General features: G+C 72.7%; 48 protein-coding genes and 2 tRNA genes (1 of these 50 running past the window's edge). 24 read left to right on the top strand and 26 right to left on the bottom strand.

Annotated features, from left to right (window positions below; all coding sequences use genetic code 11):
* A protein-coding gene (locus tag LG632_RS07155; protein ID WP_226725980.1) for a rod shape-determining protein crosses the window boundary here: on the top strand, positions 1-533 show its 3' portion. 517 nt of this gene lie to the left of the window's left edge; only the last 533 of its 1,050 coding nucleotides appear in the window; its start codon lies off the left edge, out of view; its stop codon occupies positions 531-533.
* A gap of 36 nt (positions 534-569) precedes the next feature.
* Here LG632_RS07155 and LG632_RS07150 read toward each other — a convergent pair whose 3' ends face one another.
* Together LG632_RS07150 and LG632_RS07145 are read right to left on the bottom strand one after the other, a co-directional pair.
* The gene (locus LG632_RS07150) at positions 570-1,718 is read right to left on the bottom strand and encodes a sensor histidine kinase (protein WP_226725979.1); all 1,149 of its coding nucleotides are present in this window, start codon (positions 1,716-1,718) and stop codon (positions 570-572) included.
* 200 nt (positions 1,719-1,918) lie between these two features.
* Positions 1,919-4,540: a valine--tRNA ligase gene (locus LG632_RS07145; protein ID WP_226725978.1), complete on the bottom strand. Its 2,622-nt coding sequence runs from the start codon at positions 4,538-4,540 to the stop codon at positions 1,919-1,921.
* Between the two features lie 128 nt (positions 4,541-4,668).
* Here LG632_RS07145 and LG632_RS07140 point away from each other — a divergent pair, with 128 nt between their 5' ends.
* The gene (locus LG632_RS07140; RefSeq protein WP_226725977.1) at positions 4,669-5,622 is read left to right on the top strand and encodes a hypothetical protein; all 954 of its coding nucleotides are present in this window, start codon (positions 4,669-4,671) and stop codon (positions 5,620-5,622) included.
* 85 nt (positions 5,623-5,707) lie between these two features.
* Here the strand turns inward: LG632_RS07140 and clpX are convergent, their stop codons facing one another.
* The 5 genes from clpX to LG632_RS07115 all read right to left on the bottom strand — a co-directional run bounded on the left by clpX (position 5,708) and on the right by LG632_RS07115 (position 10,318).
* Entirely contained in the window at positions 5,708-6,997 is a 1,290-nt protein-coding gene (gene clpX / locus LG632_RS07135) for an ATP-dependent Clp protease ATP-binding subunit ClpX (protein ID WP_226725976.1), read from the bottom strand.
* A 103-nt stretch (positions 6,998-7,100) separates the two neighbouring features.
* Positions 7,101-7,787 carry an ATP-dependent Clp protease proteolytic subunit gene (locus LG632_RS07130; protein ID WP_308108073.1) on the bottom strand — a complete coding sequence of 229 codons (687 nt, stop codon included), beginning with the start codon at positions 7,785-7,787 and terminating at the stop codon, positions 7,101-7,103.
* A 48-nt stretch (positions 7,788-7,835) separates the two neighbouring features.
* Positions 7,836-8,450: an ATP-dependent Clp protease proteolytic subunit gene (locus LG632_RS07125; RefSeq protein ID WP_226725975.1), complete on the bottom strand. Its 615-nt coding sequence runs from the start codon at positions 8,448-8,450 to the stop codon at positions 7,836-7,838.
* A 243-nt stretch (positions 8,451-8,693) separates the two neighbouring features.
* Positions 8,694-10,082: a trigger factor gene (tig, locus tag LG632_RS07120; protein WP_226725974.1), complete on the bottom strand. Its 1,389-nt coding sequence runs from the start codon at positions 10,080-10,082 to the stop codon at positions 8,694-8,696.
* Positions 10,083-10,241: 159 nt separating this feature from the next.
* Positions 10,242-10,318 (bottom strand) — tRNA-Pro (locus LG632_RS07115).
* Between the two features lie 160 nt (positions 10,319-10,478).
* On the opposite strand from LG632_RS07115, the gene LG632_RS07110 reads away from it, so the two are divergent.
* Positions 10,479-10,549: transfer RNA gene (locus tag LG632_RS07110), tRNA-Gly, on the top strand.
* Between the two features lie 68 nt (positions 10,550-10,617).
* Here LG632_RS07110 and LG632_RS07105 read toward each other — a convergent pair.
* The 3 genes from LG632_RS07105 to LG632_RS07095 form a co-directional block, all read right to left on the bottom strand.
* A complete protein-coding gene (locus LG632_RS07105; RefSeq protein ID WP_114057574.1) occupies positions 10,618-10,812 on the bottom strand; it encodes a hypothetical protein in 195 nt (64 codons plus the stop codon).
* A 91-nt stretch (positions 10,813-10,903) separates the two neighbouring features.
* On the bottom strand, positions 10,904-11,404 hold the full coding sequence (locus LG632_RS07100) for an HD domain-containing protein (protein ID WP_226725973.1): 501 nt from the start codon (positions 11,402-11,404) through the stop codon (positions 10,904-10,906).
* Positions 11,401-12,849: a pyridoxal phosphate-dependent decarboxylase family protein gene (locus LG632_RS07095; protein ID WP_226725972.1), complete on the bottom strand. Its 1,449-nt coding sequence runs from the start codon at positions 12,847-12,849 to the stop codon at positions 11,401-11,403. The genes LG632_RS07100 and LG632_RS07095 overlap by 4 nt, the downstream gene beginning before the upstream one ends.
* Before the next feature lie 140 nt (positions 12,850-12,989).
* Here LG632_RS07095 and LG632_RS07090 point away from each other — a divergent pair, with 140 nt between their 5' ends.
* Positions 12,990-13,655 (top strand): DUF4232 domain-containing protein, encoded by a 666-nt coding sequence (locus tag LG632_RS07090; protein ID WP_226725971.1) that lies wholly within the window; start codon positions 12,990-12,992, stop codon positions 13,653-13,655.
* Between the two features lie 91 nt (positions 13,656-13,746).
* On the opposite strand, the gene LG632_RS07085 is transcribed toward LG632_RS07090, so the two are convergent.
* The 3 genes from LG632_RS07085 to LG632_RS07075 all read right to left on the bottom strand — a co-directional run bounded on the left by LG632_RS07085 (position 13,747) and on the right by LG632_RS07075 (position 16,928).
* Positions 13,747-14,646 (bottom strand): hypothetical protein, encoded by a 900-nt coding sequence (locus tag LG632_RS07085; protein ID WP_226725970.1) that lies wholly within the window; start codon positions 14,644-14,646, stop codon positions 13,747-13,749.
* 155 nt (positions 14,647-14,801) lie between these two features.
* The gene (locus LG632_RS07080; RefSeq protein WP_226725969.1) at positions 14,802-15,599 is read right to left on the bottom strand and encodes a hypothetical protein; all 798 of its coding nucleotides are present in this window, start codon (positions 15,597-15,599) and stop codon (positions 14,802-14,804) included.
* 183 nt (positions 15,600-15,782) lie between these two features.
* A complete protein-coding gene (locus LG632_RS07075; protein WP_226725968.1) occupies positions 15,783-16,928 on the bottom strand; it encodes a PP2C family protein-serine/threonine phosphatase in 1,146 nt (381 codons plus the stop codon).
* 107 nt (positions 16,929-17,035) lie between these two features.
* Here LG632_RS07075 and LG632_RS07070 point away from each other — a divergent pair, with 107 nt between their 5' ends.
* The gene (locus tag LG632_RS07070; protein ID WP_226725967.1) at positions 17,036-18,271 is read left to right on the top strand and encodes a GNAT family N-acetyltransferase; all 1,236 of its coding nucleotides are present in this window, start codon (positions 17,036-17,038) and stop codon (positions 18,269-18,271) included.
* Between the two features lie 68 nt (positions 18,272-18,339).
* Here the strand turns inward: LG632_RS07070 and LG632_RS07065 are convergent, their stop codons facing one another.
* Positions 18,340-19,146, bottom strand: coding sequence for an Fpg/Nei family DNA glycosylase (locus LG632_RS07065; protein ID WP_226725966.1), 807 nt, complete (start codon positions 19,144-19,146; stop codon positions 18,340-18,342).
* Between the two features lie 58 nt (positions 19,147-19,204).
* A complete protein-coding gene (locus LG632_RS07060) occupies positions 19,205-19,693 on the bottom strand; it encodes a ribose-5-phosphate isomerase (RefSeq protein ID WP_226725965.1) in 489 nt (162 codons plus the stop codon).
* Positions 19,694-19,932: 239 nt separating this feature from the next.
* Here LG632_RS07060 and LG632_RS07055 point away from each other — a divergent pair, with 239 nt between their 5' ends.
* Entirely contained in the window at positions 19,933-21,366 is a 1,434-nt protein-coding gene (locus tag LG632_RS07055) for an amino acid permease (RefSeq protein ID WP_226725964.1), read from the top strand.
* 109 nt (positions 21,367-21,475) lie between these two features.
* Here the strand turns inward: LG632_RS07055 and LG632_RS07050 are convergent, their stop codons facing one another.
* The gene (locus LG632_RS07050; RefSeq protein WP_226725963.1) at positions 21,476-22,069 is read right to left on the bottom strand and encodes a biotin transporter BioY; all 594 of its coding nucleotides are present in this window, start codon (positions 22,067-22,069) and stop codon (positions 21,476-21,478) included.
* A 230-nt stretch (positions 22,070-22,299) separates the two neighbouring features.
* On the opposite strand from LG632_RS07050, the gene LG632_RS07045 reads away from it, so the two are divergent.
* From LG632_RS07045 to LG632_RS07035, 3 genes are all read left to right on the top strand, one after another.
* On the top strand, positions 22,300-23,679 hold the full coding sequence (locus LG632_RS07045) for an amino acid permease (protein ID WP_226725962.1): 1,380 nt from the start codon (positions 22,300-22,302) through the stop codon (positions 23,677-23,679).
* 219 nt (positions 23,680-23,898) lie between these two features.
* Positions 23,899-25,299, top strand: a complete 1,401-nt coding sequence (locus LG632_RS07040) for an amino acid permease (protein WP_226725961.1) — start codon at positions 23,899-23,901, stop codon at positions 25,297-25,299.
* Between the two features lie 93 nt (positions 25,300-25,392).
* Positions 25,393-26,049, top strand: a complete 657-nt coding sequence (locus LG632_RS07035) for a superoxide dismutase (protein WP_226725960.1) — start codon at positions 25,393-25,395, stop codon at positions 26,047-26,049.
* Between the two features lie 120 nt (positions 26,050-26,169).
* Here LG632_RS07035 and LG632_RS07030 read toward each other — a convergent pair whose 3' ends face one another.
* Complete coding sequence (locus tag LG632_RS07030) at positions 26,170-26,817, bottom strand: mycothiol-dependent nitroreductase Rv2466c family protein (RefSeq protein ID WP_226725959.1); 648 nt, start codon at positions 26,815-26,817, stop codon at positions 26,170-26,172.
* Between the two features lie 122 nt (positions 26,818-26,939).
* Between LG632_RS07030 and pepN (LG632_RS07025) the strand changes: the two genes are divergently transcribed.
* The gene (gene pepN, locus LG632_RS07025) at positions 26,940-29,495 is read left to right on the top strand and encodes an aminopeptidase N (protein WP_226725958.1); all 2,556 of its coding nucleotides are present in this window, start codon (positions 26,940-26,942) and stop codon (positions 29,493-29,495) included.
* A gap of 134 nt (positions 29,496-29,629) precedes the next feature.
* Positions 29,630-30,592 carry a hypothetical protein gene (locus tag LG632_RS07020; protein WP_226725957.1) on the top strand — a complete coding sequence of 321 codons (963 nt, stop codon included), beginning with the start codon at positions 29,630-29,632 and terminating at the stop codon, positions 30,590-30,592.
* On the opposite strand, the gene LG632_RS07015 is transcribed toward LG632_RS07020, so the two are convergent.
* Both LG632_RS07015 and LG632_RS07010 read right to left on the bottom strand, forming a co-directional pair.
* Positions 30,568-31,467 (bottom strand): pyridoxamine 5'-phosphate oxidase family protein, encoded by a 900-nt coding sequence (locus tag LG632_RS07015; protein WP_226725956.1) that lies wholly within the window; start codon positions 31,465-31,467, stop codon positions 30,568-30,570. The two genes, LG632_RS07020 and LG632_RS07015, sit on opposite strands and share 25 nt — an antisense overlap.
* On the bottom strand, positions 31,467-31,925 hold the full coding sequence (locus LG632_RS07010) for a VOC family protein (protein WP_226725955.1): 459 nt from the start codon (positions 31,923-31,925) through the stop codon (positions 31,467-31,469). Before LG632_RS07010 ends, LG632_RS07015 begins: the two co-directional genes overlap by 1 nt.
* A gap of 126 nt (positions 31,926-32,051) precedes the next feature.
* Between LG632_RS07010 and LG632_RS07005 the strand changes: the two genes are divergently transcribed.
* The 4 genes from LG632_RS07005 (at position 32,052) to pepN (LG632_RS06990) (ending at position 40,115) form a co-directional block, all read left to right on the top strand.
* A complete protein-coding gene (locus tag LG632_RS07005) occupies positions 32,052-32,612 on the top strand; it encodes a CGNR zinc finger domain-containing protein (RefSeq protein WP_226725954.1) in 561 nt (186 codons plus the stop codon).
* Positions 32,613-32,884: 272 nt separating this feature from the next.
* Entirely contained in the window at positions 32,885-36,202 is a 3,318-nt protein-coding gene (locus tag LG632_RS07000) for a S8 family serine peptidase (protein WP_226725953.1), read from the top strand.
* Between the two features lie 161 nt (positions 36,203-36,363).
* A complete protein-coding gene (locus tag LG632_RS06995; RefSeq protein WP_226725952.1) occupies positions 36,364-37,395 on the top strand; it encodes an aspartate-semialdehyde dehydrogenase in 1,032 nt (343 codons plus the stop codon).
* Between the two features lie 128 nt (positions 37,396-37,523).
* A complete protein-coding gene (pepN, locus tag LG632_RS06990) occupies positions 37,524-40,115 on the top strand; it encodes an aminopeptidase N (protein WP_226725951.1) in 2,592 nt (863 codons plus the stop codon).
* 51 nt (positions 40,116-40,166) lie between these two features.
* Here pepN (LG632_RS06990) and LG632_RS06985 read toward each other — a convergent pair whose 3' ends face one another.
* From LG632_RS06985 to LG632_RS06975, 3 genes are read right to left on the bottom strand one after another with little or no spacing between them, the layout of a single operon-like run.
* Positions 40,167-41,066, bottom strand: a complete 900-nt coding sequence (locus LG632_RS06985; protein ID WP_226725950.1) for a LysR family transcriptional regulator — start codon at positions 41,064-41,066, stop codon at positions 40,167-40,169.
* 10 nt (positions 41,067-41,076) lie between these two features.
* The gene (locus LG632_RS06980; RefSeq protein ID WP_374203417.1) at positions 41,077-42,036 is read right to left on the bottom strand and encodes a DMT family transporter; all 960 of its coding nucleotides are present in this window, start codon (positions 42,034-42,036) and stop codon (positions 41,077-41,079) included.
* Positions 42,037-42,048: 12 nt separating this feature from the next.
* Positions 42,049-43,032, bottom strand: a complete 984-nt coding sequence (locus tag LG632_RS06975) for an EamA family transporter (protein ID WP_226725949.1) — start codon at positions 43,030-43,032, stop codon at positions 42,049-42,051.
* 109 nt (positions 43,033-43,141) lie between these two features.
* Between LG632_RS06975 and LG632_RS06970 the strand changes: the two genes are divergently transcribed.
* On the top strand, positions 43,142-43,651 hold the full coding sequence (locus tag LG632_RS06970; protein WP_226725948.1) for a MarR family winged helix-turn-helix transcriptional regulator: 510 nt from the start codon (positions 43,142-43,144) through the stop codon (positions 43,649-43,651).
* Between the two features lie 121 nt (positions 43,652-43,772).
* Here the strand turns inward: LG632_RS06970 and LG632_RS06965 are convergent, their stop codons facing one another.
* The 4 genes from LG632_RS06965 to LG632_RS06950 all read right to left on the bottom strand — a co-directional run bounded on the left by LG632_RS06965 (position 43,773) and on the right by LG632_RS06950 (position 47,040).
* On the bottom strand, positions 43,773-44,003 hold the full coding sequence (locus LG632_RS06965) for a hypothetical protein (RefSeq protein WP_226725947.1): 231 nt from the start codon (positions 44,001-44,003) through the stop codon (positions 43,773-43,775).
* Positions 44,004-44,058: 55 nt separating this feature from the next.
* The gene (gene malQ, locus LG632_RS06960; protein WP_226725946.1) at positions 44,059-46,098 is read right to left on the bottom strand and encodes a 4-alpha-glucanotransferase; all 2,040 of its coding nucleotides are present in this window, start codon (positions 46,096-46,098) and stop codon (positions 44,059-44,061) included.
* 13 nt (positions 46,099-46,111) lie between these two features.
* A complete protein-coding gene (locus LG632_RS06955) occupies positions 46,112-46,357 on the bottom strand; it encodes a hypothetical protein (protein WP_226725945.1) in 246 nt (81 codons plus the stop codon).
* Positions 46,358-46,500: 143 nt separating this feature from the next.
* Complete coding sequence (locus LG632_RS06950; protein WP_226725944.1) at positions 46,501-47,040, bottom strand: HNH endonuclease; 540 nt, start codon at positions 47,038-47,040, stop codon at positions 46,501-46,503.
* A gap of 289 nt (positions 47,041-47,329) precedes the next feature.
* Here LG632_RS06950 and LG632_RS06945 point away from each other — a divergent pair, with 289 nt between their 5' ends.
* The 8 genes from LG632_RS06945 (at position 47,330) to LG632_RS06910 (ending at position 56,924) form a co-directional block, all read left to right on the top strand.
* A complete protein-coding gene (locus LG632_RS06945) occupies positions 47,330-48,412 on the top strand; it encodes a mechanosensitive ion channel family protein (protein ID WP_226725943.1) in 1,083 nt (360 codons plus the stop codon).
* Positions 48,413-48,575: 163 nt separating this feature from the next.
* The gene (locus LG632_RS06940; protein WP_226725942.1) at positions 48,576-49,790 is read left to right on the top strand and encodes an ROK family transcriptional regulator; all 1,215 of its coding nucleotides are present in this window, start codon (positions 48,576-48,578) and stop codon (positions 49,788-49,790) included.
* 75 nt (positions 49,791-49,865) lie between these two features.
* Complete coding sequence (locus tag LG632_RS06935; protein ID WP_226725941.1) at positions 49,866-51,200, top strand: ABC transporter substrate-binding protein; 1,335 nt, start codon at positions 49,866-49,868, stop codon at positions 51,198-51,200.
* A 90-nt stretch (positions 51,201-51,290) separates the two neighbouring features.
* Positions 51,291-52,217: a carbohydrate ABC transporter permease gene (locus LG632_RS06930; RefSeq protein ID WP_226725993.1), complete on the top strand. Its 927-nt coding sequence runs from the start codon at positions 51,291-51,293 to the stop codon at positions 52,215-52,217.
* Entirely contained in the window at positions 52,214-53,053 is an 840-nt protein-coding gene (locus LG632_RS06925) for a carbohydrate ABC transporter permease (protein WP_226725940.1), read from the top strand. Before LG632_RS06930 ends, LG632_RS06925 begins: the two co-directional genes overlap by 4 nt.
* 14 nt (positions 53,054-53,067) lie before the next feature.
* Entirely contained in the window at positions 53,068-54,333 is a 1,266-nt protein-coding gene (locus LG632_RS06920; protein ID WP_226725992.1) for a 6-phospho-beta-glucosidase, read from the top strand.
* Entirely contained in the window at positions 54,324-55,334 is a 1,011-nt protein-coding gene (locus LG632_RS06915) for an N-acetylglucosamine kinase (protein WP_226725939.1), read from the top strand. The genes LG632_RS06920 and LG632_RS06915 overlap by 10 nt, the downstream gene beginning before the upstream one ends.
* Positions 55,335-55,535: 201 nt before the next feature.
* On the top strand, positions 55,536-56,924 hold the full coding sequence (locus LG632_RS06910; RefSeq protein ID WP_226725938.1) for a GlnX family signal transduction membrane protein: 1,389 nt from the start codon (positions 55,536-55,538) through the stop codon (positions 56,922-56,924).
* Positions 56,925-56,966: the final 42 nt, after the last annotated feature.

Raw genomic sequence — 56,966 nt, 5'->3', positions numbered from 1 at the left:
CGCTGGGCGGCATCGTCACCTCGCAGTCGCTGCGGGTCGGCGGGGACCGGCTGGACGCGGCGATCATCGACCACGTGCGCAAGGAGCACGGGCTGCTGGTCGGCGAGCGCACCGCCGAGGACGTGAAGGTCGCCATCGGCTCGGCGTGGCCGGTCCCGGACCGGCCGGAGCTGGAGGGACGCACCATGGCGGTGCGCGGCCGGGAGCGGGTCGGCGGGATGCCCAAGACCCTGGAGCTGGGCGCCCGGGACGTGCGCGCGGCCCTGGACGAGCCGGTCGAGGCGATCGTCGCGGCGGTGCGGGCCACGCTGGAGGAGTGCCCGCCGGAGCTGTCGGGCGACGTGATGGAGCACGGCATCGTGCTGACCGGCGGCGGGGCGCTGCTGCCGGGCCTGGACCTGCGGCTGGCCTCGGCCACCGGGATCCCGGTGTTCGTCGCGGACGACCCGCTGGACTGCGTGGCGCTCGGCTCGGGCCGGTGCGTGGAGGACCTGGACGCGATGAGCGCCCTGCTGGCGCCCGCGAAGGGCTGAGACCCGGCCTTCGCCGTCGTCGGCCCCCCCCGGCTCTCAGTGCCGGGGCAAGGTGGCCACGACCTCGTACGTGCCGTCCTTGCGGGTCGCGGTCAGGCTGCCGCCGAGGCTGCGGACGCGTTCGGACATGCTGGCGGTGCCGGAGCCGGCCGAGACAGGTGCGCGGCCGGGGGTGCCGGTCGGCAACCGGTTGCTGACGGAGATCCGCAACTGGGGGCCGTCCGCGGCGACGGAGACCTCGACGGTCTCGCCGCGGGCGTGCTTGGCGGCGTTGGTCAGGCACTCCTGGACCACCCGGTAGACGGCGGCCTGGCGCAGCGGCGAGAGGGTGTGCGCGTCGGGGTCCAGCCGGAGCCGGACGGGTGAGCCGGCCCGGCCGCTCTGCTCGGCGAGCACGGACAGCCCCTCCACACCGGGGGTGGTGGCCCGCTCCCCGCGCTGCACGATGATCTCGTTGAGCACCAGGTGCGCCCGCCGCGCGGTGTCGGCGAGCTCCTCGAAGTCCTTGGCGTACGGCGTCCGCCGGGCCCGGGTGGAGAGCACCTCGGAGCGGACGGTGAGCAGCGTGAGCTCGCGTCCGACGAAGTCGTGGACGTCACGGGCGACGGAGGTCCGCTCCTGCTGGACGGCGTGCAGCACGGCCGCCTCGGCACGGCGCGCGTCGAGCTCGCGCACCAGGTCCTGCCGGTTGGCGGCGATGCCGACGGCGGTGGCGAGGACCCCGATGGGCACGACCAGGCCGAGGAACGCACTGAGGGTGTCGGCCTTGTGGTGCGGCCAGCCGGGCAGGTGGAACAGGGCGAAGGCGAACGCGACGTAGCCGACGGCGGCCGCTACGCCGGCGCCGCGCCCCTTGTAGCGGGCCACGGAGTACAGGGCGAACTGGACGAGCGTGAGCTCGTGCAGCCAGCCGATGAAGACCAGGGCAGTGGCGTACGCGAGCCAGGGCGTGCGGCGGCGCAGCAGCAGGGTGGCGGAGCCGGCGGTGAGGACGGCGGCGGCCTGGAGGCCGTCGAGGGAGTTGTCGTCGGCGGCCAGGCCCGGCAGGTCCAGCGCCATCAGCGCGAGGCAGCTGAGCGCGGTGAGCACGTCGAGGGCACGCGGCGACCCGGCCCAGCGCTCGGCACGCCGCCGGCCCGCGGCCGTGGCTGCCCGGAGCGCGGAGGCGACGGGTTTGACCTGCATGCCCCCCATCATCCCGGTTCGGGCGGCGGGATCGGATCGGCGGGACGTCCGGATCACGTGACATAGGGCACGTGATCCGGACCTCGGGCTCGGCGGGGACGGCGAGCACGGCGAGCACGGCGGGCACGGCGGGCACGGCGAGCACACGGCGAAGGGCCCCGCGCCGGTGGTGCGGGGCCCTTCGGGGTGCCGTACGGCGATCAGGCGGCCGGCAGGTTCGCCAGCTGGGCCTGGATCCGGGCGATGTCCTCCTCGGCCTGGGCGAGACGGCCCTTGATCTTGTCGACCACGTTGTCGGGGGCCTTGGCGAGGAACGCCTCGTTCCCGAGCTTGGCCTCGGCCTGGGTCTTCTCCTTCTCGGCCGCCGCCAGCGCCTTGGCCAGGCGCTTGCGCTCGGCCTCGACGTCGATGGCACCGGACAGGTCGAGCGTGACGGTGGCCCCGGCGACCGGGAGCGACGCCGTGGCGTGGAAGCCCTCGCCCTCCGGCTGGAGCTTGAGCAGCTGCCGGATGGCGGCCTCGTGCGCGGCCAGCGGGGTGCCGGCCAGCTCCAGGCGGGCGGGCACCTTCTGGCCGGCCTTCAGGCCCTGGTCGGTGCAGAACCGCCGGACCTCGGTGACCAGCTGCTGGAGCAGCGCGATCTCGCCCTCGGCGGCCTCGTCGCGGAAGCCGCTGTCGGCCGGCCAGTCGGCGATCACGACGGACTCGCGGCCGGTGAGGGTGGTCCACAGCGTCTCGGTGACGAAGGGGACGACCGGGTGCAGCAGGCGCAGGGTGACGTCCAGGACCTCGCCGAGGACCCGGGCGGAGACCTTGGCCTGGTCGCCGCCGGCGAAGAACGTCGTCTTCGACAGCTCGACGTACCAGTCGAAGACCTCGTCCCACGCGAAGTGGTAGAGGGCGTCCGACAGCTTCGAGAACTGGTAGTCCTCGTAGAAGGCGTCGACCTCGGCCACCGTCTTGTTCAGGCGGGACAGGATCCAGCGGTCCGCGGCCGACAGCTGCTCGACCGGCGGCAGCTCGCCCTCGACCGTGGCGCCGTTCATCATCGCGAAGCGGGTGGCGTTCCAGATCTTGTTGGCGAAGTTGCGCGAGGCCTGGACCCAGTCCTCGCCGATCGGCACGTCGACACCGGGGTTGGCGCCGCGGGCCAGGGTGAAGCGGACCGCGTCGGAGCCGTAGGTGTCCATCCAGTCCAGCGGGTTGACCGCGTTGCCGAAGGACTTCGACATCTTCTTGCCGAACTGGTCGCGGACCATGCCGTGCAGGGCGATGGTGTGGAACGGCGGGGTGCCGTCCATCGCGTACAGGCCGAACATCATCATCCGGGCGACCCAGAAGAAGAGGATGTCGTAGCCGGTGACGAGGACCGAGTTCGGGTAGAACTTCGCCAGGCTCTCGGTCTGCTGCGGCCAGCCGAGGGTGGAGAACGGCCACAGGCCGGAGGAGAACCAGGTGTCCAGGACGTCGGTGTCCTGGTGCCAGCCCTCGCCCGCCGGGGGCTGCTCGTCCGGTCCGACGCAGACGACCTCGCCGTTCGGGCCGTACCAGACCGGGATGCGGTGGCCCCACCACAGCTGGCGCGAGATGCACCAGTCGTGGAGGTTGTCGACCCAGTCGAAGTACCGCTTCTCCATCTCCTGCGGGTGGATCTTGACCTTGCCGTCGCGGACCGCGTCACCGGCGGCCTTCGCGAGCGGGCCGACCTTGACCCACCACTGCATCGACAGGCGCGGCTCGATGGTGGTCTTGCAGCGCGAGCAGTGGCCGACGGAGTGGACGTACGGGCGCTTCTCGGCGACGATCCGGCCCTCGGCGCGCAGCGCGGCGACGATGGCGGAACGGGCCTCCAGCCGGTCCAGGCCCTGGAAGGGGCCGTGGGCGGTGATGACGGCGCGCTCGTCCATGATCGCGAGGTTCGGCAGGCCGTGGCGCTGGCCGATCTCGAAGTCGTTCGGGTCGTGCGCCGGGGTCACCTTGACCGCGCCGGTGCCGAACTCGGGGTCGACGTGCTCGTCGGCGACGACCGGGATGCGGCGGCCGGTCAGCGGCAGCTCGATCTCGGTGCCGACCAGGTGCCGGTAGCGCTCGTCCTCCGGGTGGACGGCCACGGCGGTGTCACCGAGCATCGTCTCGGCGCGCGTGGTCGCGACCACGATGGAGGCGTCCCCGTCGCCGTAGCGGATGGAGACCAGCTCACCGTCGTCGTCCTGGTACTCGACCTCGATGTCCGAGATGGCGGTGAGGCAGCGGGGGCACCAGTTGATGATGCGCTCGGCGCGGTAGATCAGCTCGTCGTCGTAGAGCTTCTTGAAGATCGTCTGGACGGCCTGGGACAGGCCCTCGTCCATGGTGAAGCGCTCACGGGACCAGTCGACGCCGTCGCCGAGGCGGCGCATCTGGCCGGAGATCTGACCGCCGGACTCCGCCTTCCACTGCCACACGCGCTCGACGAACGCCTCGCGGCCCAGGTCGTGGCGGGACTTGCCCTCCTTGGCGAGCTCGCGCTCGACGACGTTCTGGGTGGCGATGCCCGCGTGGTCCATGCCGGGCTGCCACAGCGTCTCGTAGCCCTGCATGCGCTTGCGGCGGGTCAGGGCGTCGATCAGCGTGTGCTCGAAGGCGTGGCCCAGGTGCAGGCTGCCGGTGACGTTCGGCGGCGGGATGACGATGGTGTACGCGGGCTTGTCGCTGGTGGCGTCGGCCTCGAAGTAGCCACGCTCTACCCAGCGCTCGTAGAGCTTCCCCTCTACCTCGGCCGGCGCGTACGTGGTCGGCAGTTCGGAGTCGGGGCTGCTGGGTGTCTGCGTGTTCTCGGTCACGGAGCACAGTTTAGAGGGGTAACAGTCCCGTACTGAAACCGCTGTACCGGGGCCCCGGGGCCCCGCGCGGCCCAGGCTTCCGCCAGGATGTGGGGAACGCATGAGCAACCTCAAAGGGGGACGCGGGAATGAGCTTCAACCAGCCAGGGCCGTACGGCGGCCAGCAGCCGGGCCCGTACGGGGGCCAGCAGCCCGGTCCGTACGGGCAGCAGCCGCCGCCGCCGTACGGCCAGCCGGCGCCCCAGCCCGGCTACGGCTACCCGCAGCAGGCGCCCCCGCCCCCGCCGGGCTACCCCCAGCAGCCGGGCGTCCCGCCGCAGCCGTCGTACGGCTACCCGGCCCAGCCCGGCATGCCCCCCGCCCCGCCGTACGGCATGGCCCCGCAGCAGCCGAAGAAGAAGACGGGCCTGGTGATCGTCGCGGCGGTCGTGGCCGTCGCGGTGATCGGCGGCGGCGCGTGGTACCTCATGGGCGACGGCGGCGGCGCGGCCTCCGAGGACACCAAGGGCTACAAGCTGGTGATGCCGGAGGCGATCGCGGAGTACAAGAAGGACCCGAAGAGCCCGACCAACGTCACGGACAAGGCCTTCGAGGGCGAGCAGAAGACGAACGCCGAGGCCATGGGCGTCAAGAACGCCCACAACGTCGCCGCGAAGTACGCCAACGGGACGGACGAGAAGACGGCCAAGCAGATGAACGTCAACGGCCTGTACGGCGAGATCGCCGACCCCGCCAAGGCCGTCGACAACTACTTCGCCAACGTCGGCAAGAACAAGGCCGCCGAGGCCAGCGGTTTCAAGTACGAACTGGTCGGCAGCCCGCTGGAGTTCAAGCCGGCCGGGTTCTCGGGCGCCACGATGAAGTGCGCCAACATCAAGGCCAGCGCGAAGAGCGCGGCCCCAGCCGGCTCGTCCGCGAAGGACTTCACCGTCCCCACGTGCGCGATGGGCGACCTCTCGACGCTGACCTCGGTCAACGTCGTGGACCCGACCAAGCTCCTGCTGGGCGCCCCGAGCGCCACGCTGGACGAGGTGGCGGCCATCGCCGCGAAGGTCTACGCGACGACCCGCGTCAAGGCCTGACGCCGGGAGCGTCGAAAAAAGGGGGGAGCCCCGGCCGGATCGGCCGGGGCTCCCCCCTTTGGCTGCGTACGGCAGTCAGGCGGTGCTACGCGCTCTTCTCGTGCGGGCCCTGGTCCTTCGGGACGATGCGGGGGACCAGGGTGGGGTTGACGTTCGAGCGGACCACGTCGGCCGTGATGACCACGCGGGCCACGTCCTTGCGGGACGGGACCTCGTACATCACCGACATCAGGACCTCCTCCATGATGGCGCGCAGGCCGCGCGCGCCCGTCTGGCGGAGGATCGCCTGGTCCGCGATGGCCTCCAGGGCCTCGCGCTCGAAGTCCAGCTCGACGCCGTCCAGCTCGAACAGCCGCTGGTACTGCTTCACCAGCGCGTTGCGCGGCTCCACCAGGATCTGCAGCAGGGCCTCGCGGTCCAGGTTGTGGACCGAGGTGATCACGGGGAGGCGGCCGATGAACTCCGGGATCATCCCGAACTTCACCAGGTCCTCCGGCATGACCTCCTGGAACTGGTCGCTGGCCTCGATCTCCCGCTTCGAGCGGATCGTGGCCCCGAAGCCGATGCCCTTGGCACCGGCCCGCGCCTCGATGATCTTCTCCAGGCCCGCGAAGGCACCACCCACGATGAACAGGACGTTCGTCGTGTCGATCTGGATGAACTCCTGGTGCGGGTGCTTGCGCCCGCCCTGCGGCGGCACCGACGCGGTCGTGCCCTCCAGGATCTTCAGCAGGGCCTGCTGGACGCCCTCACCGCTCACGTCGCGCGTGATCGACGGGTTCTCGCTCTTGCGCGCGACCTTGTCGATCTCGTCGATGTAGATGATCCCGGTCTCGGCCTTCTTGACGTCGTAGTCGGCCGCCTGGATCAGCTTGAGCAGGATGTTCTCGACGTCCTCGCCGACGTACCCGGCCTCGGTGAGCGCGGTCGCGTCGGCGATGGCGAACGGGACGTTGAGCATCCGCGCCAGGGTCTGGGCGAGGAGGGTCTTGCCGGAGCCCGTGGGGCCCAGCAGCAGGATGTTGGACTTCGCGAGCTCGATCGCGTCGTCCCGGCCCTGCGCACCGCCGTTCTCGCCGGCCTGGACGCGCTTGTAGTGGTTGTAGACCGCGACGGAGAGCGCCTTCTTGGCCGGCTCCTGGCCGACGACGTAGCTCTCCAGGAACTCGTAGATCTCGCGGGGCTTGGGAAGCTCTTCCCAGCGCACCTCGCTCGTCTCGGCGAGCTCCTCCTCGATGATCTCGTTGCAGAGATCGATGCACTCGTCGCAGATGTACACGCCGGGTCCTGCGATGAGCTTCTTCACCTGCTTCTGGCTCTTCCCGCAGAACGAGCACTTGAGCAGGTCGCCGCCGTCACCGATGCGTGGTGCCACGAGGTGCTTCCCCTTCGCCTGGGAGACGCCTGGTTCAGCGCTCCTGGTGCCTCATAGTCGACGGTACCTTGCCGGGGCCCCGCTGAGGGGCCCCGTGCAAGTATCAGGCCGCGTTCATCTTCCGGGTGGAGATGATCTGGTCGATCAGGCCGTACTGGAGCGCGTCCTCGGCCGTCAGGATCTTGTCGCGCTCGATGTCCTCGCGGATCTTCTCGATCGGCGTGGTCGAGTGCTTGGCCAGCATGGTCTCCAGCTGCTCACGCATGCGCAGGATCTCGTTGGCCGCGATCTCCAGGTCGGAGAGCTGCTCCCGGCCGGTGCCGCCGGACGGCTGGTGGATGAGCACGCGCGCGTTCGGCAGGGCCATCCGCTTGCCCGGCGTACCGGCGGCCAGCAGGACGGCGGCGGCGGAGGCCGCCTGGCCCATGCAGACCGTCTGGATGTCGGGCTTCACGAACTGCATCGTGTCGTAGATGGCCGTCAGCGCGGTGAAGGAACCACCGGGGCTGTTGATGTAGATCGAGATGTCGCGGTCCGGGTCCATCGACTCCAGGCACAGCAGCTGCGCCATGACGTCGTTGGCCGACGCGTCGTCGATCTGGACACCGAGGAAGATCACGCGCTCCTCGAACAGCTTCGCGTACGGGTCGTACTCGCGCACGCCCTGCGAGGTGCGCTCCACGAAGCGCGGGACGACGTAGCGGTTGTCGACCGGGGCGCCGGTGTACAGGCCGCTCGCGGAGAGGTTGTTCTGCATCGGGTGCATCTGGTGCATCTGGGTGTTCACCATCCTGGTGGCGTTCTGCGGGCTGGGGCTGTCCGGGTACGGTCCGGGGGCTCAGGCCCCGGTGCCGCCGCCGCCCGGGACGAGGGACGCGGCCGAGATGATCTCGTCGATCAGGCCGTAGTCCTTGGCCTCCTCGGCGGTGAACCAGCGGTCGCGGTCGCCGTCGCGGATGATCGTCTCGACGGTCTGACCGGAGTGGTGCGCCGTGATCTCGGCCATCCGCTGCTTGGTGCGCAGCAGGTACTGGGCCTGGATCTTGATGTCCGAGGCCGTACCGCCGATGCCGGCGGAACCCTGGTGCATCAGGATGTCGGTGTTCGGCAGCGCGAAGCGCTTGCCGGGGGTGCCACCGGTCAGCAGGAACTGGCCCATGGAGGCCGCCATGCCGATGCCGATGGTGACCACGTCGTTCGGGATGAACTGCATGGTGTCGTAGATCGCCATGCCGGCCGTCACGGAGCCACCGGGGCTGTTGATGTACAGGTAGATGTCCTTCTCCGGGTCTGCGGCCAGGAGGAGGAGCTGCGCCGTGATCTTGTTGGCGATGTCGTCGTCGACCTGCTGGCCGAGGAAGACGATCCGCTCGTTGAGCAGCCGGTTGTAGACGTGGTCGCCGAGGCCGCCACCGATGGACGGCTCACCCGCGTAAGGCTTCAGATTCGTCACGTATCCACCTGCTCGTCTCCGACGGCTTCACGTGCCGTCTCAGCGTCTCGTTCGGAGGGCAGTGCCCTCGTATTCATGGACCCTAACGCGCAGGTCGGACAACGCCATCCCGCTTCCCGAACTGTTCGCTCGGAGCGCAAGGTACCGGCGGCGGGAACCGGCGCCCCGCAGGGCGTACGACGAAGGCCCGGACGCATGCGCGTCCGGGCCCTCGCCCACGGCCCTGCGGGGGCCGTACGGGGCTTACTTGGCCTCGTCGGCCTTGGCCTCGGCGTCGCCCTCGACGGCCGCCTCGGCGGTCTCGGCGGCCTGCTCCTCGTCCTCGTCGGACAGGTCCACGACCTCACCGTTGGTGTCGACGACCTTGGCGGCCTCGACGACCAGCGCGAGCGCCTTGCCGCGGGCGACCTCGCCGACCAGCATCGGGACCTGGCCGCCCTCGACGACCGCCTGGGCGAACTGGTCGGGGGACATGCCGGAGGAGGCGGCGCGGCGCATGAGGTGCTCGGTGAGCTCCTCCTGGTTGACGTTCAGCTTCTCCTTGTTGACGAGCTCGTCCAGGAGGAACTGGGTCTTGATGCCCTTGATCGCCTGCTCGCGGGTCTCGGCCTCGAACTCCTCGACCGTCTTGCCCTGGAACTCGAGGTACTTCTCGAGGGTCAGGCCCATCTGGCCGAGCTGGTGGTGCTCCAGGTTGTGCTTGCGGGTGTTGATCTCGTCCTCGAGCAGCTTCTCGGGGACCGGGATCTCGGCGAGCTCGATGAACTTCTCCAGCACGCGCTCCTGGGCCTGGGTGGCCTGGTCGTACTGCTTCATGTTCTCCAGGCGCTTGCGGCTGTCGGCCTTCAGCTCCTCGAGGGTGTCGAACTCGCTGGCCATCTGGGCGAACTCGTCGTCCAGGGCCGGCAGCTCACGGGCGGAGACCTTGGTGACCTTGACGGTGACCTCGGCGTCCTTGCCCGCGGCGGAGCCGCCCTTGAGCTGCGAGGTGAAGGTGGCCTCGCCGCCGGCCTCCAGGCCCTTGACGGCCTCGTCGATGCCGTCCAGCAGCTCGCCCGAGCCGATGGTGTAGGAGACGTCGCTGGCGACACCGTCCGGCAGGACCTCGCCGTCGACCTTGGCCTCCAGGTCGACCGAGACGACGTCGCCGTCCTGGGCGGCGCGCTCGACGACGTTGGTGGAGGCGAAGCGGTTGCGCAGCTGCTCGACCGACTTCTCCACGTCCTCGTCGGAGACCTCGACGGCGTCGACCTCGACCTCGATGCCGGAGTAGTCCGGGATCTCGATGGTCGGGCGGACGTCGACCTCGGCGGTGAAGTTCAGCGTCTCGCCGTCCTTCAGCTCCGTGATGTCGACGTCGGGCTGGCCCAGCGGGTTCAGCTCGGCCTCGTTGACCGCGGCGGTGTAGAACTTCGGGAGCGCGTCGTTGACGGCCTCCTCCAGCACGGCACCGCGCCCGAAGCGCTGGTCGATGACCCGGGCCGGGATCTTGCCCTTGCGGAAGCCCTTGACCGTGACCTGCTGGTTGATCTTCTTGTACGCCGCGTCGAGGCTGTCCTTGAGCTCCTCGAAGGGCACCTCGACAGTGAGCCGAACCCGAGTCGGGTTCAGGGTCTCCACGGCGCTCTTCACGGTTCGGTCTCCTTGTGGCTGACTTCTGGGGTTCTGCTGGCGCTGCATGTTCAGCGACTCAGCGGATCGGGCCCGGTACATCAGACACACGGGCACGCAGCTTGCATAGTAACCGCAAGCGGGAAGCAGCCCACAACGCGATCATCGCGGTGGTGGTGCTGGTCGGGGTGGCCGGATTCGAACCGACGACCTTCCGCTCCCAAAGCGGACGCGCTACCAAGCTGCGCCACACCCCGTCGGTGCGACACGTAGGGTACATGCCCGGAGACCGTCCGACGCCCCTGGTTTTCCCGCACCCGCGCCCCGACCCCGCCGAAAGGGGTGTGCGACCCCCCGGCCCGACCCGCTAGGATGCTGTCCGTGCCACCGCCGGTCACCGGCCTGCGGCACCGCTGTGCGGGCGTAGCTCAATGGTAGAGCCCTAGTCTTCCAAACTAGCTACGCGGGTTCGATTCCCGTCGCCCGCTCTTCATGGCTCAGGGCCAGGTCGGAGGACGATTCCTCCGCCTGGCCCTGAGGCGTTTCCGGGGTCGGTTCAGAGCTTGATGCCGGCGATGGTGTCCGCCAGGGAGTTCAGGAAGCGGTTGACGTCCGGGGCGATGGAGCTGGAGGCCAGGAAGAACCCGAAGAGGACCGCGACGATGGCGGGGCCCGCCTTGAGGTGGTTGCCGCGGATCAGCACCACCATGATGATCGCCAACAGAACCACCACTGACAGCGAAATGGCCACTTCTGATCACACCTTCGGTCGTCCCCTGGTCGGCCCGGGGCACGGCCGTGCGCACCCCCACATGGACCATCGTGCCACCAACAGGCCCCCGCTACCCGTCCCGTGACGGCGTTTGCTGCCAACTCGGTGGATTCGCAAGGCCCAGGAGCGAGCGGACGTAGGCGTACTTGGCGGACAGCCGGTCCCTGGTGGGGGCGTCGAGGACGGCGAGGCGGGCGGGGTCGGCGTTGTGCGCGAGGTCGGCCTCCTTGACCAGGAGGGCGCCGGGGGTGGCCAGGATGCGGGCCGCGTACTCCTCCACGGGCTCGCCGGGGCGCTTGGTGACCGCCAGGACCATGTCCTTGACCGACTGCGGCAGAGCGGCGCGATCCAGCCAGGCCCGGCTCAGGGCGTCGTCCTCGACGGCGTCGTGGAGCCAGGCGGCGGCCTGCTGCTCGGCGCTGCCGCCGCGGGCGCGGACGCCGTCGGCGACGGCGGCCAGGTGTTCGGCGTACGGACGGCCGGCCTTGTCGGTCTGCCCGGCGTGGGCGGCGCGGGCGAGCGCCTCGACCTCGGCGAGGGTCAGCTCCGGCGATGGCGGTTGCGGCGTCATGCGATCCCCCTTGCCGCGGTGCGGAGGGCCTCGGCGGCCCGGCGTACGTCCGCGGGCGTGGTACGCCAGTTGGAGAACGCGGCGCGCAGGGCGGGGGTTCCCGCGAGGACGGTCGGGGTGACGAAGACCTCGTCGGCCGCGGCGGTGCGCAGGGCGGCCAGCCGCTCGGGGGTCGGGGTGTCGGCGAGGGTGAAGCAGACGACGTTCAGGCGGACCGGGGCGAGGAGGCGGAAGGCGGGGTCGGCGGCGAGTTCCTCGCCGAGGGCCCGGGCGCAGGCGATGTCGCGTTCGACGATCTCCCGGTGGCCGGCGCCGCCGTAGGCGCGCAGGGTGAACCAGGCGGCCAGGGCGCGCAGCCGGTGGGAGTTCTCGGGGGTGAGGTGGACCAGGTCCGGGCGGGGGCCGAGCGGGCCGAGGTAGGCGGCGGCGTTGGCGAAGACGCGGGCCTGGAGGTCCTGGCGGCGGGTGAACAGCACGGCGCTGTCGTAGGGCACGTTGAGCCACTTGTGCAGGTCCACGCAGACGGAGTCGGCCTCGTCGAGGCCGGCGGTGAGGTGGGCGTGGGCCGGGGAGAGGGCGGCGAAGGCGCCGAAGGCGGCGTCGGTGTGCAGCCAGAAGTCGTGCCGCTCGCGCAGGGCGGCGACGGCGCGGAGGTCGTCGAAGTCGACGGTGTTGACGGTGCCGGCGTTGGCGACGACCACGGCGGGGCCGGGCGCCTCGGCCAGGGCCCGGTCGAGGGCGGCGGGGTCGACGGCCTCGCGGCCGGGCAGCGTGGGCACCGGTACGAGGGCGTCGCGGCCGAGGCCCAGGACGGACAGGGCCTTGGCGACGGAGGAGTGCGGGGCGCCGGACAGGACGCGGACCGGGCCGAGGGCGGCCGCGCCGTGCTCGGCCGGGGAGACGCCGAGGCGTTCGCCGAGCCATTCGCGGGCGACGGCGAGGCCGGTGGTGTTGGACATGGTGGCGCCGCTGACGAAGGTCCCGGCGTGGTGGGGGCCGAGGCCGAAGAGCTCGCGGAGCCAGGCCGCGGTCTCGCGTTCGAGGTCCTGGCCGGCGGGGTCGAGGGCGGAGTTGGAGTTCTGGTCGTGCACGGCGGTCAGCCAGTCCCCGGCGAGGGCGGCGGGGGTGACTCCGCCGGTGACGAAGCCGAGGTACCGGGGCCCGGCGGAGGCCGAGAACCGCGGCGCCCAGTCCCGGGCGAACTCCTCCAGGGCCTGCCCCAGGCCGGCGCCGTGGCGGGGCAGGCGGGCGGGGCCGACGGGAGCGGGGCCGGTCGGGGCGGGCTCGGCCGGGGCGGGCTCGACCCGGCCGGGCTCGGCCGGGGTGTCCGGGCGGGGGACCACCGGGCGGGTGTCCAGCGTGTGCAGGGCCTGCGTGGCCTGCCGGAGGGTGGCGGCGAGGAGTTCGGGCAGGCGGGCCAGGTCGTCGGCGAGCGAGGGGTGCATGGCGCCACGCTAGGTCGGCCTCCGGCCCCGGTAACGGGCCAATCCGGCACAAGTGGCCACCGCCCACCCGCCCGGCTCCCCGCGCCCTCCGCCCCGCGGAGCTACGGCCGCACCACCGGGCCGGGTCGTAGGGTCGGAGCATGATCAGCATGGTCGTGAGGCAGGGGACACGGAGCGGGACGGGGCGGCGGCGCAGGGGCCGGGGCTCCGGGCGGTGGCTGCCGGGTGCGGCGCTGGCCGGGGCGCTGGCCGGGTTGCTGGCCGGGTGCGCGACGGAACCGGCGCCGGAACGGGCGCCCGGGCCGACCGCCGGGGCGGGCGCGCCCTCCGTACCCGGCGCGGGCGGGCCGGACCGGGCGCGGGCGGAAGGGTGCCCGGACGGCGGGGTGCGGGTGTCCGAGGGCCCCGGGGACGCGGCCATGGGGCTGCGGGTGGCCTCGGTGCACCTGGTGAACTGCGGGACCGGGCCCTACGTCCTGGAGGGCTGGCCCGACGTACGGCTGCTGGACGAGGCCGGGGCTCCGGTCCGGGTGGACATCGGGCACGGGTCGTACGGCGTCGCCGGGGGCACGCGGTTCGACGAGCCGCCGCGGCGGGTCGAGCTCGGCCCCGGGCAGCAGGCGTCGTTCGGGCTGCTGTGGCGCCACCTCGTGACCGATGCGGACGTCCCCGCGGTCGAGGGCAGGCAGCTGGAGATCCGGCCCCGGCCGGGCGCGCCCCGGCTGTCCCTGGTCCTCACGCGCCCGGTGGACCTCGGCAACACCGGGCGGATGGGCCTCGGCCCCTGGTCGGAGGTGCCGAGGTGACGCCCGGCGCGCCGGACGCACCGCGGCCCGGGGTGGGGGCGGTCCCCCACCCCGGGCCGGGGTGTCAGCGGTCAGCCGGGCGTGAGCGCGGTCACGGCCCGAAGTGGCCGAGCTCCGTGCCGTCGGCCTTGCGCAGCACGGCCGCGGAGGTCGTGGCGTCGAACGTGAAGTACGCGCCCGGGTTGCCCCAGGTGCCGGTGTTCCAGTTCGCGCCGCCCTTGCCCTCGCCGCCGCCGGCCTTGTAGATCACGAGGTTGCCGTCGGTCTGCATGCGGGTGTACGCGCCCACGCTGTAGGTGCCCGCGACGTAAGCCTTGTCCTCGTTGCGGAAGAAGACTCCGAAGTAGCCCCGGTTGTCCTGGGCGACCACGGCGTCGACGCCCCACATCCAGGTGCCGCGCTCAAGGTTCTGGCCACCGGTGAGGGTGTTGCTGCCCACGCGCCAGGTCTTGGTGGACCAGGCGGCGGAGTTGTTCTCGCGGTAGAGGACGAGGTTGGCGTCGTCCTGGAAGTCCACGCGCGCGTTCGGGTTGCCCCAGGTGCCGGTGTTCCACACCGCGCCGCCCTTGGTCGGGCCGCCGTCCTGCTTGTAGATGACGAAGTTGCCGTCCGGCTGGACGATCGCGTACGCGCCGGGGTTGCCGTACGTGCCGGAGGCCCACAGCTCGGCGCCGGCCTTGTGGTCCAGGATCAGGTTGCCGTCCGGCTGCATGTACAGCACGCCGTTCTCGGTCTCGATGTACTCGTTGGAGCCGAGGACGTCCCCGGCGCCCAGCGAGAAGGAGCCGGACGCGGTGGTGGCCGACGCCCGGTCCGAGGAGGTGCGGTTCTTGGCCTTGGCGCCGGCCGGCAGCTTCTTGGCCGGGATCTCCTTGGCGGTCGCCGTGCCGGCCGGGGCCGGAGCGGCCTGCGCCGGGACGACGGCACCCCCCAGGGCGACGGCCGCGACGAGAGCGCCCACGACTGCGGCGCGCTTGCGGTTGAGCTTCATGACTACCCCCCACGAGTAGCTCTCCGCGCTCCATGTTTGAACGCGTTCGATTCGGTCGTGATCATTGCACGGCCGCTGTGGAAACACAAAAGGATTCGGCCAACCGACCGGAATCGGCCGGTCGATGCGTCGCGGACGACGCGTCAGGGCGTCGCTCAGCGGCCGGTGCCGCTGCGCCACAGGACCTCTTCGACTTCCTTCTTGTAGAGGACGAGGTCGCCGTTGCGCTCGAACACCAGGCGGGCGCCCGGGTTGTTCCAGGTGCCGGTGGACCACAGGGCCCCGCCCTTGCCCTGGCCGCCGTCCTTCTTGTAGATCACGAAGTTGCCGTCGGCCTGCATCCGGGCGTAGGCGCCCGGGCCCCAGGTGTGGGAGTCGAAGCGGATGCCGGGCACCTCGCGGTCGCGGATGGTGAGCTTGCCCGTCTGCTCCATCGCCAGGACGGCGTTGTCGCTCCAGGTCCAGTTGCCCACGCCCAGCTGCCAGCCGGCGTACAGGGTGGTGTCCGTCATCCAGGTGGCCGTGTTCCAGGCGGCGGAGCCGTCCTGGCGGTAGATCACGAGGTTGCCGTCGCTCTGCAGGTCGATCCGGGCGCCCGGGTTGCCCCAGGTGCCGGTGGACCACAGGGCGCCGCCCTTGCCCTCGCCGCCGTCCTGCTTGTAGACGACGAGGTTGCCGTCCTGCTGGAAGGTGACGGTCGCGCCGGGGTTGCCGTACGTGCCGGAGGCCCACAGGACGCCGCCCGAGACGTGCTCCAGCACGAGGTTGCCGTCGGCCTGGAGCTTGAGCACCGCGTTCTTGCTGCGCATGACCTCGCCGGCGCCCTGCGTGTGGCCCGGCTCGACGGCTGCGTGCGCGGCCGCCGGTGCGGCCAGGACGCCGGCCGCCAGCGCGGCGGCGACGATGCCGCCGCGCAGCGCCGTACGGGCACGGGGCTTGCGGTTCACGGTCATGGGTCCCCCCACATGATTGGTTCGATTACGTGCCCCACGAGAGTGCCAGGGGACACCGACAGCCGCGCACCCGGGGCCGCGCACCGGCCGGTGCGCCGGCCGGCCGAACGCCGGTCGGCCGGACGCCGCTCGGCCGGCCCGGGCGACGGATCGGCCCGGGCGCGGATCGGCCCGGGCGGCCGATCAGGTCGAGCGGCGGATCAGCAGCAGGGCGCGGTCGTCGTTGACGTCCTTGGCGACCTTTTCGATCAGGTGCCAGGCCGCGCCCTCCCAGCCTGCCGAGACGTAGCGGTCGGCCTCGCCCGTCAGGCGGTCGATGCCCTCGCTGATGTCGCGGTCGGCGGTTTCGACGAGGCCGTCGGTGAAGAGCATCAGGACGTCGCCGGGGCGGAGGTTGCCCTTGGCCGGTTCGAAGGTGGCGCCGTCGTAGACGCCCAGGAGGGGGCCCTCGCCGGACTTCTCGTGCCAGCGGCCGGTGCCCGCGCACAGCTGGAGGGCGGGCAGGTGGCCGGCGGAGAGGAGCTCGTAGTCGCCGGTCTCCAGGTCGAGGACGAGGTGGACGGAGGTGGCGAAGCCCTCGTCCCAGTCCTGGCGCAGCAGGTAGCCGTTGGCGGCCGGCAGGAAGTCGTGCGGCGGGAGGGAGCCGAGCAGGCCGCCGAAGGCGCCCGACAGGAGCAGGGCGCGGGAGCCGGCGTCCATGCCCTTGCCGGAGACGTCGGTGAGGACGACCTCCAGGGTGCGCCCGCCCCCGGTGCGGGCGGCGACCACGAAGTCGCCGGAGAAGGACTGGCCGCCGGCCGGGCGCAGCGCCATCTCGCGGTGCCAGCCGGGTGGCAGGGCCGGCAGCTTGCTCTGCACCCGGATGCGTTCGCGCAGGTCGAAGAGCATGGTGCCGCCGCGCCGCCAGGGCACGCCGACGCGGCTGCGGAACTGGGCGATGACCAGGCCGAAGAACCCGCAGGCGGCGACGACGAGGACGGTGCCCGGGGTGACCCGGGCGGGCCCTTCGGTGTACGGGCCGAGGACGAGCGCCTCGACGATCAGCGCGGTGGCGGAGGCCGCGTACAGCGCGAGCAGGCTCGCGGGGCGCAGCAGGAGCCCGCCCGCGACGATCGGCAGGACCAGCGCGGACGGCGAGAACCACACCGGCAGCATCAGCGTGCCGCAGGTGATGGTGGGGACCGCCAGGAACAGGCCGGCGAAGGCGACCCAGTCCGAGGCGTCGCCGCGGAAGTAGTCCACGGCGGACTTGCGCAGGGCGGTGCGGACCCGGAGCGAGGTCTTGCGCATCCGGGCCATGAGGGTCTGCGCGCTGCGTGCTCCGGCCATTGCTTCGGGACCCTATCCATCCTGGCTGTGCGTGCGCAGGGGTACCCCCTGCCCGAGGCCCGAAATCCGATCGACCGGATACGGGGCCTCCTGGTAGGGATGACGCCATGGCGAATGAGATGCGCGTTTTGCGGCCCGATGAGTGGGATGCCTGGTACAGCCATCTGGAGCTCGCGTTCGGCGGCCAGGCGGAGTCGCCGGAGGAACGGGAGCTGTGGCGCGCGCTGATCGAACCGGAGCGCGCGCTCGGCGTCTGGGACGGCCCGGCCTGCACGGCGTCCGCCGCCGCGTTCAGCTTCCGGCTCACGGTGCCGGGCGGGCCCCTGGTCCCGGCCGCGGGCGTGACGTGCGTGGGGGTGGCGCCGACGCACCGCCGCCGCGGGCTGCTGACGTCGCTGATGCGCCGTCAACTGGACGACGTCCGGGCCGGTGACGAGCCGATCGCCGTGCTGACGGCCTCGGAGCCGGGGATCTACGGGCGCTTCGGCTACGGCATCGCCAGCCACGGCCTCTCGGTGGACGTCGACACCGCCCGGGTACGGCTGGAGGTCCCGCCGGGGACGGACGAGGTGCGGCTGCGCCTGGCGGACCCCGAGCAGTCGCTGGCCGCCTGCGAGAAGGTCTACGCCGAGCTGGTGCCGGCCCGGCCGGGCATGACCGCCCGGCAGCCGGGCTGGGAGCGGCTGCCCGTGCTGGACCCGCCGGGCGACCGCAGCGGGCGTTCGGCCCTGCTGTGCGTGCTCGCCGAGGGCGCGGGCGGGGGGCTGCGCGGGTACGCGCGCTACCGGATCCGGCCCCGGTGGGAGCAGGGCTCCCCCGCCGGCCAGGTCGAGGTGCAGGACCTGGACGCGCTGGACCCGGCGGCGTACGCGGCGCTGTGGCGCTACGTCTGCGGGACCGACCTGGTGTCGTCCGTGCAGGCGTACGGGCGGCCGGTGGACGACCCGCTGCTGCACCTGGTCAGCGACGCGCGGCGGGTCCGGGCACGCGCCAAGGACGCGCTGCACCTGCGGCTGGTGGACCTGCCGGCGGCGCTGCGGGCGCGGGCGTACGACTCGCCGGTGGACGTGGTCCTCGACGTCAGCGACCCCTTCTGCCCGTGGAACGAGGGCCGCTGGCGGCTCGCCGCCGACGGCCGGGGCGAGGTCGTGTGCGAGCCGAGCCGGGAGCCGGCCGACGTCGCGCTGTCGGTGCGGGAGCTGGGCGCGGCGTACCTGGGCGGGACGACGCTGGCCTCGCTGGCGGGTTCGGGGCGGGTGACCGAGCTGCGCGCGGGGGCGCTGACCGAGGTCTCGCGGGCGTTCCGGGGCGAGCTCGCGCCCTGGCTGCCGCACCGCTTCTAGCCGGCGGCCCGGCCCGGTCCGGCGCCCGCCCGCCGCGTCGCCGCGCGGGGGGCACGAGCGTCGGCGCGTCAGCGCGTCTGGCAGCCCGGGCACCAGAAGAGGTTGCGGGCGGCGAGGTCCGCGGTGCGGATCTCGCTCGCGCAGACGTGGCAGGCCATGGTGGCGCGGCGGTAGACGTACACCTCGCCGCCGTGGTCGTCCACGCGCGGCGGGCGGCCCATGGCCTCGGGGGTGTGCTCGGGGCGGACGGTGTCGATCCGGTTGTGCCGGACACCCTCGCGCATCAGCTCCACCAGGTCCTGCCACATCGCGTCCCACTCGGCGCGGGTGAGGTCCTTGCCCGGCCGGTAGGGGTCGATGCCGTGCCGGAAGAGGACCTCGGCGCGGTAGACGTTGCCGACGCCCGCGACGACCTTCTGGTCCATCAGCAGGGCCGCGACGGTGGTGCGGGAGCGGGAGATCTTCGCCCAGGCCCGGTCCGGGTCGCCGTCGGGGCGCAGCGGGTCGGGGCCGAGCCGGTCGTGTACCGCCTTCTTCTCGCCGTCCGTGATCAGCTCGCACGCGGTGGGCCCGCGCAGGTCGGCGTAGTGGTCCTCGTTGAGCAGGCGCAGCCGGACGGTGCCGGTGGCCGGCGGGGCGGGCGCGGGGGCGAAGCCGTACCTGCCGAAGAGGCCGAGGTGGATGTGGATCCAGTCGCCGCCCAGCTGGAGGAAGAGGTGCTTGCCGTGGGCCTCGGCCGAGGCCAGCTCACGGCCGTCGAGCAGTGCCGCGCTCTCGGCGAACCGCCCCTGGGGGCTGCTCACCCGGACCGTCCGGTCGGCGAACCGTTCGGTGTGGTCCTGGGCGAGCCGGTGGATCGTATGCCCCTCGGGCACGGCACTGCTCCTGTACGTACGGCGGACCCGGTACTCGCGCGTACCGGTCCGGGGCGGGTCAGTCCTGCTGCGGGTGGTGGGCCGGGATCGGGGGCAGCTCACCGGTCCGCTCGTAGGCGGAGAGCATGTCGATGCGGCGGGTGTGGCGCTCCTCGTCCGAGTACGGGGTGGCGAGGAAGGCCTCGACGAAGGAGGTGGCCTCGTCCTGGGTGTGCATCCGGCCGCCGACGGAGATCACGTTGGCGTTGTTGTGCTCACGGCCGAGCTTGGCGGTCTCGACGCTCCAGGCCAGGATGGCGCGCACGCCCTTGACCTTGTTGGCGGCGATCTGCTCGCCGTTGCCGGAGCCGCCGATCACGATGCCGAGGCTGCCCTCGTCCGCGGCGGTCTTCTCCGCGGCGCGCAGGCAGAACGGGGGGTAGTCGTCGACGGCGTCGTAGATGTGGGGCCCGCAGTCGACGGGCTCGTGGCCGTTGTTCTTGAGCCAGTCCACGAGGTGGTTCTTGAGCTCAAAGCCGGCGTGGTCGGATCCGAGGTAGACGCGCATGGAACGAGTGTGGCACGAGGGGCCGGGCCACCCGGCGCGGGGTGTCGCGTAGGTCACTCCCCCGCCACCGGCAAAGCTCAAGTAATCCCAAAGTGCCCAGTTCAGGCGCGGATGCCGGATCCGGGACCAACGTCCCGGACGTTCGCACTACGGCAACGATCCGGATTCAGGTCTTCCGTCCGGCGTTAACGCGGGTTTTACTTCCGGAGCTCGCAACCCGAGAACCTAAGGATCCGTCCATGAGCTCCACGACGACCCTTCAGAAGGCAGGCGGTCCGACCGGCGAACCCGGCACCCCTGAGTCTTCCGACGGTCTGAAGGCCGGTCTCAAGAACCGCCACCTGTCCATGATCGCCATCGGCGGCGTCATCGGCGCCGGCCTGTTCGTCGGCTCCGGCGGCGGTATCGCCAAGGCCGGCCCCGCGATCCTGATCTCCTACGCGCTCGTCGGCGCCATGGTCGTCTTCGTGATGCGCATGCTCGGCGAGATGGCGGCCGCCAGCCCGAACTCGGGCTCCTTCTCCGCCTACGCCGACCGCGCGCTCGGCCGCTGGGCCGGCTTCTCCATCGGCTGGCTCTACTGGTTCTTCTGGGTCGTCGTGCTCGCCGTGGAGGCGACCGCCGGTGCCGCCATCCTGGAGGGCTGGATCCCGGCCGTCCCGCAGTGGGCCTGGGCCCTGATCGTGATGGCCGTCCTGACCGCCACCAACCTCGGCTCGGTCGCCTCCTACGGCGAGTTCGAGTTCTGGTTCGCCGGCATCAAGGTCGTCGCCATCGGCGCCTTCGTGGTGATCGGCATGCTGGCCGTCTTCGGCGTGCTGCCGGGCTCGGACAACCCGGGCGCGGGCTTCGCGCACCTGACCGACACCGGCGGCTTCTTCCCCAACGGGTACGGCGCCGTCCTGACCGGTGTGCTGATGGTCGTCTTCTCCTTCATGGGCTCCGAGATCGTGACGCTGGCCGCCGGCGAGTCGGAGAACCCGCGCAAGGCCGTCACCCAGGCCACCAACTCCGTCATCTGGCGGATCGGCGTCTTCTACCTCGGCTCGATCTTCGTCGTGCTGACCCTGCTCCCGTGGAACGACAAGTCGATCACCGAGAAGGGCTCGTACGTCGCCGCCCTGGACTCGATCGGCATCGCGCACGCCGGCACGATCATGGAGGTCATCGTCCTGACCGCCGTGCTGTCCTGCCTGAACTCGGGCCTGTACACCGCCTCCCGCATGGCCTTCTCGCTCGGCGAGCGCGGTGACGCGCCGAAGTCGTTCGCCAAGGTCAACGCCAAGGGCGTGCCGGTCGCCGCGATCCTGGGCTCCACGGTCTTCGGCTTCGTCGCCGTGTACTTCAACTACGCCTTCAAGGACACGGTCTTCAACTTCCTGCTGAACTCCTCCGGCGCCATCGCCCTCTTCGTGTGGCTGGTGATCTGCTTCACCCAGCTGAAGATGCGCGGCATCCTGCTCCGCGAGGACCCGGAGAAGCTGACCGTGAAGATGTGGCTGTTCCCGTGGCTGACCTGGGCCACCGCCGGCCTGATCATGTTCGTGATCGGCTACATGTTCGTGGACGACGCCAACCGCGAGGTGGTCACCCTGTCCACGCTGGTCGCCCTCGTGGTCGTCGCCGTCGGCGTGGTCCTGGACTTCCGCCGCAAGCGCGCGCCGAAGGCGTAACCCCTTCGGGCGGCTCCGGATCCCCGGACCCCCCGCACCACGCGAAGAGCCCGGTCCGCCGTCACGGCGGGCCGGGCTCTTCGTCGTCGTCGGGGTGGAGCCGCGCGGCTCAGCCGCGGCGGCCGGCCAGCTCCCAGGCCGCGGGCAGGGCGCCCATGGCGAGGAGGGCCTTGACCGCGTCGCCGATCAGGAACGGGGTCAGGCCGGCGGCGACGGCCGCGGCCAGCGACATGCCGGTGGCCGCCATCAGGTACGGCACGCCGACGGCGTAGATGATCGCCGAGCCCAGCGCCATGGTGGCGCCGGTGCGCAGCACGGAGCGGTCGGCGCCGCGCCGGGCCAGGGCGCCCACGACGGTGGCGGCGAGCAGCATGCCGAGCACGTAGCCGAACGAGGCTCCGGACGCGCCGGAGGTGCCGCCCGCGAACCAGGGCACGCCCGCCGCGCCGGCGAGGGCGTACAGCGCCAGGGCGAGGAACCCGCGGCGGGCGCCGAAGGCGGTGCCGACGAGCAGCGCGGCGAAGGTCTGGCCGGTGACCGGGACGGGCGAGCCGGGGACCGGCACGGAGATCTGCGCGGCCAGGCCCGTCAGCACGGCGCCGCCGACCACGAGGGCGATGTCGCGGGCCCGGCTCGCGGGGATCAGGTCGGCGAGGACGGTGCCGGGCCGGAGGGCGGCGGACGGGACGGAGGCGGTGCTCATCGGGGCTCCCAGGGACGGTGGGTGGACGGACACCGTGACGTTAGCCCCGGGCCCGGCGCGGTCCCACCGTCACGCAAGCACAAAGCAAGGCTCCCCGCGTTGGTGGGGAGTGGACAAAGATCGGCCGTCCAGCCCGAGGGGGAACGCCCGAAGTGATGCGTATCACGCGGCCCATTGGTTGCCCTGCATCCGTTTTGCACGGCTGCTCCCCGCTCGGGGACACTGTCGGGATGTCACAAGCACCCCTGCCGGACGTCGCCGAGGAACCGCTCGGCCACGGTCTCAAGCAGCGCCACCTGACCATGCTGGGGCTCGGCGGCGTCATCGGCGCCGGCCTCTTCGTCGGCTCCGGCGCCGGCATCTCCGTCGCCGGTCCGGGCATCGTCGTCTCCTATCTGCTCGCCGGCGCCCTCGCGATGCTGGTGATGCGCATGCTCGGCGAGATGTCCGCCGCGCTGCCCGCCTCCGGGTCGTTCTCCGTGCACGCCGAGCGGGCCATGGGGCGCTGGGCCGGGTTCTCGGTGGGCTGGCTGTACTGGTTCCTGCTCGTGGTGGTCCTCGCGGTGGAGGCGACGGGAGCGGCGAACATCGCCCACGGCTGGCTGCCGGACGTGCCGCAGTGGGCCTGGGTGCTGGTCTTCATGCTGGTGTTCACCGCCAGCAACCTGGCCGCGGTGCGCAACTTCGGCGAGTTCGAGTTCTGGTTCGCCGCGCTCAAGGTCGGCGCGATCGTGCTCTTCCTGGTGCTGTCGACGCTGGCGATCTTCGGGCTGCTGCCCGACACCGAGCCGGTGGGCCTGGCCAACCTGACCGGACAGGGGGGCTTCCTGCCCCACGGCTGGTCCGGGGTGGTCTCCGGGGTGCTCGCGGTGGTGTTCGCGTTCGGCGGTCTGGAGGTCGTCACCATCGCGGCGGCCGAGTCCGACGACCCGGCCCGTTCGGTCGCGCGGGCGGTGCGCAGCGCGGTGTGGCGCATCCTCTTCTTCTACATCGGCTCCATGCTGGTGATCGTCACCCTGCTGCCGTGGACGGCGATGAAGCCGGGCGAGAGCCCGTACGTCGCGGTGCTGGACTCCATCGGCATCCCCGGCGCGGGCCAGATCATGAACATCGTGGTGTTCGTGGCGCTGCTGTCGGCCCTGAACGCCAATCTCTACGGCTCCTCGCGCATGGTCTTCTCGCTCGCCGAGCGGGGGGAGGCCCCGGCGGCGCTGCTGAAGGTGTCGGCGGGCGGGGTGCCGCGGCGCGCGGTGGTCGCGTCGGTGGCGTTCGGGTTCGTCTCGGTGGTGCTGAACCTGCTGTGGCCGAAGACGATCTTCCTCTACATGCTGAACGCGGTCGGCGCGGTGCTGCTGTTCGTGTGGGCTCTGATCGCGGTCTCGCAGCTGCTGCTGCGCCGCCGGCTGGAGCGGGAGGTGCCGGAGCGGCTGACGTTGCGGATGTGGGCGTTCCCGTACCTGACGTGGGCGGCGCTGGCCGGCATGGCGGCGGTGCTGGTGCTGATGCTGGCCGACGACTCGGCCCGGCCGCAGGTGCTGTGGTCGGGCGGGGCCGCGGCGGTGGTGCTCGCCGTGGCGGGCCTGCGCGAGCTGCGGACCCGCCGGGCCTGAGCTCCCTCCGGGCCCGCCGGCTCCGACGTCCCGCCGGTGCGGCGGCGAAGGCCCCTGTGCTGGCGCACGGGGGCCTTCGGCGTTCCCTCCGGCGTACGGGAATGATCACGTGCGGTGATCCGGGCGTCCGGATATCGGACGCTCGACGTCCGCCGAGCGGACAGTGGCCAGACTGGGGCACTCACCCCGTCCCCCCGCACACCGGACAGGCACCACCCCATGCGTCGAAGCACCCTCATTCCTGCCGAGCAGGCCGCGCCGCCGGCCGGCGGATCGCCGCTGTCCACCGGACTCAAGCAGCGCCACCTGTCGATGATCGCCCTCGGCGGGGTCATCGGTGCGGGCCTCTTCGTGGGCTCCGGGGCCGGCATCGCCGCCGCCGGACCCTCGATCGTCCTCGCCTACGCGGCGTCGGGACTGCTCGTGATGTGCGTGATGCGGATGCTCGGCGAGATGTCCGCCGCCCACCCCGCCTCCGGCTCCTTCTCCGTGCACGCCGAGCGGGCCGTCGGCCCGTGGGCCGGCTTCACGGTCGGCTGGATGTTCTGGGTGCTGCTGTGCGTGGGCGTGGCCATCGAGGCCATCGGCGCGGCGGCCGTCATGACCGGCTGGTTCCCCGGCACCCCCGACTGGCTGTGGGTGCTGGTGTTCATGGCCGTCTTCTGCGGCTCCAACCTGGCGGCGGTCTCCCACTTCGGCGAGTTCGAGTTCTGGTTCGCCGCCCTGAAGATCGGCGCGATCGGCCTCTTCCTCGTCCTGGGCACGCTGGCGGTCCTCGGCGTGCTGCCCGGCACCGACTCCCCCGGCGCGACCCACCTGCTGCACGAGGGCGGCTTCCTGCCGCACGGCGTCGAGGGGCTGCTGGTGGGCCTGCTCGCCTCCGTCGTCGCGTACGGCGGACTGGAGACGGTGACCATCGCGGCCGCCGAGTCCGAGGACCCGGTCCGCGGGGTGGCCAAGGCCGTGCGCACCACCATGTGGCGCATCGCGGTCGTCTACGTCGGCTCGATGCTGCTCATCGTCACCCTGGTGCCGTGGAGCTCCGAGGCCACGGCGAAGGCCCCGTACGCCGCCGCGCTGGACCAGCTGGGCATCCCCGGCGCCGGGCGGACGATGGACGTGGTCGTCCTGATCGCCCTGCTGTCGGCGATGAACGCCAACATCTACGGCTCCTCGCGCATGGCCTACTCCCTGGTCGCCCGCGGCCAGGGCCCCAGGGCGCTGGGGAAGGTCTCCGGCCGGGTGCCGCGGCGGGCCGTGCTCGCCTCCTGCGGCTTCGGCTTCGTCACCGTGCTGCTGTCGTACTGGTACCCGGACACGCTCTTCACCTGGCTGCTGAACATGGTCGGCGGGGTCATCCTCGTCGTCTGGGGCTTCGTCGCCGTCTCGCAGTACGTGCTGCGCCGCCGGCTGGAGCGGGAGGCGCCGCAGAAGCTCGTCGTGCGGATGTGGGGCTTCCCCTACCTGACCTGGGTGGCGCTGGCCGCGGTGGTGGGCGTGCTGGGGCTGATGGTCCGGGACCCCGGCACGCGCAGCCAGGTGCTCTTCACGGGCGGGCTGGCCCTCTTCCTCGCCGCCACCGGGTACCTGCTCCAGCGTCGGGCACGCGCACTGAGGTGACCCTGACGTGTGAGCCGGAATAGATGCTGCTAGCGTGCAGTTGCGCATTGATTGCAATAGCAGTTGGCACGCTGAGGGGACCGGTTTACACGCATGCCCATCTACACGCTCCCGGAGCTTCCGTACGAGTACTCGGCTCTTGAGCCGGTGATCAACCCGCAGATCATCGAGCTGCACCACGACAAGCACCACGCGGCCTACGTCAAGGGCGCCAACGACACGCTGGAGCAGCTTCAGGAAGCCCGCGACAAGGAGAACTGGGCGGCGCTGAACGGCCTGGAGAAGAACCTGGCGTTCCACCTCTCGGGCCACATCCTGCACAGCATCTACTGGCACAACATGGCCAGCCCCAAGACGGGCGAGGGCGGCGGCGAGCCGACCGCGGCCGACGGCGTGGGCGAGCTCGCGGACGCCATCACCGAGTCCTTCGGCTCCTTCGCCGCGTTCAAGAAGCAGCTCACCTTCGCCTCGTCGGCCACCCAGGGCTCCGGCTGGGGCGTGCTGGCGTACGAGCCGCTCAGCGGCCGGCTGATCGTCGAGCAGGTCTACGACCACCAGGGCAACGTCGGCCAGGCCTCGGTGCCGATCCTGGTCTTCGACGCCTGGGAGCACGCCTTCTACCTGCAGTACAAGAACCAGAAGGTGGACTTCATCGAGGCGATGTGGAACGTCGTCAACTGGCAGGACGTCGCCCGGCGCTACGCCGACGCCAAGGCCAACACCCCGCTGCTGATCCCGGCCAAGGGCTGATCAGCACTCCGGCCGTCCGCCTCGTGATCGTCTTCTCACCCTTCACGTGCGGACATGGGGAACGGAAGGCCCCCGCGACGACGTGCGTCGCGAGGGCCTTCCGTCGTCCGGCCGCCCGGCCTACTCGAAGCTGGGCGCCGCCGTCCGCGTGCGCTTGATCTCGTAGAAGCCGGGGGTGGAGGCGACCAGCAGGGTGCCGTCCCACAGCCGGGCCGCGTCCTCACCGCGCGGGGTGGGCGTGACGACCGGTCCGAAGAAGGCCACCTCGGCGCCGTCCGCGCCGGGCACCGAGATGACCGGGGTGCCGACCTCCTGGCCGACCCGCTCTATGCCGTCGGCGTGGGAGGCGCGCAGGACCTCGTCGTACTCCTCGGAGTCGGCGTAGTCGATCAGCTCGGCCGGCAGTCCGGCGTCGGCCAGCGCGCCGGCGATCGCCTCGCGGGTCGGTCCCTCGCCGTTGTTGTGGAAGCGGGTGCCGAGCGCCGTGTAGAGCTTGCCGACGGCCTCGTCGCCGTGCTTCTGCTGGGCGGCCACGACCACGCGGACCGGCGCGAAGCCCTTGGGGCCGGTCAGCCAGCGGTAGGCCTCGGGCAGTTCGTCCAGCTTGTCCTCGTTGAGGACCGCGAGGCTCATCACGTGCCAGCGCACCTCGACGTCACGGACCTTCTCGACCTCCAGCATCCAGCGGGACGTCATCCAGGCCCACGGGCACAGCGGGTCGAACCAGAAGTCGACCGGGGTCTTCTCGCGCACCTGGGTGTCGGACATGGCTCTCCTCGCAGCAAAGGGCGTCACGGGTCGTGTTCAGATGCGCCAACCGGCAGCCGGTCCGGCGCATTCCCCGTGGGAGGATGCGACCGAAGGTGAGCGATACGCACGAAGGAGTGCCGGTGCCCGGAGAGAATCTGTCCCGTGACGAGGCCCGCGAGCGGGCCGAGCTGCTGTCCGTCGACAGGTACGAGGTGGCCCTCGACCTGAGGTCCGCGGTGGACGAGAACGATCCGGCCGAAAAGCCGCGCACCTTCCGCTCGGTGACCACGATCCGCTTCCGCTCCGCGGTTCCCGGCGCCGCCAGCTTCGCCGACCTGATCGCGCCCTCGGTCAACGCGGTCACCCTCAACGGGCGCCCGCTGGACCCGGCCGAGGTCTTCGACGGCGCGCGGATCGCGCTCCCGGACCTCGACTCCGACAACGTCCTGGTCGTCGACGCGAACTGCGCCTACAGCCGCACCGGCGAGGGCATGCACCGGTTCGTGGACCCCGAGGACGGCGAGGTCTACCTCTACACCCAGTACGAGCCGGCCGACGCCCGCCGGGTCTACGCCACCTTCGAGCAGCCCGACCTCAAGGCCCCGCACCGCTTCGAGGTGACCGCACCCGAGGGCTGGCAGGTGTGGAGCAACGGCGCCGAGGAGTCCCGCGAGGGCGGGGTGTGGCGGTTCGCCGAGACCGCGCCCATCTCGACGTACATCACCTGCGTGGTGGCCGGTCCGTACCACTACGTCACGGACACCTACACGCGCGGGGACCTGACGATCCCGCTCGGCGCGATGTGCCGCAAGGGCCTGGCCAAGCACTTCGACGCCGAGGACGTCTTCCTGGTCACCAAGCAGGGCTTCGACTTCTTCCACGAGCACTTCGACTACCCGTACCCGTTCGGCAAGTACGACCAGGCCTTCGTGCCGGAGTACAACCTGGGCGCCATGGAGAACCCGGGGATGGTGACCTTCCGCGAGGAGTACATCTTCCGCGGGAAGGTCACGCGGGCGGCCTACGAGCGGCGCTGCAACACGATCCTGCACGAGATGGCCCACATGTGGTTCGGCGACCTGGTCACCATGAAGTGGTGGGACGACCTGTGGCTGAAGGAGTCCTTCGCCGACTTCATGGGCACCTTCTCGCAGGTCGAGGCGACCCGCTTCGACCAGGCCTGGGTCACCTTCGCCAACAACCGCAAGGCATGGGCGTACCGGGCCGACCAGCTGCCCTCGACGCACCCGATCACGGCCGACATCCGCGACCTGGAGGACGCCAAGCTCAACTTCGACGGCATCACCTACGCCAAGGGCGCGGCGGTGCTCAAGCAGCTGGTGGCGTACGTCGGGCGGGAGGCGTTCCTGGAAGGCGCGCGGCGCTACTTCAAGGCGAACGCCTACGGCAACACCACGCTGGACGACCTGCTGGCGGTGCTCGGCGAGGTGTCCGGGCGGGACATGGCCGCCTGGTCGCGGTCGTGGCTGCAGACCTCCGGCGTGAACGCGCTCACCCCGGCGGTGACGTACGACGCGGCCGGCCGGATCACGGAGCTGGCGGTGCTCCAGGAGGGCGACGAGCTGCGCCCGCACCGGGTGGCGGTCGGCCTGTACCGGCTGGAGTCCACCGGCGCGGTCGTCCGCTACGCCCGCGCCGAGGCGGACGTGTCCGGCGAGCGGACGGTGGTCGGCGAGCTGACCGGCATGGAGCGGCCGGACCTCGTCCTGGTCAACGACGACGACCTGACCTACTGCAAGATCCGCTTCGACGAGGGTTCGCTGGCCACGCTGCGCCGCCACCTCGGCGACGTGAGCGACCCGCTGGCGCGGGCGCTGTGCTGGTCGGCGCTGTGGAACCTGACGCGGGACGGGCTGATGCCGGCCCGGGACTTCCTGTCGCTGGTGCTGGCCTTCGCGGGCCGCGAGTCGGACGTCGGCGTGCTGCAGATGCTGCACGCGCAGGCACTGGGCGCCGTCACGCACTACGCCGCGCCCGCCTGGCGGGAGCAGGGGGCCCGGGAGCTGGCGGCCGGCGCGCTGCACGAGCTGCGGCTGGCCGAGCCGGGCTCGGAGCACCAGCTGACCTGGGCCCGGTTCTTCGCCGCGAGCGCCTCCTCGGAGGGTGACTTCCAGCTGCTCCAGGGGCTGCTGGAGGGTTCGGCCCGGATCGACGGGCTGGAGGTGGACCAGGAGCTGCGCTGGGACTTCCTGCTGCCGCTGGCCACCCACGGCGTCGCGGACGAGGGCGTGCTCGCGGCCGAACTGTCGCGCGACGACACGGCCTCGGGCAAGCGCCACCAGGTGCGCTGCCTGGCGGCCCGGCCCTCGGCGGCGGTCAAGGACCAGGCGTGGGCGGCGGTCGTGGAGTCGGACGCGCTGTCGAACGCGCTGGTCGAGGCGACGATCTCGGGCATGCAGCAGCCGTCGCAGCGGGCCCTGCTGTCGCCGTACACCGACCGCTACTTCGAGGTGATCGAGCGGATCTGGGCCGAGCGCTCCATCCAGATCGGCATGGACGTGGTGCGCGGGCTGTTCCCGGCCCTGCAGGACGACCGGACCACGCTGGCGGCCACCGACGCCTGGCTGGCGGCCCACGAGGACGCCGCCCCGGCGCTGCGCCGGCTGGTGCTGGAGTCCCGTGACGACCTCGCCCGGGCGCTGCGCGCCCAGGACTGCGACGCCGCGGCGGGCTGACCTGCGTGACTGCCGATGGGGCGGGCGCCCCATCGGCAGTCGAACGGCAGTACTTTAGTGCGGAGTTGTCCCGATTCTTCGACGGGCCTGTAACAGCGGTTAGGGGGCCGGGCGGCGGCGGGAATCCCAGCCGCATGAACCACAACACCCCCCTCCCCCTCCGCCACCTCGCCGACCGCACCCGCCCCCGGGTGATGACCCTCGCCCAGCTGCGCGAGCACGGGGTGAGCGCCGCCGAGGCCGCGGAGCGGCCCTGGCAGCAGATCCTGCCCGGTGTGTTCCTGCTCCACTCCGGCCCGGCCACCAGCGAGGAGCGGCTGCACGCGGTGCTGCTCTACGCCGGCCGGCGCGGCGGCGAGGTCATGATCACCGGGCTCGCGGCCCTCGCCCTGTACGGCTTCCGCTCCGCGCCCCCGCTGCTGGCGCTCCAGCACATCGACGTCCTGGTGCCCAGCACCCGCCGGCTGCGCTCGGCCGGCTGCGCCCGGCTGGTGCGCACCCCGCACCCGCCGCGGTCGACCGAGGTGACCGGGCTGCCGGTCGCGCCGGTGGCCCGGGCCGTCGCCGACGCGGTGGCCCAGCTCGGCGACGCGGGCACGGTGCGCCGGCTGCTGAGCGAGGCGGTCCGGGCCGGGCACTGCGAGCCGGGGGCGGTCGTGCGGGAGTTGACCGTGGCGCGGCTGCTGAACCGGCCGCACGTGGTCGACGCCGTGGAGTCGCTGCTCGCCGAGGGGCGGGCCATCGCCGAGGACCGGCTCTACCAGCTGGTGCGTACGTACCGGCTGCCGGACCCGGTGTGGAACGTCGACCTGCGGGTGCCCGGCGGCCCGCACCTGGGCTCGGTGGACGCCTACTGGCCCGACCACGCGGTGGCGGTGGAGATCGACACCCGGGCGCCCCGGCAGGGCGAGGACGAGCAGTGGTCGCAGGCCGTGCGCAAGCGGGAGGCGCTGGAGCAGCTCGGGGTGACCGTGCTGCACATCACCCCCCGCAAGCTGCGCGACCACGCCGAGCAGCAGGCCGCGGTGGTGCGGACCGCGCTGACGGCGGCCGGCGACCGGGAGCCGGCCGGCTACCTCGTGGTGCTGCCGAGGTGAGGGTTGGCCGGAGAGTACTCCGGGGTGCTCCACAGGAGCCGGCCCGCGGGGAGGCTCTCGACGACGGACTCGACGGTGAACACCACGGTGCGCGCGCCGTCCGGCGCGAACTCGGTGCGGGCCCGGCCGGTGAGCTGGAGCTGCGCGCCGGTCTCCCAGTGCGGGAACAGCAGCCCGGCCCGCGGGTCGGCGGCGAGGTTGCCCAGGGTCAGGAACATGCTGTTGCCCGCGTAGTCCGGCCAGGCCAGTTCGTGTGCGCCGCGCACCTGGACGAAGCCCGGGTTGCCGCCGCGATGGCTGGCGTCGACCCCGTCGGCTGCGGTGGTGGCCACGAAGAACGTGTCGGCGGCGCGGACGGCCCGCTGCTGCGCGGCGGTGAGCGCGTCCCCCTGGCGCACCACGCCCGGTCCCTGCGGTTCCAGCTTCAGCGGCTGCCGTTTTTGGAGGTACTTCGGGCAGTTGGCGAATACCTGCTCTGCGTCGACGGTGAAACCGCCGCCGCCCGGCGCCGCCGTGAGCGTGCCGTTCAGGCGCATGCGCCGGCGGGTGCGCGGGTCGAGGGCGATCGTGCCGACCGCGGTGCCGTCGGTGGCCAGGGCCCCGGTGAGCGGGTCGCCGGCCGGGAGCCCGCCGGCGACGGCCAGCGTCCCCGTCCCGCGCGCCCGCAGGAAGCCGGGCGGACCGGTGAGGACTGACGCCCACATCCGGCCCGCCGCGTCGGCCGCGCCCACGACCAGGAAGGGCTGCCGCGCCAGGAAGTCCGCGGCGACGTCCTTGATCACGGGGGTGATGGAGCGTCCGACGTGGTCGGCGAGCTCCCGTACGCCGACCTGGTCCTGGACGGCCCGCGAGCCCTGGTGATAGGCGCGGGTCATTAGAAGAACCCGCAGGTCGGAGCGCCGGTCGTGGGAGCGGGAGCACCCTCGGCGCCGGTCGGGACGGAGATCTCCAGGCGGGTGCCGTCCGGGTCGTGGAAGAAGATGCCGCCTGAGGCGGCGCCCTCGCCGTGGGCGACCACGCCCTCGTAGGCGAAGTCGACGCCGAGCGCGCGCAGCCGCTCCTCGTAGGCCCGGACCTCCTCGATGGTGCCGGCGGAGAACGCCAGGTGGTGCAGGCCCGCGGTGGCCGGGGCGTAGGCGCCCTCGGCCTGCTCCCACAGGGTCAGGACGAGTTCGCCGTCCCGGCCGAGGAAGGCGTACCTGCGGCCCTCCTCCTTGCCCTCGCCGAGGAGGTCGAAGCCGAGGGCCTCGCGGTAGAAGCCCAGGGAGCGGGCCAGTTCGGTGACGTTGAGCCCCACGTGCCCGGTGCGGAGCGTGCCGATGGCGGTGGTCATGAAGATTCCCTTCCCCTTGCCGTTCACAACTCTCTAACCTTCTAAATCGAGATTAGAGGTTAGGCGCGAAGGCGTCAACCGGTCACGTAGGCTTTGAGGGGTTAGCAGCGACGACGGAGGCACCACATGACCGGGACGGACCCGCGGCCCCTGACCGGGGAGCCGGTCGCGCTGGACCTGCTCAACACCCGGTGGATGCGCGACGGCGAGCCGCAGGACCTCTTCGCCGGCGCCTGCGGGCTGACCCGGCTGGAAGGGCTCGCGATCTGGCTGGCCGCCAACGGGCTGGAGCGGCGCTTCCGCGCGGACGCCCCGACCCTCATCCACCTGCTGACCGCCCGCGAGGCGATCGCCCGCGCGGTCGACGCCCCCGCCGACGCCGCCGCCCGCGCCCTGGTCGACGGCGTACTGGAGCACGGCCGCATCCGGCTCACGCTGGACGCCGACGGGCAGGGCGAGCGGCCCGAGTTCGCCGACCCGGCCTGGGGCCCGGCCTGGACGGCCGCGCGCAACTACCTGGACCTACTGGCCGCGGGGCCCGACCGGATCCGCCCCTGCGCCTCCGCCACCTGCGTCCTGCACTTCTTCGACACCTCGCGCAACGGCACCCGGCGCTGGTGCTCGATGGCGGTCTGCGGCAACCGGGCGAAGGCCTCGCGCCACTACGCGCGCACGCGCGAGCGCTGAACGCCCCGAAGTTGTCACACCCCCGCGGCGCGCGGTCGCCGGCGGGCCCCTGAGCGAGGGTCGGAAAGTCTACAAATCAACTCACTGACGCCATCAGGTCGTACCGCTCTGTCCCGGTACGGCCTGTGTGGCGCATACCCCGCGGTGGCGGGATACCGCCACGATGAGTACGGGTCAATAACAACACTCCCCAAACACTTGTCCGTTGCGCAAAGCTGACCGGTCATCCGGCACCGAAATCCGGACCCTTTCTTCCACTCACAGGGATGCTGATGACCCTCGAATCCCCCAGCTCCATATCCGGGGCCCGACGCGCCACGCGCGTCGCCGCGGCCGCGGGCCTGGTCGCCGCGCTCGTCGCAGCCGGCACCGTGCCCGCGTTCGCGGCGGGTGGCGCCGACGACCCCGGCTCCTCCGCACCGGTCAAGTCCGCCGACAAGAAGCTCGGTTCGGCCGACGTCGAGCTGCTCCAGCAGGCGCAGGCCAAGGGCGACAAGACCGTCACCGTGATGGTGGCCACCGCTCCCGGCCAGACCAAGCAGGTCGCCGACCAGCTCGGCAAGGTCCAGGGCGGCTCGGTCGGCAAGACGTACGACGACCTCGGTTACGTCCGCGCGACCCTGCCCACCGACAAGGCGGAGGGGGCCCTCAAGGCCGCCGCCAAGCTCGACTCCGTGCACGGCATGGACCTGCGCCACGAGATCCAGCTGCCCGACCCGCGGCCGGACGCCGACCGCGAGACGGGGACGGTCAAGAAGACGGCCGCCGAGAGCTACGCGGCGCCGGACAAGAACACCCCGGCGAAGAACCCCTACAACCCGTCCTTCGAGACGGGCGCCGTGGAGTTCGTGCAGAACAACCCGCAGGCCGACGGCCGCGGGGTGACCATCGGCATCCTCGACTCCGGCGTCGACCTGGGCCACCCGGCCCTGCAGACGACCTCCACCGGCGAGCGCAAGATCGTCGACTGGGTGACCGCCACCGACCCGATCACCGACAGCGACGCCACCTGGCGTCCGCAGGTGACCCCGGTCAGCGGCTCCGAGTTCACCGCCGGCGGCCGTACCTGGAAGGCGCCCGCGGGCTCGTTCCAGTGGAGCCGCTTCAGCGAGTCGATCACCGCCAACGGTGACATGGCCGGTGACGTCAACCGCGACGGCGACAAGACCGACCAGTTCGGCCTGCTGTACGACCCGGCGGCCGGCACCGTCCGCGTCGACACCGACCAGGACGGCGACTTCACCAACAACGAGCCGATGAAGCCGTACAAGGACGGCTACCAGATCGGCTACTTCGGCACGGACAACCCGGCGACCCAGGTCGCCGAGCGCATCCCGTTCGTGATCGAGATCCGCAAGGACGTCCCGATGGACCCGTACGGCGGGGACTGGGTCGGCAAGAAGGCCGACTTCGTCAACGTCGGCATCATCGAGTCCGAGCACGGCACGCACGTCGCCGGCATCACCTCCGCCAACAGCCTGTTCGGCGGCGCGATGAACGGTGCCGCGCCCGGCGCGAAGATCGTCTCCTCGCGCGCCTGCTCCTGGAGCGGCGGCTGCACCAACGTCGCGCTGACCGAGGGCATGATCGACCTCGTCGTCAACCGCGGCGTGGACATCGTCAACATGTCCATCGGCGGTCTGCCGGCGCTGAACGACGGCAACAACGCGCGCGCCGAGCTCTACACCAACCTGATCGACAAGTACGGCGTCCAGCTGGTGATCTCCGCGGGCAACTCCGGCCCCGGCCTGAACACCATCGGCGACCCCGGCCTCGCGGACAAGGTCATCAGCGTGGGTGCCGCGGTCTCCAAGGAGACCTGGGCCGCCAACTACGGCTCCGGTGTGACCACGCCGTACAACATGTTCAACTTCTCCTCGCGCGGTCCGCGTGAGGACGGCGGCATGACGCCGACCATCACCGGTCCCGGCGCGGCGATCAACACCATCCAGACCTGGCTGCCCGGCGCCCCCGTGAAGGAGGCCGGCTACGAGCTGCCGGCCGGCTACGGCATGCTCCAGGGCACCTCGATGTCCTCGCCGCAGGTCGCCGGCGCCTCGGCGCTGCTGCTGTCGGCCGCCAAGCAGCAGGGCCTCAAGCTGGACCCGGCCGGTCTGCGCACCGCGCTCACCAGCACCGCCAAGAAGATCGACGGCGTCCCGGCGCACGCCCAGGGCGCGGGCCTGATCGACATCGTCGGCGCCTGGGAGTCCATCCAGCGCGGCGCCAAGGCCAACGACTACACGGTGAAGGCGCCGGTCGACACCGCGCTCGACCAGTTCCTGAAGACCCCGGGCTTCGGCACCGGCGTCTACGACCGCGAGGGCGGCCTGAAGGTCGGCCAGAAGAAGACGTACAACGTCGTGGTCACCCGCACCTCGGGCGTCAAGTACGGCACCCGCCACAACCTGAGCCTGCGCCACAACGACGGCACGTTCAAGATCCTCGGCGGCTACGACTACGCCACCCTGCCGCTGAACAAGCCGGTCACCATCAAGATCGAGGCCAACGCGAAGTCGGCCGGCGTGCACAGCGCCATCCTGCAGCTGGACGACGAGTCCACCGAGGGCATCGACAAGCAGATCCTGTCGACCGTGGTCGTCTCGGCCCCGCTGACGCAGCCGTCGTACTCCTTCTCCCAGACCGGCTCGGTGCAGCGCAACAGCCACACCTCGTACTTCGTGACGGTCCCGCAGGGCGCCAAGGCCCTGGAGGTCGCCCTCGGCGGCCTCGCGGCCGGCAGCCAGACCCGCTTCATCTCGATCCACCCGTACGGCACGCCCGTCGAGAACACCGCGACGACCATGTGCTACCCGAACTACGACAACCCGGCCAACACCTGCCGCCCCGACCTGCGCTCGTACGCGAACCCGCAGCCCGGCGTCTGGGAGATCGAGGTCGAGGCCCGGCGCACGTCGCCGCTGCTGGACAACCCGTACAAGCTGGACGTCACGCTGCTCGGCGCGGCCTTCGACCCGGCGGTCAAGGTCCTGCCCGAGGTGAAGCAGGGCACCCCGGCCCCGGTCCAGTGGACGGTCAAGAACGAGGCCGCGGCCATCACCGGCGGCACGCTCAAGGGCGGCCCGCTCGGCTCGGCCAAGGTCGCCAAGCCGACCATCGCGAACGGTGAGACGCAGACCTCCGAGGTCACCATCGGCGCGGGCGTGTCCCGCCTCGACGTCGCCATCGGCTCCACCTCGGACGCCGGCGCCGACCTCGACCTCGAGGTCTACAAGGACGGCGTGAAGGTCGGCTCCTCCGCGGACGGCGACTCCGAGGAGGCCGTGAGCCTCACGAACCCGGCCGCCGGCACCTACACCGTCAAGGTGATCGGCTACGCGGTCCCGGCCGGCAGCACCACGTACGACTACCGCGACGTGTACTTCTCCGCGGCCCTCGGCTCCGTCCAGGCGGACGAGTCGACCTCGGTGAACCTCGCCAGCGGTGGCTCGGCGACGGTCTCGGCCAACGTGCTGGTCGGCGCCGCCGCTCCGGAGGGCCGCCAGTTCTTCGGCCAGCTCCAGCTGCTGAGCGGCCGCGGCACCCCCGCCGGCACCGCCAGCGTGCAGATCGAGAAGGTCACCCCGTAAGGCGGTGACGAGCTAGGGAAGGGGCCGGTGCCCGCCACGAGCGAGCACCGGCCCCTTCGCGTGTGACGCGTCACATCCGTCCATCCCTCGGACAATGGATTGGACAAGCCTCGTGGGGTCGCCCGCATGATGGCAGCAGGCAATCGTAAGAAGGAGTCACCGTGAGGGTCGGAATCGTCGGAGCCACCGGTCAGGTCGGCGGAGTCATGCGCAGCATCCTCGCCGAGCGCGCGTTCCCGGTGGACGAGCTGCGGCTGTTCGCCTCCGCCCGGTCGGCCGGCTCCACCCTGGAGTGGCAGGGCCGGGACATCACCGTCGAGGACGCCGCGACGGCGGACTACAGCGGCCTGGACATCGTCCTGTTCTCGGCCGGCGGCGCCACCTCCCGGGCCCTCGCGGAGAAGGTCGCCTCCCAGGGCGCCGTGGTGATCGACAACTCCTCCGCCTGGCGGGGCCACCCCGAGGTCCCGCTCGTGGTCTCCGAGGTCAACCCGCACGCGGTCAAGGACCGTCCCAAGGGCATCATCGCCAACCCGAACTGCACCACCATGGCCGCCATGCCGGTCCTGCGCCCCCTGCACGAGGAGGCCGGGCTGACCGCGCTGGTCGCCACCACCTACCAGGCCGTCTCCGGCTCCGGCCTGGCGGGCGTCGCCGAGCTCAAGGGCCAGGCGTGCGCGCTGTCCGAGGCCGCCGACCAGCTGACCTTCGACGGTGAGGCGCTCGACTTCCCCGAGCCGCAGGTCTACAAGCGCCCCATCGCCTTCAACGTGGTCCCGCTCGCGGGCAACCTGGTCGACGACGGCTCCTTCGAGACCGACGAGGAGCAGAAGCTCCGCAACGAGTCCCGCAAGATCCTGGAGATCCCGGACCTGAAGGTCTCCGGCACCTGCGTGCGCGTCCCGGTCTTCTCCGGCCACTCCCTCCAGGTCAACGCCCGCTTCGCCCGTCCGATCAGCGTCGAGCGCGCCTACGAGCTGCTGGCGGACGCCCCCGGCGTGCTGCTCTCCGAGATCCCCACCCCGCTCCAGGCCGCCGGCAAGGACGCCTCCTACGTGGGCCGCATCCGCGTCGACGAGACCGTGGACCACGGTCTGGCCCTCTTCCTCTCCAACGACAACCTGCGCAAGGGCGCCGCGCTGAACGCGGTGCAGATCGCGGAGCTCGTCGCCGAGGAGCTCGGCCGGGGCTGACCCGGCGGACCGGGGTCGATTCGGCCCCCTGCGAACACCGGCCGGGAGGGCGCCGTCATGGGGTGCCCTCCCGTCCGCTATGCGTGCAAGGATGACCGCGAAACGTCACCGTCGAAGGAGATGAACGCGTGCCTGGCACGAACCTGACCCGTGAAGAGGCCCAGCAGCGGGCGAAGCTGCTCACCGTCGACTCGTACGAGATCGACCTGGACCTGAGCGGCGCGCAGGAGGGCGGGACGTACCCCTCCGTCACGACGGTGCGCTTCCAGTCGGCCGAGGCCGGGGCCGAGACCTTCATCGACCTGGTCGCGCCGGCCGTCCACGAGGTCGTCCTCAACGGCACCTCCCTGGACGTGGCCGCCGTCTTCCGCGACTCGCGGATCACCCTGAAGCACCTCCAGCAGGGCGCCAACGAGCTGCGCGTCGTCGCCGACTGCGCCTACACCAACACCGGTGAGGGCCTGCACCGCTTCGTCGACCCGGTCGACGACCAGGCCTACCTGTACACCCAGTTCGAGGTGCCGGACGCCCGCCGCGTCTTCGCCAGCTTCGAGCAGCCCGACCTGAAGGCGACCTTCCAGTTCACCGTGAAGGCCCCCGAGGGCTGGACGGTGATCTCGAACTCGCCGACCCCGGCCCCGGCCGAGGTCAAGGACAACGTGTGGGTCTTCGAGCCGACCCCGCGCATCTCGACGTACATCACGGCCCTGATCGTCGGCCCGTACCACTCGGTGCACAGCACCTACGAGGGCCCCGACGGGCAGGTCGTGCCGCTGGGCATCTACTGCCGGCCGTCGCTGGCGGAGTTCCTCGACGCGGACGCGATCTTCGACGTCACGCGGCAGGGCTTCGACTGGTTCCAGGAGAAGTTCGCCTACGCGTACCCGTTCGCGAAGTACGACCAGCTCTTCGTGCCCGAGTTCAACGCCGGCGCCATGGAGAACGCGGGCGCGGTGACCATCCGCGACCAGTACGTCTTCCGCTCGAAGGTGACCGACGCGGCCTACGAGGTGCGGGCGGAGACCATCCTGCACGAGCTCGCCCACATGTGGTTCGGCGACCTGGTGACCATGGAGTGGTGGAACGACCTGTGGCTGAACGAGTCGTTCGCCACGTACACCTCGATCGCCTGCCAGGCGTACCACCCCGAGTCGAAGTGGCCGCACGCCTGGACCACCTTCGCCAACTCGATGAAGACCTGGGCCTACCGACAGGACCAGCTGCCGTCGACCCACCCGATCATGGCGGAGATCCGCGACCTGGACGACGTCCTGGTCAACTTCGACGGCATCACCTACGCCAAGGGCGCCTCGGTGCTCAAGCAGCTGGTGGCCTACGTGGGCATGGACGAGTTCTTCAAGGGCGTCCAGGCGTACTTCCAGCAGCACGCGTTCGGCAACACCCGCCTGAGCGACCTGCTGGGCGCGCTGGAGGAGACCTCCGGCCGCGACCTGACGGCCTGGTCGAAGGCGTGGCTGGAGACCGCCGGCATCAACGTGCTGCGCCCGGAGATCGAGACGGACGCCCAGGGCGTGATCACCTCGTTCAAGGTCCGCCAGGAGGCCCCGGCGCTGCCGGCCGGCGCCCAGGGCGAGCCGGTGCTGCGCCCGCACCGCATCGCGATCGGCTGCTACGGGCTGGACGAGGCCAGCGGCAAGCTGCTGCGCGAGCGCCGGGTGGAGCTGGACATCGCCGCGGCCGAGCTGACGGACGTCCCCGAGCTGGTCGGCCACCCGCGACCGGACGTGGTCCTGCTGAACGACGACGACCTGTCGTACGCCAAGGTCCGCCTGGACGCCGAGTCGCTGGCGAAGGTCACCGCGCACCTGGGCGACTTCGAGGCCTCGCTGCCGCGGGCCCTGTGCTGGGCCTCCGCCTGGGACATGACCCGGGACGGCGAGCTGGCCACCCGCGACTACCTGTCCCTGGTGCTCTCCGGCATCTCCAAGGAGTCCGACATCGGCGTGGTGCAGTCCCTGCACCGCCAGGTGAAGCTGGCGCTGGACCTGTACGCCGACCCGGCCTGGCGCGAGACGGGCCTGGCGGCCTGGACCGAGGCCACGCTGGAGCACCTGTGGGCCGCCGCGCCCGGCAGCGACCACCAGCTGGCCTGGGCCCGCGCCTTCGCGGCGACGGCCCGCACGGCGGAGCAGCTGGACCTGCTCGCCGCGCTGCTGGACGGTTCGCAGACGGTCGAGGGCCTGGTCGTCGACACCGAGCTGCGCTGGGCGTTCCTGGAGCGCCTGGCCGCGACCGGCCGGGCGGACGAGGCCGCCATCGCGGCGGAGCTGGAGCGCGACCGTACGGCGGCGGGCGAGCGGCACGCGGCCACGGCCCGGGCGGCGCGTCCCACGGCGGAGGCCAAGGCGGCGGCCTGGTCCTCGGTGGTGGAGTCCTCGGACCTGCCGAACGCGGTGCAGGAGGCGGTGATCGGCGGCTTCGTCCAGGCCGACCAGCGTGACCTGCTGGCGCCGTACGCGGCGAAGTACTTCGCCGCGGTCAAGGAGATCTGGGACACGCGCAGCCACGAGATCGCGCAGCAGATCGCGGTGGGCCTGTACCCGTCGCTGCTGGTCTCCCAGGAGACCCTGGACGCGACGGACGCCTGGCTGGCGTCGGCCGAGCCGAACGCGGCCCTGCGCCGCCTGGTCTCGGAGTCCCGCGCGGGCGTCGAACGGGCGCTGCGCGCCCAGGCCGCCGACGCCGCGGCCTCGGCCTGATCCCGTCCCCGGGGGCGCCGGGCCGACCCCGGCGCCCCCCGGGACCACGACCTAGCGGCGCACCGCGGTGGTGCGCAGGGCCTGCAGGACCCGGGCCACCGCGGGAGCGGACTCGGTGCCGGTGCGGGTGGCCGCGACGACGTGGCGCGTGGGCCGGTCCTTCGGCAGCGGGCGGACGACCACCCCGGTGGTCCGGGCGGCGGCCATCCGCGGGACCAGCGCCACCCCCATCCCGGCCGCCACCATGGACAGGATCGCCGTCCAGCCCGCCGCGGCGTGGGCCTGTTCGGGCACGAAGCCGGCCGCCTCGCACGCCGCCCGGGTGATCTCCGACCAGGGCCCCGAGGAGCCGTAGATCCACGGCTCCCCCGCCAGGTCCGACAGGCTCAGCTGCGCCGCGGCGGCCAGCCGGTGCCCCGGCGGCAGGGCCACGTCCAGCGGGTCGGCCAGCAGCGGGACGCGGGTGAAGCGGGCGTCCCGCTCCGTCGGGGCGTGCGCCGCCAAGGTGAGCGCGAGGTGCACCTCGCCGGCCGCCAGCAGCGCGTAGGCCTGGGCCGCCTCGGCCTCCCGGACCCGTACGAAGACCCCCGGGTGCGAGGCCCGCAGCGCCGCCACGGCCGGGACGACCAGCGCCGGGATCGCCGTCGGGAACGCCCCGACCCGCACCTCCCCCGCCTCGCCCTCGCGGTACCCGGCCAGTTCGGCGTCGGCGCGTTCCAGCTGGGCGAAGACCGCCTCCGCGTGCCGCAGGACGAGCCGGGCGGCGTCGGTGAGCCGCACCCGGCGCCCTTGGGCCTCCAGCAGCGGGACACCGAGCTGCTTGGCGAGGTTGGTCAGCTGCTGCGAGACGGCCGAGGGCGTCATGTGCAGCGCCTCAGCCGTCGCGGTCACCGTGCCGCGGTCGCCCAGCGTCCGCAGGATCCGCAGCTTCTTGATGTCCCACTCGGTCATGCCGCCGAACCTACCGGCGCGCCCCGAGGGTGACCCCGCCCAGGATCAGCGCCATGCACAGCAGTTCGGCGGGGCCGGTGCGCTCGCCGAGCAGCAGGAAGCCGAGCAGGGCGACGCAGACGGGCTGGAGGTAGTAGACGACGCCGGCGCGGGCGGCGCCGATCAGGGAGACCGCCTTGTTCCAGGCGAAGAACGCGACGGCGGAGGAGAACACGCCGACGTACAGCAGCGGCCCCACCGTCCCGGCGGTGGCCTCGAACCCGCCCTGCACCGCGAGCGAGATCCCGTACGCGGGCGCCAGCATCAGCGCGCCGAGGACGAACGTGGTCAGCAGGAAGACCGGCCCCTCGATCTCCTCGGGCTTGCGCCGCAGCAGCGCGCTGTAGGTGGCGAAGGACAGGGCGGCGGCGAACATCCACAGGTCGCCGGCGGCGAAGTCGAAGCCGAGCGACCCGTCGCCGACCAGCAGCAGCACCCCGAACGCCGCCAGCAGCAGCCCGAAGGTCCGCCGCGCGCCGAGCCGCTCCCCGCCGATCCGGGCGTACAGCGCCATGAGGACCGGGGAGGCGGCCATGATCATGCCCATGGTGGAGGCGGAGGTGGTCAGTCCGGCCTGGTGGACGAGGGTGTTGTAGAGGGCGACGCCGAACAGCGAGGCCAGGCTCACGAAGCCGAGGTGGCGGCGGATCAGCGCCCGCTGCCGCCAGGCCGCGCGGGCGGCGAAGGGGGCGACGGCCAGCAGGGCGACGACCCACCGCCAGAAGACGGCCTGGACGGGCGGGACCGAGTCGGCCATGTCCCGGGTGGCGACGAAGCTGCCGGACCAGACGACCGTCGCCACCAGCGCGAGCAGGACCCCGAGCCCGCCCGCGCGCTGCCCGGTGCCGGAGCGGGAGCCCGGGCCGGGGCCGGGCGGTGCTGCGGGCCGGTGCGGCGGCGCGGGGGTGCGGGCGGGGTCCAGGACGGACACGGGGTCTCCTCGTCAGGGGCGGTGGGTGGTGCTGCCCGTCAAAGGTCGCACCGCCGCATTGCTCAGGTCCATCGAAATGTTTCGATCGATACGTTCAGTGGTGCTGAACGATTCCTGGGGCCGCGCCGCGCGGACCCGGCGCGACCCGCGCGGGGGCAGCTGACCGAAGACGGTGGCGGCGAAGGCGAGGGCCATGCCGGCCAGCTGCACGGGCGTCAGCGACTGCCCCAGCGCGGCCCAGCCGATCACGGCGGCGGTGAGCGGGGAGAGCGGGCCGAGCAGGGTGACCGAGGTGGCACTGAGCCGGCCGATGCCCCGGAACCACAGCCAGTACGCGATCCCGGTGCTGATCAGCATCATGTAGCCGTAGCCCAGGAACGCCTTGCCGTCGAGGGCCGGCGGGGCGCCCTCCACCAGGGCCGCCACCGGTACGACGACCAGCCCGCCGGCGGTCAGCTGCCAGCCCGTGACGGCCAGCGGGCCCACGCCCTCGGGCCGCCCCCACCGCTTGGTCATGACGGTGCCCGCGGCCATGGACGCGGAGGAGACCAGCCCGGCGGCGATCCCGAGGGCGTCGAGCTGCGCCTGGGCGGTCAGGACGACCATGCTCACGCCGAGGGCGGCGGTGACCGCCGTGAGGACCGTCCGCAGGCCGGCCCGTTCGCCGAGGACGAGCGCGGCGAGCCCGGCCACGAACAGCGGGCCGGCGGAACCGAGCACGGCGGCCACCCCGCCGGGGAGCCGGTAGGCGGCGAGGAACAGCAGGGGGAAGAAGGCGCCGATGTTCAAGGTGCCCAGGACGGCGGACTTCCACCACCACGCCCCGGTCGGCAGGGTGCGGGCGAGGGCGGTGAGCAGCAGGCCGGCGGGCAGGGCCCGCATCGCGGCGGTGAACAGCGGCCGGTCGGGCGGCAGCAGCTCGGTGGCGACGGCGTAGGTCGAGCCCCATGAGACGGGTGCGAGTGCGGTCAGGGCGATGGTGCCGAGGCGCTTCATGCGGTCGTTCCCCCTCGAATTAGATCGATGGCAAGTAGCTTACCGCTAAGCTACTTGCCGTCAAGCTGCTTTCTTGCCGTCGAGTGGGAAGGGAGCCGATACTTCCGCCATGACCGAGAGCAAGGGGACCGGCCACGACGCCGTCGACGCCATCGCCGCCCAGTGGTACGCCGTCCGGCCCGAGCTGGACACGGCGCCCATGGCCGTCTTCGGCCGGATCTACCGGATCGGCCGGGCGATGGAGGAGCGGATGGAGCGCGCCTACGCCCCGTTCGGGATCTCCCGCGGCGAGTTCGACGTCATCGCCACGCTGCGCCGCTCGGGCGAGCCGTACACGCTGTCGCCGCGTCAGCTCTCGGCGACGCTGATGCTCACCACCGGCGGGATGACGGGGCGGCTGGACAAGTTGGAGAAGGCCGGGCTGCTGTGCCGGCAGCCGGATCCGCACGACCGGCGGGGACTTCGGGTCACCCTCACCGAGCACGGGCTGGACGTGGTGGACGCGGCGGTCGTCGCCGGACTCCAGGTGCAGCGGGAGGCTCTGGCCGGACTCTCCGACGAGGAGAGCGCAGCCCTGGCCGGGCTGCTGCGCAAGCTGGCGGAAGGCGTGACGGGCTGACGGTGCGCAGGCCCTGCCGGGCGGCCCCCGCCGGTCCGCCCGCGGCCCGCCGCCCCGGCCGCGGACACGACGAAGCGCCGGCGGTCCCCCTGGACCGCCGGCGCTCGGCGTGAAGCCGGTGTCAGGCCTGCTTGCGCGACTTGTCGGTGACCATCACGAGACCCGCGATCACCAGGAACAGCACGATCGGCAGGGCCACGAACAGACCGAGGGTCTCGGCCACGCCGATGCCCTTGCCCGGGTCGTCGCCGTCGTCGCGCACGACCGCCAGCGCGGGAGACGTCATCAGCAGCATCATCAGCGTCGTACCGGCCGCGACGGCGCCGGCGCGCAGGGCGTTCTTGTTGTCCACGGTGCAAACGTAGCGAACGCCCGAACGAACCGCGCGCCCGGGGGGCCCGTACGCGTCACGCCTCCCCTCCCACCCCCTGCGCGACGGCCCTGAGCAGGCCGTCCGCCCGCTCGGACGCGGCCAGCCGGGCCAGGGTCACCGGCCGCCCGGCCGCGGCCGCGACCGGCAGCCGCCCGTTGGGGTACTGGTCCCAGGTCCCCGGCAGGTTCTGCGGCCGCCGGTCCCCGACCGCGTCCGGCAGCCACACGCCCACCAGGCGGGCCGGGGTGCGCGCCAGGAACCCGTAGAGGGCCCGTACGGCGGCCTCCTCGCCGCCGGTGTCCAGCCCGAGCTCCTGCAGCCGGGCCAGCCACTCGGCGGTGTCGGCGGCGTCCTCGGCCTTCTCCTGCTCCACCGGCCGGGCCAGCAGGCCCAGCCGGGCGCGCAGCTCGACGTGGCTCCCGGTCAGCTTGGCGGCGGTGGGCGGCAGGTCGTGGGTGGTGACGGTCGCCAGGCAGTCGGCGCGCCAGGCCGCCGGCTCCAGCGGGCGGCCGTCGCCCTCCCAGTCGCGTTCGAACCACAGCACCGAGGTGCCGAGCACCCCGCGCCGGGCCAGCGCCTGGCGCACCCGCGGCTCCACGGTCCCGAGGTCCTCGCCGATCACCACGGTCCCGGCCCGGTGCGCCTCCAGCACCAGCAGCGCGAGCATGGCCTCGCCGTCGTACGTGACGTACGTGCCCTCGGACGGCTTGCAGCCCCCCGGCACCCACCAGAGCCGGAACAGCCCCATCACGTGGTCGATGCGCAGCGCTCCGGCGTGCCGGAACAGGGCCCGCAGCAGCGCCCGGTAGGGGGCGTAGCCGGCGGCGGCCAGGGCGTCGGGCCGCCACGGCGGCAGACCCCAGTCCTGGCCGCGGGCGTTGAAGGCGTCCGGCGGGGCCCCGACCGTGGTGCCCGCGGCATGGAGCTCCGGGCGGGCCCAGACGTCGGCACCACCGGGGTGGACGCCGACGGCGAGGTCGTGGACGAGGCCGAGCGCCATGCCGGCGTCCCGGGCGGCCCGCTGGGCGGCGGCGAGCTGGGAATCGGTCAGCCAGGCCAGCCAGGTGTGGAAGTCGACCCGGGCGGGGTCGGGTTCGGCGTCCTGCGGCCACTGCCGCGGGTCGGGGCCGTGCCGCTCGGCCAGGGCGCACCAGGTGGCGTGGGCGGTGAGCTCGGCGCCGGCGGCGTCCTTGAACCGGGCCAGGTCCGCGGCGCGGGCGGCGTCGCGCGGGACGGCGTGCAGCAGTTCGAGCGCGGCCCGCTTGACCGCCCAGACGGCGTCCCGGTCGATCAGGGCGCCCTTGTCCAGGACCTCCTGGCGCAGGGCGGCCCCCTGCTCGGCCAGGGCCGCGAGCGCGGTGCGGGCGGTGCACCGGCCGTACTCGGGCACGTCCTCGACCCGCAGGTAGACCGGGTCGGCCCAGCGGCGCGACGACGGCCGGTAGGGGGAGGGGTCGGTGGGGGTGCCGGGGACGGCGCTGTGCAGCGGGTTGATCTGGAGGAACCCGGCGCCGTGGGTCCGACCCGCCCAGGTGGCCAGCTCGGCGAGGTCGCCGAGGTCGCCCATGCCCCAGGAGCGGTCGGAGAGCAGCGAGTACAGCTGGACGAGGAGCCCGTGGCTGCGCCGCGGCGGGGCGGGGGCCCGGTCGGGGGCCACGACGAGGACCGCCTCACCGGTGCGGCCGTCGGGCGTCTCGGCGTACAGCCGGTGCACGCCGAGCGGCGGCGGCCCGGCCGGCAGCGGCCCGTCGGGGCCGGTGGTCCAGCGCGGCGGCCAGGGCGCGACCGGGACGCCGTCCTCCGCGGCGAGCCGCATCCGGGTGCCGGTCGGCAGGGCGGCCAGGGCCGCCGGGGCGGCGGCCCCGGCCCACTGGACCAGCACCGGCGGCAGCAACCGGGCGGCCGCCTCGGCGGCGGCCAGGGCGGCGGTGACCGCCTCCGGCGTGGAGGCGTCGACCCCGAGGACGCCGAGCACGGCGCGGACCGTGGCCTCGGGCACCGGGACGGTGACGTCCTGGGACGGTTGGTAGGACGTGGCGACGCCGTACAGGCCGGCGAGCCGGGCCAGATCCATCGGCAACCCCTGTCTAGTCCCCCGCGGCGACGGCGGGCGTGGTGGGCTCGCTCGTCAACGGTGCCTCGTCGAAGAGCGGCGGCTCGCAGATCAGCGGCCCCCCACCGGTATCGGCACCCAGCCCCGCTTTTTTGAGCGGCCGGGGCGAGCGGGCGGGCGGGGCGGGGTGGGTGGTACGGCCGGGGCGGGCGGTACCGGCGGTACCGGTGAGGCCGGCGGAACCGATGAGGCCGGCGGTACGCGGCTGCGGCGGAGGCACGGGGGCTCCTTCGGGGGTGGGCCCGGTCGGGGCGCTGGCGGCGCGGGACACCGCAGCCTTACCCAGCGACCGCAGCCGCACTCCTGCCGTGGCAGGGAGCTGACACCCCGGGGGCGGCCCCGCGCGGGAGCCGCCCCCGGGTGTCAGGACGCTGCCGGAGCCGCGGTCCTCGCCAGGGCGTCCTCCGCGCCGTACGGCTGGAGGTACGGCATCCAGCGGGGGTCCCGGTGGCCGGTGCCGATGATGCGCCAGGCCAGGCCGGACGGCGGGGCCGGCTGGTGGCGCAGGCGCCAGCCCAGTTCGAGCAGGTGGCGGTCGGCCTTGACGTGGTTGCAGCGGCGGCACGCGGCGACGACGTTGTCCCACACGTGCTGGCCGCCACGGCTGCGCGGGATGACGTGGTCGACACTGGTGGCGACCCCGCCGCAGTACATGCAGCGGCCGCCGTCGCGGGCGAACAGCGCGCGCCGGGTGAGAGGAACGGGCCCCCGGTAGGGGACCCGCACGAAGCGCTTGAGCCGCACCACGCTGGGAGCGGGGACGACCTTGGTCGCGCTGTGCAGGAAGGCGCCGGATTCCTCGAGGCAGATCGCCTTGTTCTCCAGGACGAGGACGAGCGCGCGGCGGAGCGGTACGACGCCGAGCGGCTCGTACGACGCGTTGAGGACCAGGACATGCGGCACGGATGCCTCCTTGTACGCCGGCGGCGCGTGGCTCGCGCCGGGACGATCTGTCTTCAGTCTCTCCTTCCCGCTGGCAGGAGCGCCACCACGCGCCCGTAACGGGTCCGAGGTGTTTTGCGGCACACCTTCTTCCTCCCCGTGTGAGTCCGGTCTCTCCCTCGAACACCGGCAACTTCCGGCAAGGGCGGCAGGGGGATGCCCCGTTAGTGTGGTTGGTCCCGCCCGCTCTCCCCCGTCCGCGGGCAGGCCGCTACATCTGGAGGTTCCCGCCGTGCCCTGGCCCGCAGCCATGCCCACTCTCGCGACCGAGGTTCCGGATGTGTCCACGACGGTGAGGGACACCCACGAGAGCGTCACCAACGCCGCCAGCTTCATCGAGGAGAACTGGGCCGGATGGCTGTACCTGGGCCTGCGGATCCTGCTCATCGTGGTGATCGCGGTGGCGCTGCGCTCGATGGTGCGCAAGGCCCTGACCAAGCTGATAAACCGCATGAACCGCGGTGCCGAGGCCGTCGAGGGCACCACGCTCGGCGGACTCCTCGTCAATGCCGAGCGGCGCCGCCAGCGTTCGGAGGCGATCGGCTCGGTCCTGCGGTCGGTGGCCTCGTTCCTGATCCTGGGCACGGCCGCGCTGATGGTCCTCGGCACCCTGGAGATCAACCTGGGCCCGCTGCTGGCGAGCGCCGGTGTGGCCGGTGTGGCGATCGGTTTCGGTGCCCGCAACCTGGTCACGGACTTCCTCTCCGGCGTGTTCATGATCCTTGAGGACCAGTACGGCGTCGGCGACAAGATCGACGCGGGGGTGGCCTCCGGCGAGGTGGTCGAGGTCGGCCTGCGCGTGACCAAGCTGCGCGGCGACAACGGCGAGATCTGGTACGTGCGCAACGGCGAGATCAAGCGGATCGGCAACCTCAGCCAGGGCTGGGCCACGGCGACCGTCGACGTCCAGGTCAAGCCGAGCGAGGACCTCAAGCGGATCCGCGAGGTGCTCCAGGAGGTGGCGGACGGCATGGCCAAGGACGCCCCGTGGGACGAGGACCTGTGGGGTCCGGTGGAGGTCCTGGGCCTGGCCGAGGTGCTGCTGGCCTCGATGACCGTGCGGATCTCGGCCAAGACGATGCCGGGCAAGCAGTTCGGGGTGGAGCGCGAGCTGCGCTGGCGGATCAAGGAGGCCTTCGACGCGGCGGGCATCGCCATCGTCGGCGGGATGCCGCCGGCCGAGGAGGAGGCGGAGCCCGCGCCGGACCCGGCGGCCACCGTCGCCCCGCCGTCGGCCCTGGCCAACCCGGCCTCCCCGCAGGCCGCGGCCACCGCGCCGATCCCGCCGCAGGTCGCGCAGGCCCCGCAGGCCGCGCCCCGGATCACCAAGTAGTCCGGCCCCGCCGCCGCGCCCTGGGACGGGCCGGCGCCCGCCGCCCCGCGCCCCGCCGCTGCCCCCGTGGACCGTATTCCGCGGGGGCAGCGGCATTGACACGCCCCGAACAGCGACAGGAAACTTACCTAACAATCACTTCCCCGAGGGAGCGGACACCGCCATGGCCTCCGGCACGACCCCAGGAACCCCGAGTCTGCTGCGGGCCATGAACGACCGGGCCGCGCTGGAGCTGCTCCTCGCCCACGGCCCCCTGTCCCGCACCCGCATCGGCCGGCTCACGGGCCTGTCCAAGCCCACCGCCTCCCAGCTGCTGGCCCGCCTCGAAGCCGCCGGCCTGGTCGTCGCCACCGGCACCGCCGCCGGCCGGCCCGGACCCAACGCCCAGCTGTACGCGCTGAACGCGGGCGCCGCCCACGTCGCCGGACTGGACGTCACCCCCGAGCGGATCCTGGCCGGGGTCGCCGACCTCACCGGCGCGCTGGTCGGCACCTTCGAACTGCCCACGGCCGGCTCCCGCACCCCGGTGGCCGACCAGGTCACCGAGGCCCTCGGCGAGGCCGCCGAGGCCGCCGGCCTGCCGCAGTCCGCGATCCACCGCCTGGTCGTCGGCACCCCCGGCGCCTTCGACCCGCACTCCGGCCGGCTGCGCTACGCCAGCCACCTGCCCGGCTGGCACTCCCCCACCCTCCTCGACGAGCTGGCGGCGGCCCTGCCGATGCCGGTGGAGTACGAGAACGACGTCAACCTCGTGGCCGTCGCCGAGCAGCACCTCGGCGCCGCCCGCGGCCACGACGACTTCGTCCTGCTGTGGAACGAGGCGGGCCTCGGCGCCGCCCTGGTGCTCGGCGGCCGGCTGCACCGCGGCTGGACCGGCGGCGCGGGCGAGGTCGGCTTCCTGCCGGTGCCCGGGCACCCCCTGGTCCGCCAGGTCACCCGGGTCAACGGCGGCGGCTACCAGTACCTGGCGGGTGTCCAGGTACTGCCGCAGCTCGCCGCCGCACTGGGCCTGGGCTCCGAGATCCCGACCGGGCCCGGCAGCTGCGAGGTCTCGGTGGGCACCGCCCTGCTGGCCCGGGCCGCGGCCGCGCCCGAAGGGCCGTACCGCGAGCTCCTGGCCCGCTACGCCACCGCCCTGGCCACCGGCCTGGCCGCGCTGGTCTCCGTACTCGACCCGGAGATCGTCGTGCTGTCGGGGGCGGTGATCGCGGCGGGCGGTGAGCCGCTGCACGAGCTGCTGACCGCCGAGCTCGCCGAACTGGCGCCGTCCCGGCCGCGGCTGGTCGCCGGCGCGGTCGTGGAGCAGCCCGTGCTGCGCGGCGCCCTGGAGAGCGCCCTGGCCGCCACCCGTGACGAGGTGTTCGACACGTCCCGCTGACCGACCGCTTCGGCCGCACGTCCCGTTTCTGCACCGCCACCCCTGGAAGTCCCCAGCGCAGAGAGAGACACCGCCATGCCCCGAACCCGCAGCCTGACCGCCCTCGCGACCGCTCTCGTCACCACCTGCGTGCTCGCCACCGCCTGCACCGGACCGAGCGGCTCGGCAGCCGCCGACGACCCGAAGGCCGACGTCACGCTGAACTTCTGGCACGGCTGGTCGGCGCCCGGCGAGGTCGCGGCGATCGAGGAGAACATCGCCCGGTTCCAGGCGGCGCACCCGAACATCAAGGTCAAGGTCACCGGCAACATGACCGACGACAAGATCAACCAGGCCCTGCGGGCGGGCGGCGACAAGGCCCCGGACGTGGTCTCCTCGTTCACCACCGACAGCGTCGGCAAGTTCTGCAACTCCGGCGCCTTCACCGACCTCGGCCCGTTCCTGGCGAAGTCCGGGATCGACGCGACCAAGGTCTTCCCCCGGACCCTGCTGGACTACACCCGGTTCGACGGCAACCAGTGCACCCTGCCGCTGCTCCACGACGCGTACGGGCTGGTCTACAACAAGGACGCCTTCCGGGAGGCGGGCATCACCGAACCGCCCGGGACCTGGAGCCGGTTCGTGGAGGTGGCCCGGCAACTGACCAAGCCGAGCGGGGACTCGTACGAACGCGTCGGCATCATGCCCACCTTCCACGGCTACGAGACCACGCCCATGCGCCTGGCCGCGCAGTGGAGCCCGACGTACTTCACCCCCGACGGCAGGGCCAACCTCGCCGGGGACCCGGCCTTCGCCCGGATGCTGAGCGCGCAGAAGGACCTGGTGGACAAGCTCGGCGGCTACGGGAGACTGGAGAGGTTCCGCGCGACCTTCGGCGACGAGTGGAGCGCCGAACACCCCTTCCACCAGGGCAAGGTGGCCATGCAGATCGACGGCGAGTGGCGCCCGGGCATGGCGCAGGAGGCCGGCGTCACCTTCGAGATCGGCACCGCCCCGCTGCCCGTGCCCGACGACCAGGCCGCCGACTACGGCAAGGGCTACCTGTCGGGGACCGTCGTGGGCATGGCCCGGGGCAGCAAGAAGCAGAACGCCGCCTGGGAGCTGGTGAAGTACATGACCACCGACACCGACGCGGTGGTCGCCTTCGCCAACGCCATCCACAACGTGCCCTCCACCCTGGCCGCGCTGGACTCGCCGAAGCTCCAGGTGACGCCCGAGTTCAAGACCTTCCTGGACATCGCCCGGCACCCGAGGTCGAGCACCACCCCGGCCCAGGCCGACGGCGGCACCTACCAGCTGACCTTCACCGACTTCGCCTACGCCGTGGAGAAGGGCGAGGTCACCGACATCGCCGCGGGTCTGGCCCGGACCGACCGGCAGATCGACGCGGACATCGCGAAGGCGAAGTGACCGGCCGTGCCCGCCCCCTCCGCCTGCGTCCCGGCCTCCGCGCCCGCCCCGGCCGCCGCCCCCGCCGCGGCCACCGCCCCCGCTCCGGCGCTGAGGAGGAAGCACCGGCGGTCCGCCCTGCGGACCGCGGCCTTCCTCTCCCCCTGGCTGATCGGGTGCGGCGTCTTCTTCGCCTACCCGCTCCTGTCCACGGTGTACTTCTCGTTCACCAAGTACGACGGCTTCCGCCCGCCGGCCTTCAACGGGCTGGACAACTGGACGTACCTGTTCACCGGCTATCCGCTGTTCTGGCCGGCGATGCGCAACACCCTGTGGCTGGTGGTGGTCGTGGTGACCTGCCGGACCCTGTTCGGCCTGGGGATCGGCCTGCTGATCACCCGGATCCGGACGGGGGCGGGGCTGCTGCGCACCCTCTTCCACCTGCCGTACCTGGCTCCTCCGGTCGCCGCGACGCTGGCCTTCGTCTTCCTGCTCAACCCCGGCACCGGTCCGGTGAACACCCTGCTGGAGGGGGCCGGGCTGCCGGCTCCGGGCTGGTTCACCGACGCCGGCTGGTCCAAGCCCGCGCTGACCGTGCTGGCGCTGTGGGGGATCGGCGACCTGATGGTGATCTTCATGGCCGCGCTGCTCGACGTACCGAAGGAGCAGTACGAGGCCGCCGCGCTGGACGGGGCGGGGCCCTGGCAGCGGTTCCGGCACGTCACCCTGCCGAACATCGCGCCGATCGTGCTGTTCGCGGTGGTGACCGGGGTCGTCCAGGTCATGCAGTACTACACCCAGCCGCTGGTGGCGGGGAAGGTGGCGGCCGGGGTGATCGGCGGCTCCGGGCAGCAGTTCGAGCCGGGCTACCCCGGCAAGTCCACGCTGACCCTGCCGCAGATCGTCTACAACGCGGGCTTCCAGCGCTTCGACTACGGCACCGCGTGCGCGGTGGCGCTGGTGCTGTTCGCCCTGTCGATGGCGTGCACGGCGCTGCTGATGCGCCGGGGCGGCGGACTGCTGGGAGCGGGTGAGTGACGGTGCGCCGGCGCAAGGCCGTACTCCACTGGATCGGCGTGCACGCCCTCGGGGTGGCCGCGGCCCTCTTCTTCGTCCTGCCGTTCGTCTTCCTGCTGCTGACCTCGCTCATGAGCGACCAGCAGGCCCTCACCCGCGACCTGTGGCCGCGTACCTGGGAGTGGGACAACTACGTCCAGGTCTGGCGGACGCCCGGGTTCTTGACCTGGTGGCGCAACACCTTGCTGTACGCGGGCCTGGGCACCGTGCTGACCGTGGTGTCCTCGGTGCCGGTCGCGTACGCGCTGGCGAAGTTCCGCTTCCGCGGGCGGCGGCCGGCGCTGCTGCTGGTGATCGCGATGATGATGCTGCCGCCGCAGGTGGTGGTCATCCCGATGTACCTGTTCTGGGCCCGGCAGCTGGACCTGTCCGGCACGCTGTGGCCGCTGATCGTCCCCACGGCGTTCGGCGACGCGTTCTCGATCTTCCTGCTGCGCCAGTTCCTGCTGACCGTCCCCGACGAGTACCTCGACGCGGCGCGGGTCGACGGCTGCGGGGAGGTGCGGACGCTGCTGCGGGTGGTGCTGCCGATGGCCCGGCCCGCGCTGGCCGCGGTCGCGCTGTTCCAGTTCTTCGCGCTGTGGAACGACTACTTCGGCCCGCAGATCTACGCCTCCGACAATCCGGCCGCCTGGACCCTCAGCTACGGGCTGGAGTCCTTCAAGGGCGCCCACCACACCAACTGGAACCTCACCATGGCCGCCACCGTGCTGGTCATGGCCCCGGTGATCGTCCTCTTCTTCTTCGCCCAGAAGGCGTTCGTCGAAGGCGTCACCCTGACCGGAGTGAAGGGTTAGAGACTGTCGTGACGATGAAACTCGCCGTGGTGGGCGGCGGCTCCACCTACACACCGGAGCTGGTCGACGGCTTCGCCCGGCTGCGCGAGACCCTGCCGATCGGCGAACTGGTGCTGATCGACCCGGCCGCCGAGCGGCTGGAGCTGGTCGGGGGCCTGGCCCGGCGGATCCTCGCCCGGCAGGGGCACCCGGGCACCGTGACCACCACCGGCGACCTCGACGCGGGCGTCGCCGACGCCGACGCGGTGCTGATCCAGCTGCGGGTGGGCGGACAGGCCGCGCGGCTGAAGGACGAGACCTGGCCGCTGGAGTGCGGCTGCGTCGGGCAGGAGACCACCGGCGCGGGCGGCCTGGCCAAGGCGTTGCGGACGGTGCCGGTGGTGCTGGACATCGCCGAGCGGGTGCGCCGGGCCAACCCGCAGGCGTGGATCATCGACTTCACCAACCCCGTCGGCATCGTCACCCGGGCCCTGCTGGACGCCGGCCACAAGGCGGTCGGGCTGTGCAACGTGGCCATCGGCTTCCAGCGCATGTTCGCCCGCTGGCTGGACCTGTCCCCCGCGGAGCTCCACCTCGACCACGTCGGCCTCAACCACCTGACCTGGGAACTGGGCGTACGGCTGGGCGGTCCGGACGGCGAGAACCTGCTGCCGCGGCTGCTGGACGTCCGGGGGGACGAACTCGCCGCCGCCCTGCGGTTGCCGCGCCAGGTGCTGGACCGGCTGGGGGTCGTACCGTCGTACTACCTGCGGTACTTCTACGCGCACGACGAGGTGGTGCGGGAGCTGGCGACCAAGCCCTCGCGCGCCGCCGAGGTCGCCGCGATGGAGGCCGAACTGCTCGCGCTGTACGCCGATCCCGCCCTCGACGAGAAGCCCGCACTGCTGGCGGCGCGCGGCGGGGCCTACTACTCGGAGGCCGCGGTGGACCTGGCGGCCGCCCTGCTGGGCGACGGCGGACCGGCGGTGCAGGTGGTCAACACCCGCAACGACGGCACCTTGGCGTTCCTGCCCGACGACGCGGTCGTCGAGGTCCAGGCCCGGGTGGACGCCTGCGGCCCGGTCCCGCTGGCCGTACCCCGGCTGGACCCGCTGTACGCCGGGCTGATCGCCCAGGTGGCGGCGTACGAGGACCTGGCCCTGGACGCGGCACTGCGCGGCGGGCGGGAGCGGGTGTTCCGGGCGCTGCTCGCGCATCCGCTGGTCGGGCAGTTCGAGCGGGCCGAGGGCCTGACGGACCGGCTGCTCGCGCACAACAAGGAGCATCTGCCATGGGCGTGAGGCGGCCCGCCGTGCTCGCCGTCGACGCGGGCAACAGCAAGACGGACGTGGCGCTCATCGACCGCGACGGCACCGTACGGGGCTCCGGCCGGGCCGGTGGCTTCCAGCCGCCGCGCAGCGGGGTGGAGGCGGCGGTGGACGAGCTGGGCCGGGCCGTCGCCGAAGCGGTGCGCGCGGCCGGGCTGTCCGGGCCGGAGGGGGCGGAGGGGGCCGGCCCGTACGCGGACCTGGTGTCGGCGTGCCTGGCCAACGCCGACCTGCCGGTGGAGGAACGGCAGCTGACGGAGGCGCTGGCCGCGCGCGGCTGGGGGGCGGCGACCGAGGTGCGCAACGACACCTTCGCGATCCTGCGGGCCGGGCTGCCGCCCGGCGCGCCGGCGCGGGGGGTGGCGGTGGTGTGCGGGGCCGGCATCAACTGCGTGGGGATGCTGCCCGACGGGCGCACCGCCCGGTTCCCAGCGCTGGGCCAGCTCTCCGGCGACTGGGGCGGCGGCGGGGGGCTGGCGGCCGAGGCCCTGTGGTGGGCGGCCCGCGCCGAGGACGGCCGGGGCGGGCCCACCGAGCTGCGCACGGCCCTGCCCGGGCACTTCGGGCTGGGCTCGATGGCCGAGCTGATCGAGGCGCTGCACCTGGGCGCGCTGCCGCCGGTGCGCACCCACGAACTGGTGCCGGTCCTGTTCGCGGTGGCCGCCGCAGGCGACCTGGTGGCCCGGTCGCTGGTCGAGCGGCAGGCCGACGAGGTGGTGGCGCTGGCGGTGGTCGCCCTGACCCGGCTGGACCTGCTGGCGCAGGAGGCGCCGGTGCTGCTGGGCGGCGGGGTGCTCACCGCCCGCCACCCGCTGCTGCACGAGCGGATCGAGGCGGGGCTGGCCGCGCGGGCGCCGCTGGCCCGGGTGGCGGTGGTGGCCGCCCCACCGGTGCTCGGCGCGGGTCTGCTGGGGCTGGACGCCGTGGGTGCGCCGCCGGAGGCGCACGGAAAACTGCGTGCCCATTTCGGGTGAACCACCCCGGCGGGTGGGCAGGACTGGAACCGCGGGGGCCGCGCGGGCGTATTCACGGTGAAGGACGCGGCCGGGGGCTCCCTCGCGGGATCCCGGGCCGGGTGCTGTGCCGACGCTCCCGTCCGGCCATACTGCTGCGCGACGACAGCGCCGGGCAGCCGGCCGGGGAGAGCGGTTTCCAGGACCGAGGGGGAGGTCAGGGTGGCGATCACGTCGCGCGCGCACGCGCCCGCGGCCGGGGGCACGGCCCCGGTGGCGCCGCCGCGGCGCGGCACGGCGTTCGCCGAGGGCGCCGAGCGGGTGCGGCGCGCCGCCACGACCGAGCCGGGCCGGCTGCGGATCGTCGGCGCCGTGCTGGCCGCCCTGGCGGTGCTGTTCGGCGTGGCCGCCGGCTGGGAGGTGTCCGACCGGACCGCGGCCGCCGAGGACGTGGTGGGCCGCAGCCAGCCGCTGGCCGCCGGCGCGGCGAGCATCTACCGCTCGCTGGCGGACGCGGACGCGGCGGCCTCCAGCGGCTTCCTCACCGGCGGGCAGGAGCCCCGGGAGCTGCGCGAGCGGTACGAGAAGGACATCGCGACGGCCTCGCGGCTGCTGGTGGAGGCCGCGGCCGACGCGGGGGAGGACGCCGGCGACGACGACGCGGGCTCCCGGCGCGAGATCGCCCTGCTCGGCGAGCAACTGCCCCGGTACGCGGGCCTGGTCGAGCAGGCCCGCGCCACCGACCGGCAGGGCCTGCCGCTGGGCGGGGCCTACCTGCGCTACGCCAACGAGCAGATGAGCACCCTGCTGCTGCCCGCCGCCCAGCGGCTGTACGAGGCGGAGACCCGCCGGCTCCACGAGGACCACGACGACGCCCGCGCCTGGCCGCCGGCCGCCTTGGTGGCGGGACTGGCCGCGCTGGGCGCGCTCGGCTGGGCGCAGCGGCGCGAGTACCGGCGTACGCACCGGGTGTTCAACCCCGGACTGGTGGCCGCCACGGCGGCCACGGCCGTGGCCCTGCTGTGGCTGGCGGTGGGGCACGGGGTGGCCCGGGCGGAGCTGGGCGAGGCCCGCTCGGGCGGGCAGGAGTCCCTGAAGGTGCTGGACGCCGCCCGGGTGGCGGCGCTCCAGGCGCGGGCCGACGAGAACCTGACGATGATCTCGCGGGGCGCCGTCCAGGCCGCGGACAGGAAGTCCGACAAGTACGAGGTCGACTTCGCCCGGAACATGGACGCGCTGGACTCGGGCCTCGCGGCGGCCCTGCGGCTGGCCGACGACGAGGCGGGGCGCGCCCCGCTGCGCCGGGCGGCGGCCGGGGTCCAGCAGTGGAAGGAACGGCACGCCCAGGCCCGCGAGGCGGACCTGAAGGGGGACTACGAGAGCGCGCTGCCCAAGGTGATCGGCGGCCGGGACAGCAGCGGCGCCTCCTTCGACGTGGTGGACGCCTCCCTGGAACAGGCGGTGACCCACGAGCAGGCCGAGTTCACCGAGGTCGCCCGGGGCGGCCTGGCCGCGCTGACCGGCCTCGTCCCGGGCACCGTCGCCCTGACCCTGACCGCCGCCGCGGCCGCCCTCCTCGGCATCGGCCGCCGTCTTTCGGAGTACAGGTGAGACCCATGGACCCGACACCGAGGGGCAGCGCCGCGCCAGGGG

The sequence above is a fragment of the Streptomyces antimicrobicus genome (assembly GCF_020532625.1).
GTDB lineage: Bacteria > Actinomycetota > Actinomycetes > Streptomycetales > Streptomycetaceae > Streptomyces > Streptomyces antimicrobicus.
The sequence above is the reverse complement of the archived record's forward strand: the minus strand, read 5'-3'. Positions and strand labels throughout refer to the sequence as shown.

What these genes read in the sequence shown, in the direction of transcription:
- LG632_RS07150 (WP_226725979.1), bottom strand. Translation starts at nt 1,718, where the DNA reads ATGCAGGTCAAACCCGTCGCCTCCGCGCTCCGGGCAGCCACGGCCGCG.
- LG632_RS07140 (WP_226725977.1), top strand. Translation starts at nt 4,669, where the DNA reads ATGAGCTTCAACCAGCCAGGGCCGTACGGCGGCCAGCAGCCGGGCCCG.
- LG632_RS07130 (WP_308108073.1), bottom strand. Translation starts at nt 7,787, where the DNA reads ATGGTGAACACCCAGATGCACCAGATGCACCCGATGCAGAACAACCTC.
- LG632_RS07100 (WP_226725973.1), bottom strand. Translation starts at nt 11,404, where the DNA reads ATGACGCCGCAACCGCCATCGCCGGAGCTGACCCTCGCCGAGGTCGAG.
- LG632_RS07095 (WP_226725972.1), bottom strand. Translation starts at nt 12,849, where the DNA reads ATGCACCCCTCGCTCGCCGACGACCTGGCCCGCCTGCCCGAACTCCTC.
- LG632_RS07090 (WP_226725971.1), top strand. Translation starts at nt 12,990, where the DNA reads ATGATCAGCATGGTCGTGAGGCAGGGGACACGGAGCGGGACGGGGCGG.
- LG632_RS07085 (WP_226725970.1), bottom strand. Translation starts at nt 14,646, where the DNA reads ATGAAGCTCAACCGCAAGCGCGCCGCAGTCGTGGGCGCTCTCGTCGCG.
- LG632_RS07080 (WP_226725969.1), bottom strand. Translation starts at nt 15,599, where the DNA reads ATGACCGTGAACCGCAAGCCCCGTGCCCGTACGGCGCTGCGCGGCGGC.
- LG632_RS07075 (WP_226725968.1), bottom strand. Translation starts at nt 16,928, where the DNA reads ATGGCCGGAGCACGCAGCGCGCAGACCCTCATGGCCCGGATGCGCAAG.
- LG632_RS07070 (WP_226725967.1), top strand. Translation starts at nt 17,036, where the DNA reads ATGGCGAATGAGATGCGCGTTTTGCGGCCCGATGAGTGGGATGCCTGG.
- LG632_RS07060 (WP_226725965.1), bottom strand. Translation starts at nt 19,693, where the DNA reads ATGCGCGTCTACCTCGGATCCGACCACGCCGGCTTTGAGCTCAAGAAC.
- LG632_RS07055 (WP_226725964.1), top strand. Translation starts at nt 19,933, where the DNA reads ATGAGCTCCACGACGACCCTTCAGAAGGCAGGCGGTCCGACCGGCGAA.
- LG632_RS07050 (WP_226725963.1), bottom strand. Translation starts at nt 22,069, where the DNA reads ATGAGCACCGCCTCCGTCCCGTCCGCCGCCCTCCGGCCCGGCACCGTC.
- LG632_RS07045 (WP_226725962.1), top strand. Translation starts at nt 22,300, where the DNA reads ATGTCACAAGCACCCCTGCCGGACGTCGCCGAGGAACCGCTCGGCCAC.
- LG632_RS07040 (WP_226725961.1), top strand. Translation starts at nt 23,899, where the DNA reads ATGCGTCGAAGCACCCTCATTCCTGCCGAGCAGGCCGCGCCGCCGGCC.
- LG632_RS07035 (WP_226725960.1), top strand. Translation starts at nt 25,393, where the DNA reads ATGCCCATCTACACGCTCCCGGAGCTTCCGTACGAGTACTCGGCTCTT.
- LG632_RS07030 (WP_226725959.1), bottom strand. Translation starts at nt 26,817, where the DNA reads ATGTCCGACACCCAGGTGCGCGAGAAGACCCCGGTCGACTTCTGGTTC.
- LG632_RS07020 (WP_226725957.1), top strand. Translation starts at nt 29,630, where the DNA reads ATGAACCACAACACCCCCCTCCCCCTCCGCCACCTCGCCGACCGCACC.
- LG632_RS07015 (WP_226725956.1), bottom strand. Translation starts at nt 31,467, where the DNA reads ATGACCCGCGCCTATCACCAGGGCTCGCGGGCCGTCCAGGACCAGGTC.
- LG632_RS07010 (WP_226725955.1), bottom strand. Translation starts at nt 31,925, where the DNA reads ATGACCACCGCCATCGGCACGCTCCGCACCGGGCACGTGGGGCTCAAC.
- LG632_RS07005 (WP_226725954.1), top strand. Translation starts at nt 32,052, where the DNA reads ATGACCGGGACGGACCCGCGGCCCCTGACCGGGGAGCCGGTCGCGCTG.
- LG632_RS07000 (WP_226725953.1), top strand. Translation starts at nt 32,885, where the DNA reads ATGACCCTCGAATCCCCCAGCTCCATATCCGGGGCCCGACGCGCCACG.
- LG632_RS06985 (WP_226725950.1), bottom strand. Translation starts at nt 41,066, where the DNA reads ATGACCGAGTGGGACATCAAGAAGCTGCGGATCCTGCGGACGCTGGGC.
- LG632_RS06975 (WP_226725949.1), bottom strand. Translation starts at nt 43,032, where the DNA reads ATGAAGCGCCTCGGCACCATCGCCCTGACCGCACTCGCACCCGTCTCA.
- LG632_RS06970 (WP_226725948.1), top strand. Translation starts at nt 43,142, where the DNA reads ATGACCGAGAGCAAGGGGACCGGCCACGACGCCGTCGACGCCATCGCC.
- malQ (WP_226725946.1), bottom strand. Translation starts at nt 46,098, where the DNA reads ATGGATCTGGCCCGGCTCGCCGGCCTGTACGGCGTCGCCACGTCCTAC.
- LG632_RS06945 (WP_226725943.1), top strand. Translation starts at nt 47,330, where the DNA reads ATGCCCACTCTCGCGACCGAGGTTCCGGATGTGTCCACGACGGTGAGG.
- LG632_RS06940 (WP_226725942.1), top strand. Translation starts at nt 48,576, where the DNA reads ATGGCCTCCGGCACGACCCCAGGAACCCCGAGTCTGCTGCGGGCCATG.
- LG632_RS06935 (WP_226725941.1), top strand. Translation starts at nt 49,866, where the DNA reads ATGCCCCGAACCCGCAGCCTGACCGCCCTCGCGACCGCTCTCGTCACC.
- LG632_RS06920 (WP_226725992.1), top strand. Translation starts at nt 53,068, where the DNA reads ATGAAACTCGCCGTGGTGGGCGGCGGCTCCACCTACACACCGGAGCTG.
- LG632_RS06915 (WP_226725939.1), top strand. Translation starts at nt 54,324, where the DNA reads ATGGGCGTGAGGCGGCCCGCCGTGCTCGCCGTCGACGCGGGCAACAGC.